The following is a 47254-nucleotide window of genomic DNA, read 5'->3' as shown; positions in this document are numbered from 1 at the left end:
AACGGCCACCCCGCATCGCGCATTGACGATCTCATGCCTTGGGCCTTCCAAAAACCGTCAATCTAAAAGCCCAACGGGGTTCACGCACCGCTTACAGTTGGTTGGTTTTTCCCCTGAATTTACAATGGGCTGACGTTCAGCACCGCCAAAACTCTGCGACGCGTTCCGAACGACGCCAATGGGGTCGTCGCCCCCACGCACGGTAGGCATGTCGGGCGGGATGCCCGCGTAAACGGGCGGATGGGCGAGGACAGTTTCCATGGTGTTTCGGCCGATGCCGCTGATGACAAACGCTTTTCCCGCGGCTAGCCTGGCGCGATGTCGAACGGGCCATGGACAGATGCAGAGAACGACCTGATCGTTGCGGATTACTTCGCGATGCTGGCTGCGGATGTCGCGGGCCAGCTCTACAAAAAGGCCGCGCACAATCGCGATCTTCAGGCCCGCATCGATCGCAACCGCAGTTCCATCGAGTTCAAGCACCAGAACATCAGTGCGGCACTGCAGGGCCTCGGTGAAACATGGATCCCCGGCTACAAGCCTGCCGTCAACTTGCAGATGGCCCTGGTCGATGCGGTGGCACGCTGGCTCGTGCTCAATCCGGCGTGGTTGGGCCGGACGCCAGGCGCGCGCAAGGCGACGGGCATGGCCGACATGGCCCGGCTGTGGATCGGCCCGCCACCAACGCTTTCGAACCAGCCCCCACCTGCCGAGCTGGACCAGATGCTGCACATCGCCCGAAAGTTCGATGTGGCCGAGCGGGATGCCCGCAACCGCGCCCTTGGCCGGGCTGGGGAGGAACGCGCGCTGGCCCATGAAAAGGCTGCTCTGGCCGATGCCGGACGCGGCGATCTGGCCCGCAAGGTGCGCTGGGTGTCGGAGGAAGATGGCGACGGCGCGGGCTATGACATCGAGAGCTTTGCGCTGGACGGTCGGCCCCGTCTGATCGAGGTGAAGACGACGAACGGCTGGGAGCGAACGCCCTTTCACATTTCCCGCAACGAACTGGCCGTGGCCGAGGAACGGCGCGCCGACTGGTGCCTGATGCGGCTGTGGAATTTCTCGCGCGAGCCGAAGGCTTTTGAACTGCGCCCGCCGCTAAACGCGCATGTGTCGCTGACCGCAACCAGCTTTCAGGCCAGCTTTCACTGAGCGTTCAGGCCATCAGGCGTTGAGGCAAGATCGGCAAGGCAATCGGCGACGGGGGTGGCGTGCGGATCGGTCAGGTCATTCATCGCGCCGTATAGCCGCCGTCGATGACGATCTCGGTGCCGGTCACGAACTTCGCCTCATCCGAGGCGAGCCAGACCACGGCCCAGGCGATGTCGTCCGGTTCGCCCATCGTGCCGATGGGATGCGCGGCATCCGCCGCCGCCTTTGCCGGCTCCAGATCAGGGGCGGTGGCGCGCAGGTGGTTTTCCACCATCGGGGTCCAGATATAGGCGGGGTGGATCGAGTTCACCCGGATCTTCTCGGCCGCATAGGTGATGGCGTCATTCTCGGTCATCAGACGCACCGCACCCTTTGAGGCATGATAGGGTGCAATACCACCAATGCCGATCACCCCCGCGATGGAGGACAGGTTGATGATCGAACCCTTTCCGGCCGCGCGCAGATAAGGGATCGCGTGTTTTGTGCCGAAGAACACACCCTTCACGTTCACCGCCTGCACCCGGTCCCATTCCGCCTCGGTCACCTGATCGGTGGGCTTGGGGCTGCCGGAAATGCCGGCGTTGTTCACCAGCACATCAAGGCTGCCAAAGCGGGCGGCTGCGGCGTCGATCGCGGCTTTCATGCCGGCCTCGTCCACAACATCGACCTGCCAGAAGCCGACCTCATGGCCCTTTGCCGTCAGGTCGGCGGCCAGCGCCTTGCCCTCGGCTTCAAGCATGTCAAGGATAGCAACCTTGGCACCTTCCTCGGCCATGCGGATCACACAGGCCCGGCCGATGCCGACGGCACCCCCGGTCACGATGGCGGTCTTGCCTGCAAGTCGGTTCATGGCAGTCGTCCTTTCGGTGTCGGGTTGAAGTCTTCGCGTTACCCCGTTGCCCGGCCCTCGGCCGCGATTTCGGGGAAGTCGGTTCGTGCCTCGGTCACGGCACCGGACAGCAGTTCCACAGCGCGGTCGGCCGCGTCCTGAAACGGCTCCAGCACCAGATCGACGCCCGCGCCAAGCAGGGCCGTGCTGTCATTGGTGCTGTGCGAGGCTGCCGCGATCCGGCCCGAGAACCCTGCCGAGCGTGCCAACTGGATCAACGTCCGGCGGGTGTCTTCGTGGCTGAGGCCGGTGGGGTGGATCGGCACGGTCGAGACCATCCATTCCGCCCCCCGAAACGGCAGTTCAGCGACGAATTCGGGGTCGCTCGCATCGCCGAAATCGGCCTCAAGCCCAAGATCGCGCCAGCGCCGCACCGCTTGCGGGTTGAAATCCACACCCAGCACCCGGATGCCGCGTTTGTGCAACCGTAGCCCGATGGCGGTGCCAAAGCGGCCCAGACCGAATATGATGATCCCGTATCTGCTGGCCGCATGTGTCCCGGCCTCGGACGGCTCGCGTGCTGTGTTCTTGCGTTCGAACACGCCAAGCAACGGTTCGAACAGCGCATAAAGCTGATGCGAATAGGTGATCATGTAGGTCGAGGCCGCGATGGTCACGAGGCCGACCATGGTGACCAGGCCAAGCGCGTCTTCGGTCACATGCCCGATCGATACGCCCATGGCAACGAAGATCAACGAGAACTCGCTGATCTGAGCCACCGTCAGCCCGGCGAGGAAACCGGTGCGCTTGCGGTAGCCCATAGCCCCCATGATCGCCAGCACGATCAACGGGTTGCCGATCAGCACAAACAGCGAGAACAGGATCGCCCCGGTGACATGCGTGCCCAGAAGCGACAGGTCCAGCGTGGCCCCAAGCGCGATGAAGAAGAACAAGAGCAGGAAGTCCCGCAAGGGCGTCAGCCGGGCGGCGATGGTCTCGCGGTAGGGGGTAGAGGCCAGCGCCACGCCCGCCATCAGGCCTCCCACCTCCTTTCCAAGACCAACCAAATCGCCGACAGCGGCGAACATTGCGGCGAGTGCAATGGCGAAGATCACCAGAAGTTCGGGTGCGCGGGCCAGCCGTTCCGTCAAGGGATCGGCGGCGTAGCGCACGAACAAGACCACTACCGCCACGAGCGCCAGTCCGGAGGCCAGCACCATCGCCACCGACCCGCCGCCATGCCCGCCCTCTGCGGCGCCGATGCCGATGGCCGACAGCACGATCATCGCCAGCACCACGACAAGGTCCTGGACGATCAGAAACCCAAGCGCGATCTGGCCATGCAGCGCATCGATCTCGCGTTTGTCGGACAGGAGTTTGACGATGATGATGGTCGAGGAAAACGTCAGCGCGACTGCGACGTAAAGGCTGGTGATGTGACCAAGCCCCAGCGCCAGACCGATCAGATAGCCGAAGAATGCGGTAAAGATGACCTGCCCAAGCCCGGTCATCACCGACACCACGCCCAGCGACCGGATCAGCTTTACGTCCAGCTTGATGCCGACCAGAAACAGCAGCACCGCGATGCCAAGCTCCGACAAGAGGTCGATTTGCGCGTCCGACCGCACGACATCCAGCGCCGACGGCCCCGCAATCAGCCCGACCGCGATGAAGCTGACGATCAGGGGCTGCCGCGCCAGCGTGCCGATCAGACCGATCCCGGCGGCCATGACCAAAAGCAGGGCCACTTCGGCAAAGGATGTCAGTATTGGCATCAAGGCTTCCCTTCTGACTCGGAACCGTTAGGTCCATCGCTCTGCGGCCTCGGTGCTGTCTGATGCAGCCGCAGGAATGCGTTCAGATCGGTATTGGCAATGCGCCAGCCCTTGCCGATATCGATGGCGCGCAACTGGCCAAGTTTGATCCAGTGGCGCACGGTCGCCTCGGCCACCTTCAGACGGTCAGCGACGTCCTTGACGGTTTGATACTGATCCAGCGGCATGGCCTTTTGCTTCTCGTTGGGTTTTGTGAAGAATAGCGAAGGATTGTCGCTTTTGATTGATCTGCATCAATCCGAGACACGAACTTGAGTGTTTTACTTGCCTTCATGCCAAGGGCAGGGGGGCAGACCATGGAAAAGATCATGTTTGCGACCGATTTATCGGGTGTCTCCTGCAGCACACAGATCCTCGGGGGTCTCCTGCAGCACACAGATCATGGAGGACGGTCCATTTGCCGGGATCGTCAAGGCGGTGGCCAAGGCTACCCCCCACCTTCTGGTCATTGGGCCGCATCGCCGGCAGATCCTGCCAGCACCGGGGGCCGGGGCGGGCCGTGCGCTGAACTGCCGGACGGAAATCGCGCGGCGTCAAGGCGGGTCTGGTCAGCGGTCTGCCCTGTCGCCTGACGGTGCCGCAAGAATATGATCCCGCGCGACCGACATCGCCTTGAGCACGGCATGGACCGTGTCGCCGGGGGCCAGCGCCATCTCTGCCGCTGCGCGGCGGGTGATGCGGGCCAGAATCTCGGTTTCGCCGATTGCCAGATGCACCATGAGGCCCGGCCCCTCACCCGGCACCAATGCGGTGATGGTGGCGGGCAGGATGTTCTGTGCCGACAGGCCCACAGGCCGCGCGCGGGACAGGATCACCTCATGCGCCATGATCCGCACCCGCAGCCGGGTTCCGGGCGCACCCTGCACCCCGGGCAGGAACAGCGGGCCGGTCGCGGTGTCGAGCCGGGTCAACCCATCCTCTTCCGGGCCGGAGATGACGGCGGGCAGCAGGGCGGCCACCTCGCGGATGCCCATGGCGCGCAGCGCGTCGGGGTCGGCCATCACCTGCGCCGTGGTGCCGCCGCGCAGGCCGCGGCCCTTGTCGATCACCAGCATCCGGTCGGCCAGCAGCTGCGCCTCGTTCATGTCATGGGTGACCAGCACCACCGGCATGTTCAGATGCGCGCGCAGGGCGATGATACCGGCATGCAGCTTTTCACGGGTGGCGCGGTCGACGGCTGAGAATGGCTCGTCCAGCAGCAGCACATCGGGCTTGCGCGCCAGCGCCCGGGCCACGGCCACCCGCTGCTGCTCGCCGCCCGACAGCTGCGCCGGTTTGCGATCGGACAGACCGTGCAGATTGACCAGAGCCAGCAGGCGCTCGACCTCAACCCGGTCGGCGGCGGGCATCGCCGCCATGACGTTTTGCGCCGCCGTCATATGCGGAAACAGCGCGTAGCTTTGAAACACGATGCCGACCTTGCGGCGATGCGGCGGCAGGTTCACGCGTGCCTGCGTGTCCAGCCAGACCGCGCCCCCGGCGCTGACGCGCGCGGTTGTGGGCGTCCACAGCCCCGCAATGCTGCGCAGGATTGTGGTCTTGCCCGAGCCGGAGGGGCCGACCAGCGCCAAAAGCTCTCCCGGGGCCACGTCAAAGGCCACATCCAGCGGAATCGGCGTATCGGCGCGGATCGAGACTGACAGCGTCATGACAGCCGCCGCCCGACCCGCGCCGACAGGGCATAGGTCAGGGTGATGGTGGCCAGACTGATTGCCACCAGACTCGCTGCCATGATCCCCGCGCTATGGTCGTCAAACGCCTGCACCCGGTCATAGATCGCAATCGCAATCGTCCTGGTCTCGCCGGGGATCGAGCCGCCAACCATCAGCACGATGCCGAACTCGCCCAGCGTATGGGCAAAGGTCAGCACCATGGCGGTCATCACCCCCGGCCAGGCCAGCGGTAGCTCCACCCGCCACAACGCGCGCCACGGGGACATTCCGCAGCAGCTTGCCGCCTCGCGCAGCGCGACCGGGATCGCCTCGAACCCGCGCTGCGCGGGCTGGATCGCAAAGGGCAGGTTGAACAGGACCGAGGCCAGCACCAGCCCCTCAAAGCTGAACACCAGCTGATGGCCGAACATGTCCTGCCAGAACGCGCCCAGCGGCGCGTTGCGGCCAAAGGCCAGCAACATGTAAAAGCCGAACACCGTGGGCGGCAGCACCAGCGGCAGCATCACCAGCGCCTCGGCCAGCCCCTTGCCGCGAAACGACCGGACCGCCAGAAACCGCCCCGCCAGCACCGACACCGGCAACAGGATCGCCACCGTCCAGGCGGCAAGTTCGAGCGAGAGGAACAGGGCTGTCCAGTCCACGCCTTACTCCTGCGGCAGGGTGAAGCCGTAGCGCGCCATGATCGCCCGCGCCGGAGGGGTCTGGAGATAGGCGTAAAACGCCTCTGCCTCTGGCCCCGCGCTGTTGAGCAGCACCATGCGCTGGCGCAACGGGGCGTGCCAGTCTTCGGGGATCAGGTCATGGCTGCCCCGTGCCGCCACACCGGGCGCCAAGGCCAGCGACGCCGCGATGATCCCGCCTTCGGCATTGCCCGACAGCGCGAACTGCGCCGCCTGGCTCACGTTTTCGCCCAGCACCAGATGGGGCTGAACCCGGTCCCACAGCCCCGCATGGCGCAGCGCCTCTTCGGCGCGTTGGCCGTAGGGGGCGTGTTCGGGGTTGGCGATGGCAAAGCGGGTGATCTGACCCGCCTCCAGCGCCACGCGCAAGGAGTCCAGCGTGCCATCGGCCACCAGTGTCGAGCCCTCCGGCACCATGACCACGATCCGCCCGATGCCATAAAGCGTGCCCGCGTCGCGGGTAAAGCCGTCGCGGTGCAGATCGGTGACGAACTGCTCATCCGCCGCCATGAACATCTGAAACGGCGCGCCTTCGCGGATCTGGCGGGCAAAATTGCCGGTCGAGCCCAGCGACAGCCGCACCCCGGTCCCGGTTTCGGCCTTGAACCGGGCCGCGATCTCCTCAATGGCAAACGACAGGTCAGCGGCCGCCGCGATCACCGGCGGGCCGGATTGCGCAATGGCCGGCTGCGGGGTCCCAAATGGCCCCGCCCCCAGCGCCAGCGCGGCGGCGCACAGGGCAAAGGCACGGCGGGTCGGCATGGCGGGTGGCTCCGTCTGAGAGGGTCAGCTGATATGGCAGCCTGATATGGCGCGCCGGAAACATCGCCCCGCGCGGCCTGCGCCGTCAACCGTTATTTTCCGTCGGGAATATCCCGTAGCAGCGCCTGCATCCCGGCCAGATTCCCCGCCGCCGCCGCCGCCGCCTGCGCCTCGACGCGGCGATACAGCGTCAGCACCTGCTGGCCGGTCTCGGTCAGCACAGCCCCACCGCCCCCCGGCCCGCCGCGCGTGCTGTCCACCACCGGCGCGCGGAACATCGTGTTCAGCGTCTCGATCAGCATCCAGGCCCGCTTGTAGCTCATCCCCATCTCACGCCCCGCCGCCGCGATCGAGCCGGTGCGCGCAATCCGTTCCAGCAACTCAGCCTTGCCCGGCCCCATCATCTGGTCGCCGAACTGAATCCGGATGCGCAACCGCAGGTCAGAGGGCGGATCAATGTGCGATATCATCCCGCCAGAATTGCGGGAAACCGGCCAGCCTTCAAGCCCCCGGGGAACGATATGCCAAGGCGGAACCTTTTCTGCCTGTTCAATCCCGAGCCGCGCGATCAACGCCGCCAGAGACTGTCGCGCGTCAGTGCGCAGGTCGTTCAGGTAATCTTCCTGCCCTGCCTTGCCCATGCTGTCTGACATCGCAAGGCGCAGGGCGGGCGCGTTGAAGACGGTCAGCACAGATGATCGCGCCCCAGCGCCAAGACCAAGTCCAATGAATTGCTTCAGGGCCTTCTCTGCGATCTCAGAGGGGTTCGTTGTCTGAAGCGTTTGGCGCCAGGGGCCGATGGGCGGGCCGGTCACCATCAGCACCGGGCAGGACGCCGCGCGAATCGTGCGTTCAGCCTGGTGCCGACAAAGGCAGCCTTGGGCCGCGCTCTGTCGTGCCAGCCCCCTGCCGTCAGGCCTGTGCCTCCAGCAGCACAATCATCCGGTCCAAACTGGCCATCGCGGTCACGCCGTCGGTAATCGTCGGTGCCGCTGACGCAGCGCCCGACAAGCCCGCCGCCACATCGGCCAGAAGGGCGGCATAGCCCTTGTGATCCTCATTCGCGGCGGCGGTGAAATTCGGGGTCCAGCACAGGGTATCGCAGGCCCCGTCCAGCGTGGCGCCTGGGTCGTCCGCCTTGAACGGCGGGTCGCGGTGCCAGGCTACGTTGATCACATTCGACACCTCGACCCGGTTGTGATCGCCCATCACCGTGATCTGCTCCATCGGCGTGCCGCGCGATTGCAGCGTGCCCATCACCACATTGCCGATTGCCCCGTTTTCACAGGCAAAGCCCATGTGGAACAGCACCCGCCCCTTGGCCGGGCTGATCCGCCGCACGGTGATATCGGCCAGCGGGCTGCCCGCAAGCCAGGGCATCAGATCCATGTAATGCACGCAATGGTGCAGGTAAAAGCCGGAGTAATCCTCCTCCCCGGCGAAGTAGGTCGGCGCGGTCATATAGCTGCCGGTGATCCCCAGCACCGGGCCAAACTCGCCGCCGCGCAGAATGTTGGCCGCGATCCGGTTGCCGGTGGAATAGCGCTTCATGAAGCCGACATAGACCGGCTTTCCCGCCGCCTCTGACGCGCGCTGCAACTCCAGCGCCTGTGCGTGATTGGCGGCGGGGGGTTTTTCCATGAACACCGGAATGCCCCGTGCCAAAGCCGCCAGTGTGGCCGCATGATGCACCTGCGGCCCCACCGCCATGAAGATGGCATCCAGCCCCGGCTGATCCAGCATCTGCTGCCAGTCAGAATAGGTCTGGCTCACGCCATATTGCGCCGCCGTCTCGGCCAGCGCCCCGGCGTCGCGGTCACACAAGGCGGCCAGACGGAACCCGGCCTTTGCCATCTGCGGCAACAGCATCCAGCGGGCATGGCGACCACAGCCGATCCAGCCGATATTCAGGAGTTTAGCCGTCATTGCGCATACTCCGCAAAATCCAGCGCCGCACGGATCAGCGCGTGGCCTGCCTTCAGTTTCGCCGTCTCATCCTCGGCAGGCGCGCGCCACTGCGCAATGGGCAGGGCCAGCCGCTGGTCATCGCGGCGGAACGGCTCCAGCGACACCGGGCCGGTATAGCCCACCTGCGACAGCGCGCGCATGATTCCGGGCCAGTCCATATTGCCGGTGCCGGGAAAGCCGCGGTGATTTTCATTGGCCTGAAAATGCACGGTGCGATGGCCCGCCAGACGGATCGCATCGGGGATCGACTGATCCTCCATGTTCATGTGGAAGGTGTCGAGCATCAGGCCAAGACCCGCATCATTGACCGCATCGACCAGCGCAACCCCCTGCCGCGTGGTGTTGAGCATGTCGGTTTCAAACCGGTTCAGCGGCTCTACCGCAAACACCTTGCCCGCCGCACGCGCCTGCGGGGCCAGCCGTGACAGCCCGTCAATCATCCGGTCGGCGCGCGCCTTCATCTCATCGTTGGTGCGGGGCAGGGGTGGCCTGCCGGCAAACACCATCGGCTCGCCATAGAGCGGCCCGCCGATGATCGTGGCGCCCAACCCATCGGCCACCTCGATACAGCGGGCAAGGTAATCGAGGCCGCCCTGCCGCGCGCCAGCGTCGACAGACGCGATAGAACGCTGGGTATTCACCCGCGCCGCCAGCACCACCGACAGCCCCGCATCATCAAGCGCGCGCCGCGCCACTGCCAGATCCAGCCCATCCTCAGGTTCCGGCACCAACAGCTCGATAAAGTCAAACCCCAGCGCGCGGATCTGCGCGAACAACCCCAGATGCGCGCCGGTAAACGGGCGCACAAATTGCATCGAAATGATGCCCACCTGATTTTTCACCATAGTCTCCTTATCCTTTGACCGCGCCTTGGGTCATCCCGGCGATCAGACGTTTCTGCACGAACAGGAACAGCAGCGTCGCCGGCATCGCACCGACAATGCCGCCTGCGGTCAGCAGGCCCCATTCGATCTGGTATTCCCCGATCAGCGTCTGGATCGCGACGGTGATCGGCTTGACGCTGCGCCCGCCAAGGGTCAGCGCGTACAGGTATTCGTTCCAGGCGGTGATGAAGATATAGACGCCGGTGGCGATGATACCGGGGGTGCACAGCGGCAGCACCACCCTAAACAGCGCGCCAAACCGGGTGCAGCCATCGGTCATCGCCGCCTCATCCAAGGATCGCGGGATGTTGTCGATATAGCTGGTCATCATCCAGACCGAGAACGGGATCGCCACGGTGGAATTGGCAATGATCAGCGCAAGGTAGGTGTCCACCAGACCAAGCGACCGCATCAGGATGAACAGCGGCAGGATCAGCAGCACCAAGGGGAACATGTTGATCAACAGGAACTGCAGCATCAACAGCCGCCGCCCGCGAAAGCGAAAGCGCGAGAATGCATAGGCCGCAGGCACCGCCAACCCAAGGCCGACAATCATCGTGCCGCCCGCCACCACAAAACTGTCAAACAGGTTGCGGCCAAAGCCCACCGTGCTGAACAGCCGGACATAGTTTTCCAGCGTGGCCCCGGCAATCGACGGGCCTTCGGTGAACAGCCGCGATTTTTCGGTGACCGAGGTCAGCGCCATCCACAGATAGGGCGACAGCGTGAAACACAGGATCAGGATCACCGGCAGATCAATGGTCAGGATCCGCCTGACAACAGAGCGATTGCGCACCATCATCCGATGTTCCTCCCCGCGCGGCGCAGGTACAGGATGACAAAGCCCAGCAGCACCAGCGTAAAGCTGACCGCAAGGGCAGAGCCGTAGCCGTAATCAAGACCGGTGCGTGCATTGATGAAGGCGTAAAGCGGCAGGGTATAGGTCGAATACCCCGGCCCGCCGCCGGTCATGACAAAGATCACGTCAATGGAGTTTGCCACCCAGATGATCCGCAGCAGCGTGGCGGTCATCAAAACCCCGGCCAGACCCGGCAGGGTGATGTGCCAGAACTGGCGAAAGCTGGATGCGCCGTCGATCGCCGCCGCCTCGTAATAGCTTTTCGGAATGCCCTGCAACCCGGCCAGGATCATCACGGCAAAGAACGGAAACCCCTGCCATGTCAGCGTCAGGATGATTGCATAAAGTGCAGTATCCGGGTTCGCCAGCCACGGGATCGACGCGGTGATCAGGTTCATCCGCAAGAGCAGGTCGTTCAGAATCCCGTAATTGCTGTCATAAATCCACACCCACATCAGCGCGATCACGACCGAGGGCAGGGCCCATGGGATGATCACCAGCGCCCGCGCCAGACCCCGCCACGGAAACTCCTGATTGAGCAACAGCGCCGTCGCCAGCCCCAGCAGCATCTGCGCGGGCACGGTGATCACGATCCACAGCACGGTATGGCGCAGGGATATCCAGAACACCGGATCGGCAAGCGCGGTCTGGAAATTCTTGAACCAGACGAAATCAAACGACTTGGGACGGAACAGCACATAATCGTGCAGGCTCATCCAGACGGCCTGAATCATCGGCAGGAACACGATGGCAAGCGTCACCAGAACGGCGGGCGACAGCATCGCATAGGGCAGCACTCGGCGCGACAGCGGCACCGGCGGGGCGGAAAGTGCGGACATGGGTTTGCCTTGCAGCTAAAGGGGGGGCAGGCCGGGGAGGTGCGGCCTGCCCAAGGCTCGCTCAGGTGATCAAGTCACTTTTTCAAAGTGATCTGCTCACTTGTTGTAGAGCGAGTCGATCTCGGCGTTCATCGCCTCGGCGCTGATCTCACCGATCAACGCACGCTGCATGGCCACCGGCCAGACGGTATTGGCGAAATCTGCAGTTTCGCTGACATTCGGCAGCAGGGTGGCAAAGGGCAGCGAATTGACCGTCGCCTCGACAAACCGCGCCTCGTGCAGGTCCCACGCGGCGCTGTCGGTCTTGGTCACCGGCAATTGCCCGGTGGCCACGTTAAAGGCCGCGTTGTTTTCCGGGCTGGACAGGAAGCTGATCCATTTCCACGCCGCATCCTTGTCTTGCGCCGAAGAGAAGATCGCGGTGCTTTCGTCCCCGAACGAGGTCCAGCGCCCGCCGCCACATTCCGGCACCGGCACAGCCGACACCTTGTCGCCCAGCGTGGCGACCATATCGGCGGACGATCCGATGTGGTGGATGGTCATCGCCGTGGTGCCATTCTTGAACGCGCCGATGATCTCCTGAAAGCCGTCATTCGGGGCCGATGGCGGGAACACCTTGTCGGTGCGGAACAGATCGACCACGAACTGCGACCCTTCGACCCCGGCAGCGCTGGTCAGCTCGCCCGGGCCAAAGCCCACGCCTTCACGCGACAGCACCAGACTGGCCCAATGGTCATGCCCGCCCTTGCCGCCGCGAAAGCCAAAGCCATAGACATCGGTCTGGCCGTCGCCATTGGTGTCGCGGGTCAGCGCAATGGCGGCATCGCGGAACTGCTCGCAGGTTTCCGGCGGGGTCAGGCCCAGCTCGGCAAACATGTCGGCGCGGTAATACAGGTACAGCACCACATATTGCACCGGCAGATAGTAGTGCCCGCCATCGGCGGCGGCGGTCAGGTTCAGCAGGTTGTCCTGAATCTCGGCCGTGCCCTCCCAGGCGTCCAGCCGCGCATCCAAGGGTTCCAGCGCCTCCATCTCCAGCAGACGGGGCAGGGCGTTCAGCTTGACCAGCGCCGCATCGGGCGCGGTGCCGGCGGCCAGCGAGGTATAAAGCTGGTCGTAATAGCTGTTCCACGGAATGTTCTCGGCATTGACCTTGATGCCGGGATTTTCCGCCTCGAATTGGGCGACCAGATCCGACATCGGGTTGTCGGCGTTGTCAAAGTGATACCAGAAATTCACGGTCTGCGCGCTGGCCGCTCCGGCAAGCAGGGTGCTTGCCATCAGGGCCGCCGTGACCTTGCGGGTCAGTCGGGTGGTGATCATGTGTCTCTCTCCCTTGTTGCAGTCTTTCGCGGCGGCTGGCTGGTCAGGCTGCGAAACGCCTCCCCCGCGTCTGACAGCGCCCGCCGCGCCTCCTCCAGTTCAAGGCTCATCTGCATGAAACCATGAACAACTCCGCCATGCAGGCGAAACCTGTCGGCCCGGCCAAGCGCCATCAGCCGCGCATACAGCCGCTCGGTATCCGACCGCAGCGGGTCGATCTCGGCGGCGTTCAGATACAGCGGCGGCAGCGCGCGCAGCGCGGCATCGCTCGCCCGCAGCGGGGCCACGCGCGGATCGTCGCGCTGGTCCTGCGGCGCATACCAATCGAAATAGCGCTGCATCTTGGCCCGGCTCAGGCCCGGACCTTCGGCAAATTCGGTGTAGGACGCGGTGGTGAACTCCGCGCCGTAAACCCCGTAGAACAGCAGTGCGCAATCGGCGGGCGGAGCTTCCGCGTCCAGCAGCACCGCCAGCGCGATGTTCGCCCCCGCACTGTCGCCCGAAATCGCCCAAGGCCCGCCCAAGCCGTCAAACGGCGCCTTGCCGGCCCGCAATGCCGCCCAGATCATACGGGCATCCTCCAGCCCGGCGGGAAAGGGGTGCTCGGGGGCCAGCCGGTAATCGGCACTGACCACCACCGCGCCCGCCTTGTGGGCCAGAATCCGCACCGCGCGTTCATGGGTGTCGCGGTCGCAAAACGCCCAGCCGCCGCCATGCAGATACAGGATCGTGCCGCGCACCAGTCCTTGCGGCACCAGAATCCGGCAGGGCAGGGGGCCAGCTGGTCCCTGCACAATCACCTCATCCACCCGCGCCATGTCCGGCAGCTCCCGGTTCCAGCGCGCATTCCCCCGCGCCGCCTGTGCCCGCCCCTCAGCCGCGGGCAGCAGCGTCGGATCGGGCAAGCCCGCATCCTCCTGCGCCAGCCGCTCCAGAATCGCGGCCATCGGTGGCGAAGGCTGGCCCCGGCTCATGCGCCTCCCCCCAGCACACTCGGCCCGAAATCGACAATCGTGGTGATGTGATGCGACAGTGCTTCAACCGCCGCCCCGGCATCGCCCGCCGCCACCGCGTCGATGATCACCTGATGGCGGTTCGCGGTTTCCAAAAGGTCGCGCTGCTGATCGGGGTGCAGGATCTTGAACCGATGCGCGTGGATCAGGCAGCGCGCCAGCACCGGCTGCACCGGCGGCAGATCGGCCTGCTCAAACAGCCCGGCATGAAACGCCCGGTCATGCACCGACAAAAGATATTCATCCCCCGCCGTCGCCGCCTCTTGCATCGCGGCCAGATGGTGGCGCAGATCGTCGACCAAAGCCAACCCCCGCCGCGCCATCGCCCGGCGCACGCCCCGGCATTCGATGTCATGGCGCAGGCGGATCAGCTCTTCGGCATCCTCGGCCCGGCAATCGGCAATCACCGTGCCGCGATGCGCCATCCGGTGCACCAACCCTTCTTCCTGCAGCAACAACAGCGCCTCACGGATCGTGCCCTGACTGACCTCGAACCGGTTCGCCAGCTCCAGCTCCAAGAGCGCCGAGCGCGGCGCCAGCATGCCCAGCACGATTTCGCGTTGCAGGCTGCGATAGATCACATGGCTGCGGCGCGAGGCAAAGGCACGCACGTTGGGCTGGGGCAGGCTTTGGGAAAAAGTCTCGGCAGCCATCTCGACTCACTTGATCTGCGTTATCATTATCAATATTGATAATAGGAGGAATTTGGGCTGGCAAGCCCTTTTGTCACAGGGAAGGGGGCACCGATGGCCACAATCACGCTGGAGAAACTCGCCAAAAGCTATGGCGCGGTGCAGACCATTCACGGCATCGACCTTGCCATTGGCGATGGCGAATTCGTGGCGCTGGTCGGGCCATCCGGCTGCGGCAAGTCCACGCTGTTGCGCATGATCGCGGGGCTGGAAGATGTCAGCGGCGGGCGGCTGTCGATCGGCGACAAGGTGGTGAACGCGGTCGAACCGCGCGACCGCGATGTGGCGATGGTGTTTCAGGATTACGCGCTGTACCCGCATATGACGGTCGAGCAGAACATCGGCTTTGGCCTAAAGATGCGCAAGACCGACCCCGCCGACATCGCCGCCCGCGTGGCCGAGGCGGCGCAGATCCTGCAGATCGAACCCCTGCTGCAACGCCGCCCGGCCGAACTGTCGGGCGGTCAGCGCCAGCGGGTTGCCATGGGCCGCGCCATCGTGCGCCGCCCGTCGGCGTTTTTGTTCGACGAGCCGCTGTCCAACCTCGACGCCAAGCTGCGGGTGGAAATGCGCACCGAAATCAAGCGCCTGCACGGGCTGTTGGGCCGCACCACGGTTTATGTCACACATGATCAGGTCGAAGCCCTTACGCTGGCCGACCGCGTGGTGATCCTGAAAGACGGGCGCATCATGCAAGAGGGGCCGCCGCTGACGCTGTATGAGCAACCGGCCAATCTGTTCGTGGCCGAATTCATCGGCTCGCCGCAGATGAACATGTTCGCGGGCACGATTGCGGGCGATGGCCAGCCGGGCATCCAGCTCGATGGCTTCCGCCTGCCGCTCTCGGCGCAGGCCGCTGCGGGCACCAAGGTCAAACTCGGCGCGCGGCCCGAGGCGATCTTGCTGGCCGGGGGTGATACGCCCGATCTGGTGACCAGGGTTGAGGTGTTCGAGCCGCTGGGGTCAGACACCATGGTGTCGTGCCGGATCGCGGGCACCATGGCCGTGGTGCGCCTGTCGCCCGAGGTTCCGGTCGCGCGCGGCATGGAACTGGCCCTGCGCTTTGACCGCCGCAAACTGCACCTGTTCGATGCGGCAACGGGCACCCGGATCGGGTCAGAGCCGCACAGCGCCTGAAGCTGATGTGCCGCCGGGGCGGTCAGGGCCCCGGTGCCGCCCCGGCGGTCACATTGCCCAAGACCACCGCAATCATCTGCTCGATCCGCTCTACCGGCACGCCGGAGATGCGCTTTTCCAGCCCCAAGAGCACGATGCCATGCACCGATGAAAACAGCGCCCGCGTCATCAGGTCGATCTGCCCCGGCGACCAGTCCGGAAAGATCCGCCGCAGGGGTGCCGAGATCAGCGCAAACAGCGCGCCCAGTTTGGCCAGATACCAGTCGGGCACCGGCGCATCCGCCGCCATTTCCAGATCAAACAGCGCCCGCCACACCTTGGTATTGCTGGCGGCAAACTGCAGATAGGCCTGTGACATGGTGATCAGACAGTCGCGCGGGGCCAGATCGCGCCCCGCGATGGAGGCGGTCACCGCCTCACCCAGCCGCTGAAAGGTGCGGCCATTGACCGCCATTACCAACTGGTTCAGATCGGCAAAGACGTTGTAGATCGCCCCCACCGAACAGCCGACATCCGACGCCAGATCGCGCGCCTTCAGCGCCGCCAGCCCTTGCGTCGCGATCACCCGCTCGGCCTGATCGGTCAGGCGGGTGCGCAGATCCTCACGCCGCAGGTCGGTCTTGCTTGGCGCTTTCGCCATGTCCCACTCCATGAACTTTGTTCATGAATAACTATGGATCACCGCAAGCGCAAATCAAGTCTCTGAAAAATCAGGTCTTGTGCGGCAGGCTTGACGGCGCGCCCCCCTCGAACCGGTTGCCATTGGTGTAATCACACGGCGCCTCCTGCATCTGCAGATGCAGGGCGCTGCCGGTATAGGGATGGGCGCGCGCCACGTCTTCGTCAAAGTCGATTCCCAGACCGGGGGCCTCGGGCGGCAGGATATAACCGTTTTCCCAGACAATCGTGTTGCGGATCAGCTTTTGGTGGAACGCCCCGCCAGTCTCGATGGTCTCGGCCATCAACAGGTTGGGGATCGAGGCCGCCAGATGCACATTCGCCGCCCATTCCACTGGCCCTGCATAAAGATGCGGGGCCATCTCGGCGTTATAAACCTCGGCCATGGCGCTGATCTTCTTCGCCTCCCAGATGCCGCCCACCCGCCCCAGTGCCGGTTGCAGGATCTTGACCCCGCCATGGCGCAAGAGCGCGCCAAACTCCGCCTTGGTGGTCAGCCGCTCGCCGGTGGCAAGGGGGATTCGCACGCCGCGCGCCACTTCGGCAAATTCCAGCAGATTGTCCGGCGGGATCGGCTCTTCATACCAGAGCGGATTGTAAGGCTCCAGCTCGCGCCCCAGCCGGATCGCGCCTGCGGTGGTGAACTGGCCATGGGTGCCAAAAAGCAGATCCACCCGGTCGCCGACCGCCGCGCGGATCGCCCGGCAGAACGCAACCGAGCGCGAGATGTCAGACAGCGCCGGCTGATGCCCGCCGCGAATGGTATAGGGGCCGGCGGGATCAAACTTTACCGCCGTGAACCCCATCTCCATGAACCGCACCGCAGCGCCGGCTGCCGCATCGGGGTCCACCCAGAACCCGGGGTCTTCATTGCCCGGTTCGGGATAAAGATAGGTGTAGCTGCGGATGCGGTCGTTGATCTTGCCGCCCAAGAGCGCCCAGACCGGGCGGTTGCGGGCCTTGCCCAGAATATCCCAGCACGCAATCTCCAGCCCCGAAAACGCGCCCATTACCGTGGGGTCAGGCCGCTGAGTGAACCCCGCCGAATAGGCGCGGCGGAACATCAGCTCGATGTTTTCGGGGTTTTCCCCCGCCATATGGCGGGCGAACACATCCTCGATCACCGCGATCATCGCGGTGGGGCCGACGGTGGAGGCATAGCATTCGCCATAACCCACAATGCCGCAGGCAGTGGTCAGTTTCGGAAAGATCCAGTAGCGCCCGCCCCAGCCCGGAAACGGCGGGGCCACGACAAAGATTTCAAGATCGGCGAGTTTCATGGAAGCGGTCCTTTTGCGGCAAGCGCCGGGGGGTTTCACACCCCCCGGACCCCCCGTGGGATATTTTTGCCAAGATAAAGGGTAGGCGTGGGGTTGGCGAAGGGCAAAGGCTTTTGCGACATCATCTGCCGCAAACGGGCGATCAGGCGGGAAGTCTGTGGCCGATGCGCGGACCAAGCACGTGCAGCGCAAGGCAGGCCAGCATCATCGCCGCCGCCAGCAGGAACGGCGCGCCGGGGGCATAGACCGGGGCATCCGGCGCGGTGAAGGTGCTGAAGGTGGCGGTCATGATCAGCGGTGAGGTGATCATCGCAATGGCGTTGAGGCTGGCCAGCACGCCCTGCACCTCGCCTTGGGCATCCGCTGGGGCGGCGCGGCTGGCGATGGCCTGCAAGGCCGGGGTGACCGCCCCACCGAGCGCGGTCAGCGGGGTGAGGGCAAGGGCGATAACGGGGGAGGTGACAAGGCCCAACCCGGTCAGGGTGATCACATCGACCCACATGCCATAGTGCGCCGCCCTGTGCTCGCCCCAGCGCCGGATCATCGGCCCGACCAGCAGGGCCTGACCCAAGGCATAGCTGATGCCATAGACCGCGAGTGAAACGCCGACCATCTGCGTGCTCCAGCCAAAGCGGGCCTGCCCGTAATAGGCCCAGACCGCCGGATAGACGTTCATCGCAATGCCGAGGATCAGGAAACAGGCAAGCGTCAGGCGCAGGCCGGGCAGGCGGCTGACCGCGCGCAGCGCGCCGAGCGGGTTGGCGCGGCGCAAGGAGAACGGGCGGCGGGTGGCGTCGGTCACGGTTTCGGGCAGGATGAGGAAGCCAAAGATCATGTTGGCAAAGGCCAGCGCCGCGGCCGCATAGAACGGCGCGCGGATATCCACCGCCGCCAGCAGCCCGCCGATCAGGGGGCCCAGCACAAAGCCCACGCCAAAGCCCGCGCCGATCAGGCCGAAGCGTGCGCCGCGCTGATCGGGCGGGGTGATGTCGGCGATAAAGGCGGTGGCGGTGGAATAGGTGGCGGCGGTCACGCCCGCCACCAGCCGCGCGATCAGCAAGAGCCAGATCGTGGGCGCCACCGCCATCACCAGATAGTCGAGCCCCATGACGAGCAGTGACACCAGCAGCACCGGGCGGCGGCCAAAGCGGTCGGACAGCGAACCAAGGACCGGGCCGAACAGGAACTGCATCACCGCAAACGAGGTCGCCAGCACCCCGCCCCACAGGGCGGCATGCGCCAGATCCTCGCCCGTGACCGTGCGGATCAGGTCGGGCATCACCGGAAAGATCAGCCCGATCCCGATCGCATCCAGCGTCACGGTGGTGAGGATGAAGGTCAGCGCGAGTTTGGGGGTGGGGGTCACGGCTGGGGTCACTGGGTGGCCTGTATGGTCTGGGCAATGGCATGCAGGCGCTGGGCCAGCGCCTCGGGGCAGGCGAAGAACGGTGAGTGCGAGGCGGGCAGGGTGCTGCGGTGTGCGGCTGGCACGCTTTGCGCCATAACCTGCTGATACTCCGGCGGAATGGCGCGGTCATCGGTGCAACGGGTGTAGTGCCGGGGCAGGGACTGGCTGCGCGGCGACAGGGTCAGCGCGGTTTCCTGCGGCACAATCGGCTGCGGCGTCAGGCACAGCGCGGCAAGGGTCTGCGCCGCGCGGTCGCAGTCGTGGTAGAACAGCGCATCAACCTGCGCGGGGTCAAAGCTGAAGCTGCCTTGCGCCTTGTCGACCCGGATCGCTGGCGCGAGGGGCTGGCGCGGGCCTGCCCGCCGCATGTCACCCAGCGTCATGCCCGACACCGGCGCATAGGCGCACAGATAGACCAGTGCGGCGATATGGGCCGGATCGCGTTCGGCGGCGGCGGTGATCGGGTAGCCTGCCATCGAATGGCCGACCACAATCGTCGGGCCACTCAGCGCGCTGCAGATCGCACTTGCATAGCTGTCCAGTGTTACCGCGCTTGCCGGGGTCTGGTCGCGGCCATGTCCCGGCAGGTCAATGGCGCGGGCGGTGTGGCCCAGCGCCTCCAGCGCCGGGATCACCCGGTGCCAGCACCACGCGCCGTGGCAAGAGCCGTGGATCAGCAGGAACTCAGACATGACCGATACTCTCCAGAAAGTCGCGCAACGCGTCTGTATAGGCATCCGGCTGCTCCACCATCGGCAGATGCCCGGCCCCCCGGATCAGCTGGAACCGGCTGCCGAGGATCAGATCGGCGGTCTCCTTGACCAGATCGGGCGGGGTCGATCCGTCGCGCAGGCCTGCAATCGCCAGTGTCGGCAGGGTCAGCCCGGCGGTCGGTGTGTAGAAATCGGTGCCCGCAATCGCCGCAGCAGCCCCCATCCAGCCCTCGGGCGGGGTGGCCAGCAGCATGGCGCGCATCTGCGGCAACGCGGGCAGGTCTCGCCAGCTGCGGCCAAACCAACGCGCCATGGTGGCGTCGGCAATCGCCTCCAGCCCGCCCGCGCGCACGGCCTCGATCCGGTCCTGCCATTGCGCGGCGATCCCGATCCGCGCGGCACTGTTCGACAGCACCATCCCGCGCACCAGATCCAGCCGTTTGACCGCCAGCCCCTGCGCGATCATGCCGCCGATCGACAGGCCCACCACCACCGCCTCGCGCAGCCCGGCCTGCGCCATCACCCGCTCGACATCATGGATCAGCGCGCCCATGGCATAGGGGCCGGGCGGCACATCCGACAAACCATGCCCGCGCATATCCATGCGCAGGATGCGGTGGCCGGGCAGCCGCGCCACCACGCCATCCCACAGCCGCAGATTGGTGCCCAGCGCATGCAGCAGCACCAGCGGCGGCGCGCCCTCCGGCCCGGAGAGTTCCACATTCAGCCGCAGATCGGGGAAGAACATCAGCGCCATGGCTCAGCCAAACCGCGCCAGAGCGTCACGAAACACCGCCGGGTCGGCATTGCCGCCACTGGCGACGCAGATCACCGGACCCTCGGTGTCGCCAAACAGTGCCGCCGCCAGAGCGACCGCGCCCCCCGGTTCCAGCACAATGCGCAGATGGGTGAAGGCGAGGGCCATCGCCTGCAACGCCTGAGCATCCGTCACCGCAATCCCCGGCCCGGCCAGCCGCTGCAACACCGGGAATGTCAGCTCCCCCGGCGCAGGCGTCAGGATCGCGTCACAGACCGAGCCGCTGGCCTGTGCATTGCGCAACCGTTCCCCCGCCAGCAGCGACCGGGCCATGTCGTCAAACCCCACCGGCTCCACCGTGCGCAGCCGCAGGCCGGGCGCGCGCGCCTCCAGCGCAAGGGCGATCCCCGCCGATAGCCCGCCGCCACCGCAACAGACCAGCACATCCGCCGCTTCCACCCCCGCGTCATGGGCCTGTGCGGCGATCTCCAGCCCCACCGTGCCTTGCCCCGCGATCACCTGCGCATCATCAAACGGCTTGATCAGCACCAGCCCGCGCGTCTCGCACAGCGCCGCCCCCACAGCGTCCCGGTCCTCGGTCGCGCGGTCATAAAGCACCACCTCGGCCCCATAGGCCTTGGTGTTGGCGATCTTCACCGCTGGCGCATCCGCAGGCATCACCACCACCGCCGTCATACCATGGCGCGCGGCGGCCAGGGCCACGCCTTGCCCGTGGTTGCCGGACGAATAGGCCAGCACGCCGCGCGTGCCCGCAGGCAAAGCCGAGACCGCCGACCACGCGCCGCGAAACTTGAACGAGCCTGTGATCTGCAGACATTCCGCCTTTACAAACACCCGCTTGCCAAAGGCGGCATCCAGCAACGGCGCGTTCAACAGCGGCGTCAGGCGCGCATGCCCCGCCAGCCGCCCCGCCGCCGCCTCGATCATCGCAAAATTCATGCGCAGGCCCTCAGGAACTCACTGATCACCGCCACCGCCTCCGGCTCATCCAGAAACGGAATATGCGCCCGGTCCGGCACTTCGGCAAAGATCATGTCGGGGCGGCGGCGGCGCATCTCTGCCGCCGTCTGCGCCGACAACAGGTCGGAATTCGCCCCCCGGATCAGCGCCAGCGGCAGCCCGGCGCAGGCGTCGAACAACGGCCACAAATCCACCGCGGGCCCCTCAAACGCCGCCAGAAACGCCGCGCGCAAGGCGGGGTCATAGGTGATGCGCAACCCCTCCGGTGTCTCAACGTAATGCAACTGCGCCTCCTCCAGCCAACGGCTGGCAGGCACATTCGCAAACCCCGGCATCACCCCCGGCAAGGCCGCTGCCAGTTCTGCATGAGTCTTTGCCGCCGGATTGCGCCCGACATAGTCGAAAATGCGCTTTAGCCCCGGCTTGTGAATCTCTGGCCCGACATCATTCAGCAACAGCCCCAGCAGACGCGGCCGCGCCACCGCCGCCAGCATCATCCCGATCAGCCCCCCGCGAGAGGTGCCGATCACCGCCGCCGCCTCCACCCCCAGATGGTCCAGCAGGTCCAGCCCGTCGCGCGCCTCCACCGGCACGGTGTAGCTCTCCGCCCCGGTCCAGGCACTTTCCCCGCGCCCCCGGTAATCCATCCGGATCACCCGGCAGGGTGGCAGATGCGGCAGCATGTAGCCAAAATCCGCCATGGTCCGGGTCAGGCCGGGCAGGCACAGCACGGGCAAGCCTTCGCCCCGGTCGCTGTACGCCAGACGCGCCCCATCCTGTGCTGTGAAAAACGCGGTCATCGGCAGGCTCCTTGGTCGGTCCGGGGCAGGGCGCATCCACTCCCCCCGCAGATAAAGCCGATGCACGCCGCCCCCGCAATATCTGATCCACTCTGCCCTGCGGACACGGCTTGCATTCATCTTGGCAAAAATACTCCCGCGCGGAGCGCTCCCCCAGACTCCACCCGCGTTGCCACCCGAAATCCTATCCCGGCAAATCCGGGGCGCGGCAATTGCGGCGCTTGCCCCGGTGGCGCGGGTTGCCTAAACCCGCAGCATAACAAGGCAGGACAGCATGGCACGCACACCGACAGTGACCGAGGACCGCGCGAAATCAAAACAGGTCAGCGCCCTTGCCGGGCTCGTGCCCTTCCTCATGCCCTATCGCCGGCTTCTGGTGCTGGCTTTACTCGCGCTGATCCTGACCGCCGCCGTCAGCCTTGTCCTGCCCCTGGCCGTGCGCCGGGTGGTCGACAATTTCAGCGCTGATGTCGTCATCCTTGACCAGTACTTCGGCGCCGCCATCATCATCGCCGGGCTGTTCGCCTTTGGCTCCGGCATGCGCTACTACCTTGTCACCCGGCTGGGCGAGCGGGTGGTGGCCGACATCCGCCGCGCGCTGTTCGACCGGGTGCTCGGCCTGTCGCCCGCGTTCTTCGAGCGGATCATGACCGGAGAAGTGCTCAGCCGGATCACCACCGATACCACGCTGATCCTGTCGCTGATCGGCTCTTCGGTCTCGATCGCGCTGCGCAACAGCCTGATCCTGCTGGGCGGGCTGGTCCTGATGCTGCTGACTTCGGCCAAACTGGCCGGCCTTGTGCTGTTGATCGTGCCGGTGGTCGTGGTTCCCATCATCATCCTGGGCCGCCGGTTGCGCACATTGGGGCGCGAAAATCAGGACTGGATCGCCAGCTCCTCCGGCTCCGCCTCCGAGGCGCTGTCCTCGGTCCAGACCGTGCAGGCCTTTACCCATGAGGCGCAGACCCGCAGCGCCTTTGCCGAGGTGACCGAAAAGAGCTTTGCCTCGGCCCGGACCCGCATCGGCACCCGCGCCGTGCTGACGATCTTTGTGATCTTCCTCGTGTTCACCGGAATTGTCGGCGTGCTGTGGATGGGCGCGCGCGATGTGCGCGCCGGGGCGATGACCCCGGGCGAGCTGATCCAGTTTGTCATTTACGCCATCATGGTCGCCGGATCGGTGGGGGCCTTGTCGGAAATCTGGGGCGAGCTGCAGCGCGCTGCCGGGGCCACAGAACGGCTGGTGGAACTGTTGCACGCCACCGACCCGGTCAAAGACCCGGTCCAGCCAAAAGCGCTGCCGCAGCCCGTGCGCGGCGACATCCGGTTCGATGCGGTCACCTTCCGCTACCCCGCCCGGCCCGACACCTCGGCGCTCGATGGCATCACCCTGCACGTCCGCCCCGGCGAGACGGTAGCGCTGGTCGGCCCCTCGGGCGCGGGCAAGACCACGATCCTGCAACTCTTGCTGCGCTTTTACGACCCGCAGCAGGGCGCGGTGCTGCTCGACGGCATCGACCTGCGCGATCTGGACCGCACCGATTTCCGTCAGTCACTGTCGCTGGTGCCGCAGGATCCGGTGATCTTTGCCAGCTCTGCCCGCGAAAACATCCGCTTCGGCCGCATTGACGCCACCGACGCGCAGGTCGAAGCCGCCGCCCGCGCCGCCGCCGCGCATCTGTTCATCGAGGCGCTGCCGCAGGGCTACGACACCTATCTGGGCGAGCGCGGCGTCATGCTGTCCGGCGGCCAGAAACAGCGCATCGCCATCGCCCGCGCCATCCTGCGCGACGCGCCCGTGCTGCTGCTGGACGAGGCGACATCGGCGCTGGACGCCGAATCCGAACGCCTCGTGCAATCCGCTGTGGAAACCCTGGCACAGGGCCGCACCACGCTCGTCGTTGCCCACCGCCTCGCCACTGTCAAACGCGCGGACCGCATCGTGGTGTTCGATCAGGGCCGCATCGTGGCGCAGGGCAAGCATGATGATCTGGTGGCCGAAGGCGGCCTTTACGCCCGCCTGGCCCGGCTGCAGTTCACCGATGGCACGGCCAGCTAGCGGCCCGACTGTGGCTTTTTGAGTATTTGGAAAAGGTGCAAATCCAGCGCGTGCAGGTTTTGCACCTTTGTCAAATACTTCCGCCGGAGGCATCTGCCCTTTGTGAAGGGGGGAAAAGCCACCCGTTTTTCCCCGCGGCGACCGCCTCACCGTCATTGCCCATGGTTTTGCACCCGCCAGTAGGCGCAGACGGCCACGGGGGCACCTTTTGGACCGTGCGTGCCCGGCTCTGACGTTGCGTTGTCGCGCGCGCCCGCCGCTTGGCAAACGCCGCGTTTGCCCACATTGTGTAACGCAGGGATAACAGGCCCCCCATCAACGGGGCCGCAGGGGACGACTGGGGAGGATAAAATGGTTAAATTCGTCACGCGCGAGGATATCGCAGCGACAGAGGCTGAAATGCCATGGGCCGACCGCCCGGTGGCGCGCACAATGTATGAATTCCTCTCTGCCGCCAAAGCCGCCCATGGCGCGCGGCCCGCGGTCAGCTATCAGCTGCTGTCGGGGGCCGAGACCAAACGCGACACCCTGACCTGGGCCGAGCTTCACGCCCAGACCACCCAGGCTGCCAACCTGTTCCGCAGTCTTGGCGTCGGCGAAAAAGATGTGGTCGCCTATGTCTTGCCCAACGCGCTCGAAACCGTAGTCACGCTGATCGGCGGCGCGGTGGCGGGCATCGTCAACCCGATCAACCCGCTGCTGGAACCCGAGCAGATCAGCGCCATCCTGCGCGAGACCAAGGCCAAGGTCGTGGTCACGCTCAAACCCTTCCCGAAGACCGACCTTGCGCAAAAGGTGGCGCAGGCGGTGCGCCATGCGCCTTCGGTGAAAGCCGTGCTGGAGGTGGATCTGGTCCGCTACCTGTCGGGGGTCAAGAAATATATCGTGCCGCTGATCCGGCCGAAAAACCCGGTCCACCACACCGCCAATGTCAAATCCTTCACCGCCGAACTTGCCCGCCAGCCTTCAGACCGGCTGTCCTTTGCCGACGAGCCGCGCGACCGGGTGGCGGCCTATTTCCACACCGGCGGCACCACCGGCATGCCAAAGGTGGCGCAGCACAAGGTGTCGGGCATGATCTACAACGGCTGGCTGGGATCGCAGCTGTTGTTCAAGCCTGATGATGTGGTGATGTGCCCGTTGCCGCTGTTCCACGTCTTTGCCGCCTATCCGATCCTGATGAGCATGATCGCCTCGGGCGCGCATGTGGTGTTCCCCACCCCTGCAGGCTATCGCGGCGACGGCGTGTTCGACAACTTCTGGAAGCTGATCGCGCGCTACAAGGCCACCTACATGATCACGGTCCCCACCGCGCTTTCGGCGCTGATGCAGCGCCCGGTGGATGCCGACATCTCGTCCTTGCGCAGCGCGTTTTCCGGCTCTTCGCCGCTGCCGATCGAGCTGTATAACCGGTTCAAAAAGGAAACCGGCATCGACATCGTCGAAGGCTACGGGCTGACCGAATGCACCTGCCTTGTGTCGATCAATCCGCCGGGTGGCGTCAAGAAAATCGGCTCGGTGGGCATGCCGTTCCCCTACAGCCATGTCCGCATCCTGACCGGCACGCCCGAGGGCTTCCACGAATGCGGCGTGGATGAGGTGGGGGAGATCTGCGTCGCCAACCCCGGCGTGTTCGAAGGCTCGACCTACACCGAGGAAGACAAGAACAAGGACCTGTTCGCCGAGGGCCGCTTCCTGCGCACCGGCGATCTGGGCCGGATCGACGCCGATGGCTATCTGTTCATCACCGGCCGCGCCAAGGATCTGATCATCCGGGGCGGCCACAACATCGACCCCGCCCTCATCGAAGAGGCGCTGATGGGCCATGAGGCCGTCGCCGTGGTCGGTGCCATCGGCCAGCCCGATGCCCATTCGGGCGAGCTGCCCGCCGCTTACGTCGAGTTGGTGAAGGGCTCCACCGCCACCGTGGCCGACCTGATGGACTATGCCGCCAAGCACATCCACGAACGCGCGGCCCAGCCCAAGCATATCGAGATCCTGCCCGAGGTGCCGAAAACCGCCGTGGGCAAGGTCTTCAAACCCGACCTGCGCCGCATGGCGATCACCCGCGTCTACAATGCCGCACTGGAAAAGGCCGGCATCCCCGCAACGGTCGCGCTGGTGACCGAAGACAAGAAACGCGGACTGGTCGCCAGGCTCGCCAAAACCGGCGAGGTCGATGACGCAAAGGTCATCGAAACCCTCGGCCGCTTCACCAACCCCTGGGAGTGGGCGGCCTGATTGCAGCGCCACGGGCGCGCTCTGCACGGGCGCGCCTGCAGGATCCTGCGTTTTGCAGCGATCCGCCACCAGACACGCCTTCGGCCCGCATCTGGCCCGTCAGGCGATAGTTGCTTGACCCGTGCGCCGGATCAGGCGACATATCGGTCTTGTCACAGACGATATTGAGTGTGTCGGAACAGAGTGAGAGCGCGCATGCACATTTTTCTGCACATCCCAAAATGTGGCGGGTCAACCATTCGGCAACTGTATTATCAGGCCTTTGAGCGTGTTCTGCTGGTGCAGGCCAATGGTGATATTGACACTTCGGTGTTTCCGACGCTGCCTGATCTGAACCAGTACGACGCCGTTATCGGCCACCTGCAAGTGCGGCACATGATCCAGCATCCTGATGCACTGGCCCTTAACCCTGTGCTTCACAGCGTGATCCGTGACCCCATCGACAGGTTGATCAGCCTGTGGAATTTCATCCGGGTCTATCCCAGCCACCGGCTGCACGCCAAGGCGAAACAGACGACAGGTGTTCAGTTCGTCATGTCACAGGCGCAGAACCAGCAGGCAGGCTTTCTGGGGCTTGGCAAGCTGTTTGACGGCGTGCCGGACATCATCGACCGGGTCACTTGCGTGCCTCTGGAACACTCGGTGGACTATTTTTCCGCCTATTTTTCAGATCGCGTGCCGCCGACCACCGAGCGCATCAAGATCACCAATACCACCCCGCAAAAGAAAGAATTCTCGATCAACCGCGACAGCTTTTCCGAGGCGCAATTGTCTGAACTTCTGGACCGGCACGCCACCGATCTGGAGCTTCTGGCCCGCTGCCGGGAGGCTTACGATCGCACGCGCGAGACGATTGTGACGGCGGGTACATCCTCGCAAAGCGCGCTCCGGGCTTAACCGGCCACGGTCCGGCGCGAAAAAGACCCAGGCCGCAGCTGCCGCAGCGCAAGGCCCGCCACAAGCCGCTAGCGCCGCCATCGCTCCAGAACCCGGCCGTCGATGGCCAGAAGGCCGGCGCAGATCAGCGCCAGCCCGGCATAGTGACGCGCGGCAAGCGTCTCGCCCAGAAACAGCACGCCCAGCAGAATCGCGCTGGCCGGAATAAGCAGGGTGACAAGTGCCGTGTTGACCGCGCCCGCCGAGGCCAGCAGACGGAAAAAGATCACATAGGCCAGCGCGGTCGAGGCAAAGGCCAGCGCCAGCACCGCCAGCACCACCGCGCCGCCGGGCACGGCCAGAGTCCAGGGCCGGTCCACCACCGCCGCCAGCGGGATCATCATCAGCGTCGTCGCCACCAGCTGGCCAAGTGCCACCTGCGCCGGTGACACGCCCATCGACCGGAACCGGCGGCCATAGGTTCCGGCCAGCCCATAAGACAGCGCCGCCCCCAGACAGGCCAGCATGCCCACCAGCGCAAAGCCCTTGCCATCGACCTGCCCAGCCCCCAGCAGCACCACGACCCCCAGAAAACCAAAGCCGATCCCGGCCGCCCTGTTCAGCGCCATCTTCTCATCCAGCAACAGAAAATGCGCGGCAACGATGGCAAAGACCGGCGTGGTCGCATTCAAAATCGACGCCAGACCGCTGGGTATCATGATCTGCGCCCAGAACAGCAGGCTGAACGGCACAAGATTGTTCAAAAGTCCCATGATCAGAAACGGCGCAATCGCCGCCCCCCGGAACGGCCAACGCTCGCCGCCAAGGCGCAGCACCACCGCCAGCGCCATTGCGGCAAGGCCACAGCGCGCCAGCACCACGGTCAGCGGTGGCAGCTCTTTCACCGCCACGGCGGCAAAGAAAAACGCCCCGCCCCACAGAAAGGACAGCACCAGCAACAGCCCCCAGTCCCGCGTGCTCATCCGCATCGGCAAAAATCCATTCTTGCAGCCCTGACCCTGCAGTACCGTCTGGCCCGCCCGTTGTCTGGCAGATTCCGGACCTCATCCCCGGCACGGCCTCGCCAAGGCGGCGCGGCGGGATTAGACTTGCCCCATGCTTGATTTCGACACCTGCAACGACGCGAGGCTCCGACGCGACCCGTCTTTTGACGGCCTGTTCTTCACGGCGGTCCGCACCACCGGCATCTACTGCCGCCCGGTCTGCCCGGTAAAGCATCCACTGACCCGCAATGTCAGCTACTACCCGACCGCCGCCGCCGCCGAGCGCGCGGGCTATCGGCCCTGCCTGCGCTGTCGCCCGGAAACCGCGCCGTTCTGTCCGGCATGGCAGGGCACCAGAACCACGGTGGAACGCGCGCTCAAGATGATCGGTGAGGGGGCTCTTGACCGGGGCACGGTCGATGCCCTGGCGGCCCGCCTTGGCATCGGCAGCCGCCACCTTGCCCGGCTGTTCGAGCGCCATGTCGGGGCCTCGCCGGTCCAGACTGCCCAGACGCTGCGCACGGCCCGCGCCAAGCGCCTGCTGGATGAAACCTCGTTGCCGCTGAGCGACATCGCCTTTCAGGCCGGGTTCGGCAGCATCCGCAGCTTCAACGCCGCCTTTCTCAAACTCTACGGCCGCAACCCCTCCAGCCTGCGGCGGCAAAAAGGCGTCTAGCCGGACCCCCCCGCGATCCGGCTCAGGCTCAGTCACCTGCTACCAGCGCGGGCCAGTCTGCCAGCAACGCGTCGCGGGCCAGCACGCCGCCCGATGTCGCGCTGCGTTCGATTGCCTGCCGCAGCCGCACAAAGATCAGCGTGGTATTGCCCCGCTGCGCCCAGCCGACATACCAGCCCCAGCCGCGTGCATAATCGAAGCTGCGGTCCGCCCGCCGGGGATAGGCGCTGCCGGTCTTGCCGTGCATGACCCAGTCTCCGACCTGCCTTGTCTCGACAATTGACCGCGCCTGCGCCATCGCAGCAGGGGCGACCGGCAGCGCATCCTGAACCAGAGCGCGCAGAAACGCCGCCTGCTCGCGCGGCGAGATCTGCAGGGATGAGGCGATCCAGGCCCGCTCCAGCCCGTTGTCAAACCCGGCATCGCCGGAAAAATCGCTGTTGCCATAGCCGAAACCCTGCGCATAGCGCGTCAGCGCCTCGGCCCCCATCGCCTGCGTGATCCGTTGCGAATACCACACCACCGAATGCCGCATCCAATCGGCGGGGCCAGTGTCTCTGGTCCAGCTTTCCCCACCCCAATCCGGGTCGCCGGGCCGGAACGCCATCACCGGCGCCTGTGCCGTGGTCAGAATGCCCGCGTCATACGCCATCACCGCCAGCGGCAGCTTGAAGGTTGAGGCCGGGGTGACCCGCGACGCACAATCCCCCGTCTCATGCAGCACGGTTGCCGTCTGCGCATCCATCAGCAGGGTGCACACCGTATTGGCCTGAACCGGGGCGGCCCAATGGGCCAGCAGGGTCAGACCGAGCAAAAACCTATGCATGGGCATGCCTTTGTGTGTGCCGGATTTTCGGTGAAAGTCTTAAGATTGTCTTATGTTCAGAAGCTAATGGGTTGATTTTATACGGTTTCAATTGGTGTAACACAGCGGGCACTTTCTCTGGCGGCACTTTTACTCCGACCGGTTCAGCCGGTGAAACAGATGGGTGAAGGTCGCCACCCCCAGCACCGGGATCAGCAGGTTCACCAGCGGCACCGACAAAGGCGCGGCCATCAGGGTTCCGGCCAGCCAGACCTTGCCCCAGTGCCGCTTGCGCAGCGCCTTGGCCCCGACCCGCCCCAGCCGCCGCATCGCCACCAGCGTAAAGTACTCCCGCCCCAAGAGCAGGCCGTTGACCGCCCAGAACACCACCGGAATGAACGGCCCGGCAAAGGCATAAAGGATCAGCGCCAGCGCGTTGACCGCGATCAGCAGGGCTGCGAAATTCGCCGCATCCACCAGCGCATCGCCCCAGCTCATGCGCGGCACCGGCGGCAGGGACGGGTAATGCCGGTCTTCGACCGCCTGCGCCACATCCTCCAGAAACAGCCCGGTAAAGGCCGAGGCCACCGGCATCATCAGAAACACCGACAGCCCGATCATCAACAGGGCCGAGCCCCAGGACAGCAGCGTATCGAGGCCCCCTACGGGGCCGACAAAGGGGATGTCGATCGCATCGGGCACAAAGGTCTGGATCACCGCCAGAAAGCCCGCATAGACCGCCACCAGCAGGGCCAGCGACAGCAGCACCCCCACCACCATCACCCGCCGGAACCTGCGGTCCCCCAGCTGCAACACAGCCTTCAGAAAATCACCCAGAATCATCTCAGGCCCAGCTTACAAGCTTTGACAGATCCGGGCGCGGGCGGTCCGGCGCCATCGGGGCAGGGGTGGCGATGTGGATGATCCCCGCCACCGTCTCGCCCTCGGCGCAGCCAAAGGCCTGCGCGCGAAAGATGGCGTCATGCGACGGCCAGCCCGACAGCCAGCACGCGCCCCAACCCGCCGCGGTGGCGGCATGGACCAGATTCATGCACAAGGCCCCCGCCGACAGCAGCTGTTCGGCCACCGGCACCTTTTCCGCCGGTTTGGGCGACGAGATCACCACCACCGCCAGCTGCCCGCGATCAAACTGCCCCCGGCCTTTCTCGATCTTCTCGGCATCGCCGTCCAGCGCGCGGGCCCGCGCCTCGGCCAGATCGGCCAGCCGGGCCATTGCCGCGCGGTCCAGCACGATCATCCGCCAGGGTTCCAGCTTGCCATGATCCGGCACGCGGGCTGCCAGAGACAGGATCTGCAACAGCTGATCGCGGTCCGGCACCGGTGCTGCAAAGGTCTTGGCCCCCGGTGAGCGGCGGGTGGCCAGATAGTCGAGCACGGCAGGGTTCGGGTCAGGCATCACACACTCCGGTCAGGGTCGCGGCCAAGCTATGCCGAAGGGCTGGGGATTTCCAGAGCGGGCAGGCGGTTGCATCCACCCTTGGGCTGCGCCAGAGTCCGGCGCAAAAGGGGCGCGGGCATGGCCAAGGGCGAATGGGAAGATCTGGCGGTGCCGGGGGCCGCGTTCCGGGTCCGCGCCACACCGCGCGCCCGCCAGCCGGGGCTGACCCATGACGCAGGCCTGTTCCGCATCAGCGTCACCGCCCCGGCGGATGAGGGCCGCGCCAATGCCGCCGTGGCCGAGGCGCTCGCGCGCGCGCTCGGCGTGGCAAAAACCCGGCTGACCCTTGTGCGCGGGGCCACGTCGCGCGACAAGACATTCCGGCTTGATTGACCCCTCCCTGAAAGGCTTCGCCCCATGTCGCAGATCCCCGCACTTCTGGCCATTCTTCTGGGCGGTGTCGCCATTGCGGTGCAGGCCCCGCTGAACGGCGCTTTGGGGCGCACGCTGGGGGCGGCGCTGCCGGCGGCGGCGGTGTCGTTTGCGGTGGGGTTCGTCGCCCTCATCGTGCTGAGCTTTGCCACTGTCGGCAACCCGTTCGGCCGCCTGGGGGCGGTGCCGCTGTGGCAATGGGGCGGCGGATTGGTGGGGGCCTATTACGTTTGGTCGGTGATCTGGGGCGTGCCGACGCTGGGGGTGGTGACGGCGATGGCGGCGCTGATCCTGGGCCAGATGGCGGGCGCGCTGATGCTGGATGCGGTGGGTGCCTTTGGCGTGCCGGTGCAGCCGGTCAGCCTGACCCGCATTCTGGCGGTGATGATGGTCGCGGGCGGGCTGGTGCTGTCGCGGCTGTGAGCCGTCAGGGCGTTGGCGGCCGTTTCAGCCGGTAGCTGCCTTCGGGCAGGTCAAGCGCTGCCGCAAGATCGGCCAGCTGCCCCATCGACAGGCTGATGCGGATCACATCGCCGGAAATCGGGTCTTCCTGTTCCAGCACCACACATTCCTCGAACGCGAGGATGGTGACGTCTTCTTCCAGCGCTTCGGACCCCTCATCAATCAGGGTGATCACGGTCGCGTCAAAGTCGTGTTCGATGGTAAACATGGCCCAAGACTAGCCGCGTGGCAGGCCAGAGTGCAATGCCGATTCCAGAGTGTGCGCAACTTGGCGTGAGCCGTCCTGCGGGGTCTTTTGTCTGCCGGGGCACCTGCTATTCTGTGTGGAAAATCCATAAAAATGAGGCGGCAGATGGGCTTTGGACGATCAGCGTGGGCAGTGGTGGCGGCGGTGATGCTGGCTGCCTGTCAGCCGGTAGGCACTCCGGCCGCTGGTCCCGCCATTGCGGTGATGATGCCGCCCTTGCCCGATGGCCCGTTGACCGCAGAACAGGCGGCGCGCAATTTTGTGGCCGTGGTGTCGCGGGTGGAGCCGGTGGCCGAGGCGATGTGCCGCGAGCGCAATCCGGGCAGCAATTGCGATTTCCAGATCGTGGTCGATGACCGGCCGGGCCAGCCGCCCAATGCGTTTCAGACGCTGGACCGCGCGGGCCGCCCGATTGTCGGGTTCACGCTGGCGCTGATCGCGGATGCGCGCAACGTCGATGAGATCGCCTTTGTCGTCGGGCACGAGACGGCGCATCACATTGCCGGCCACATCCCGCAGGTGCAGCGCACCGCGACCACCGGGGCGGTGCTGGCTGGCGTGCTGGCGCAGGCCTCGGGGGCGACGCCCGAGGCGGTGCGGGCAGCGCAGCAGATGGGGGCCACGATGGGCGCGCGCACCTATGCCCGCGATTTCGAGCTGGAGGCCGATGCGCTGGGGGCCGAGATTGCCTTTCGCGCCGGGTTCGATCCGCTGCGCGGCGCGGCGTTCTTTGGCCGGTTGCCCGATCCGGGCGATCAGTTTCTGGGCAGCCACCCACCAAATGCCCAACGGCAAGAGATTGTGCGCCGGGTGGTGGCCGGGCTGCGCTGATCCGGCAGCAGCACTTGATCTGGGTCAAGGCGGCGCGGGCGGGTGGGGCGCACTCTGGACGCTACGTGCAAACAAAAGGTGTGGCGATGATCGGATATTCGGAAACCCCGCTTGCCTGGGGGCTGACGCGTGGCATGGCGCGGGTGCTGGGGGTCAATCTGGCCGCAGCGGTGGTCGAGGGCTGGCTGAGCCGCAAGGAACTGGGCCATCTGGTGGACCGCTGCGAGGCCTGTTCCCAAAAGACCGCCTGCACGGCCTGGCTGGCCTCGGCGGCAGGTGGTCGGTGCCCGCCGGTGTTCTGCCCCAACAAATCCGCGCTTGAGGTGCTGTCGCTGCGGCATTGACCTTTGGCGCCGTGCCCGGCAGGTATCGGGAACGGCAAAGGGGGATGAATGATCCGGCTGGAGAATGTGGTAAGCGACCGGGGCTCGCGTTATGCGGTGACGGGGGGCGTGGTTGCCGGACGTGCCGGGATCGACGCCTTTTTGCGCGACCTGAAGCGCGAGAAAAAGTTTGCCAAGGCAACGCATAACTCCTGGGCCGCGATCCTGAGCGATGAAGGGCCGGTCAGGAATGACGACGGCGAGTCGGGGGCCGGGGCGGTCATTCTGAAGATGCTCGACCGCGAGGGGCTGACCGATTGCGTGGTCGTGGTCACCCGCTGGTATGGCGGGGTGCATCTGGGCGGCGACCGGTTCGCCCATGTCGTGACCTGCGTGCGGGCGTTTCTGGAGGCATGGCGCAAGGACACTGGCTGAGGCGATAGCCTAGCCCTGTCTGCGCCGGTGGGCGCGGTAGAGCAGCGGGGCAAGGATATGGTCATAGATCTGATCCGCCAGCCAATGCACGCCCGGCACGCCGGTCAGCCGCGCCAGCCAGCGCAGATGCGGCATCTGCGCCCAAAGCGCACGAAACGCCGCCAGACCCGACAGCACCTGACCCTCATGCCAGACATGCAGCCGGCGCGTGGCATCCTCGGCGCTCAGGCCCCAGTCAGCCGCGTGATCAAGCGTGTCAAAGCGGATCGGCAGCCCGTCGCGCAGGGCGCGGCGCTGATAGGCCGAAATCTCGGCCCGGCAGATCGGGCAGGTCTGGTTGTAAAGCACGCGGGTGTGGTTTTCCATCAGCGTCAAGATAACGCCCGGTGCGGTTCCGGCCAGTGTGACAGCACAGCGCAGGGGCCGGGCGCGGTTTGATGCGCGCCCGGCATCGGTCTCAGGCGCTTTTGCGCGCGGCCTGTGCCGGTTCCAGCTGCGCGGTCAGCGTCAGCACCTGACGCACGGCCTCGACCGCTTCGGCGCCTTTTTTCACGAAATGATCGGCAAAGAATGCGGTCAGCACATCGGCGGGCTGATAGTTGTGCGGCGTGAGCGAGACCGAGAACACCGGAATGCCGGTGGTCATCTGCGCCTGCATCAGCCCGTCGATCACGGCACTGGCTACAAAGTCGTGGCGGTAGATGCCGCCATCGACCACAAAGGCGATGGCCACAACCGCATCATAGCGCCCGGTTTCGGCAAGCTTTTTCGCCAGAAGCGGCATCTCGAACGCGCCGGGGACATCGAAGGTGTCAACCTGCGCCTGCGGCAGCTGGGTCCTGGCCGCATCGACAAAGCTGTCATGCGCGCGGTCCACGATCTCGCTGTGCCAGCGGGCGCGGATGACGGCCACGCGGGCCGGGGAGGTATAGGGGGTCGGGTTGGTCATTTTGGAACCTTTGCGTTGATGCGTCAGGTCCCAGAGCATCAAACGGCAAGACCCGCCAAAGCGGAGCAAAACCATTCTCTTTCATCCGGACTATACCGTCGGCCCCGGAATTACACCGGATCTGCTGACCCAAGTGTCCCAAACGGGACACGAAGCGCTCGCGGGCTATACCGCCGGTGGGGAATTGCACCCCGCCCTGAGAACAGGGAAGTGCTACGGCTTTTGCGGGCAGGGGGCAAGACAGGATGCGCCCTGTTACTGTTCAGAAGCGACGGTTCCCAAGCGACTGTGCAGCAGGGACTGCCCGGCGATTGCCGGGCAAAGACCTTGCGCCCGGTCAACCCAAGGCATAGCCCGCGCCGCGCACGGTGCGCAGCGGGTCCATCCCGCCGTTCTGCATCAGCGATTTGCGCAGCCGGCCGATGTGCACGTCAACCGTGCGGCTGTCGACATAGATGTCGCGGCCCCAGACCCGGTCGAGCAACTGTTCGCGCGACCAGACCCGGCCCGGCTTTTCCATGAAGGTCGAGAGCAGGCGGAATTCGGTCGGGCCCAGCTTCAGCACCTGATTGCCCCGGTAGACCCGGTGGGTTTCCGGATCGAGCCTGATGTCATCCCATTCCAGCACCACGCCGATCGACGACGGCCGCACCCGGCGCAACTGCACCCGCGCGCGGGCCATCAGTTCCAGCACCGAATAGGGCTTGATCACGTAGTCATCGGCCCCGGTTTCCAGCCCGCGGATGCGGTCCACCTCTTCGGCGCGGGCAGACAGCATGATGATCGGAATGCCGCGCGTCTCTGGCCGGATCTTCAGCCGCCGACAGACTTCGATGCCCGACAGTTCCGGCATCATCCAGTCCAGGATGATGATGTCGGGCGTGTCTTCGTCAACCATCATCAGCGCGTCTTCGCCATTGGCGGCCTGAACCACACGAAAGCCTTCCGACTCCAGATTATAGGCCAGAACTTCGCGTTGCGCCGGTTCGTCTTCGACGAGCAGCACGACGGGTTGTGAGGTATGAGCCATATGTGCCTCAGACAGTCGAATTGGGGGTGTCGGTCAACGACGTGACATCGCTTTTGGGCCGGTCATCATCGGGCAGCGTGCCGGTGACCAGATAGATCACCTGTTCGGCAATTCCCGTCGCATGGTCGCCCACCCGTTCGATGTTCTTGGCGATGAAATGCAGATGCATGCAGGCCGTGATGTTGCGCGGGTCTTCCATCATATGGGTCAGGAATTCGCGGAACACCGAATTGTACATCTGATCCACCTCGGCGTCGCGGCGGCGGACATCCTCGGCCAGTTTGGCATCGCGGGCGATATAGGCGTCGAGTGCATCCTTGAGCAGACCGACAACCGAGCGCGCCATGCGCGAGATCGACCCGGCAGAGCCGTTGACCGGGCGCATCTGACCCAGCACCAGCGAGCGCTTGGCCAGGTTCTTGGCATAATCGCCCGAGCGTTCCAGCGAGCCCACGATGCGCATGACCGTAAGCACGGTGCGCAGATCGGTGGCGGTGGGGGCATTCAGCGCGATGATGCGGGCGCATTCGGTGTGGATCAGGTCTTCGAGTTCGTCGATGGCCCGGTCGCCGGCGCGGACTTCGGCGGCCAGAGCATCGTCGCGGGTTTCGAGCGCCGTCGCGGCCTGCAAGAGGGCATGCTCAACCAGCCCCCCCATTTTCATCACCAGCGCCTGAACGCCTTCGAGGTCGCGGTCAAAGGCGGAGCGGATATGTGGTTCCATGGTCATCATTCCTTAACCGATCCGGCCACTGATATAGCTTTCGGTGCGCGGATCGACCGGGTTGGTAAAGATCGTGGCGGTCTCGCCGTATTCCACCAGATGGCCGAGGTGAAAGAACGCCGTGCGCTGCGACACGCGGGCCGCCTGCTGCATCGAATGGGTCACGATCACCACTGAAAACGTCGCGCGCAGCTCGTCGATCAGCTCTTCGACCTGGGCGGTGGCGATCGGGTCCAGCGCCGAGCACGGCTCGTCCATCAGCAACACCTCGGGCGAGGTGGCGATGGCCCGCGCGATGCACAGCCGCTGCTGCTGGCCGCCCGACAACCCGGTGCCGGGGCTGTCGAGCCGGTCCTTGACCTCGTTCCACAGCGCGGCCTTGCGCAGGCAGGCCTCGACGATCTCGTCCAGATCGGCCTTGTGCCGGGTCAGGCCGTGGATTTTCGGCCCATACGCCACGTTGTCATAGATCGACTTGGGGAACGGGTTGGGCTTTTGAAACACCATGCCCACCTTGGCGCGCAGCTGCACCGGATCGACCCGCTTGTCATAGATGTTCTCGCCGTCGATCAGGATCTCGCCCGTCACCCGGGCCGAGGCCACGGTGTCGTTCATCCGGTTCAGACAGCGCAGAAACGTGGATTTGCCGCAACCCGACGGACCGATAAAGGCGGTCACGGTGTTGTCGAGGATATCGACATCAACATCCTTCAGCGCATGCGTGGTGCCATAATGCACCTGCACCCCCCGCGCCGTGATCTTGTTCTTGTGGGTGTTCACGACCCTTTCTTCGATCTGAATGTCTTTCATGGTCAAATGTCTTTCCTTGATCCGCGCGCCACGCCGGGGGAGGCGACTCAGTTTCACCGGGAGTACCGCAGGCGCGTTACTGTCATGCGACAGTTTTGTAACTGTTTGATGACGGCCTGCGCGCCGTGGTTATCATCCGGGGGTTGCGCCTGGCTCTGGCCCTTTCGCCGTCCGAAGGATAGCTTCGCTCCGATGAGACAGGCAAAGGGCAGGGCATGGACAGGCAGATAACAGCGCGGGTGGTTCTGACGGCCATGGGCACCACAGCGGGCTTGGGGTTGTATGCCCTGTCGCAGATGGCTGATGCCGAAATTCTGAGCGGGCGGCCCTTGCTGGCAGTGGCGACCTTTGTGGCGTGTTTCTTTACCGCGCTGCTGGCGATGGCCGGACCGCTTGCAGTGGCGCGCGCCGCTCTGGGTGCGTTGACCATCGCAGGCGTGGTCACACTGTTGCTGAGCGTGGCGGCGGCCGGATTTGTCAGTGCCGATGATGTGCTGGACAGCCCGCATGCGGTGCTGGGCGCGGTCATTCTGACGCTGGTGCCGTTGCCGTTCTGGATCGCCTGGCACGCCGGAGACTGGCGTGACTATCGCCGCCTGTTTGGCGAAAGCTGGGCGATCGTGGTGCGCGCGGTGGCGGCCTGGGCCTTTGTCGGGCTGGTCTGGGCGGTGATCCTGCTGTCGGACGCGCTGCTCAAGGCGGTGGGGATCGACCTGATCGACCGGATGATTGATCTGGGGCCGATGACCTGGCTGATCACCGGCGGTGTGCTGGGGCTGGGGCTGGCGGTGGTGCAGGAGCTGTCGGATTACGTCAGCCCCTATCTGATCCTGCGCTTGTTGCGGCTGTTGTTGCCGGTGGTCCTTGTGGTCTCGGCGGTGTTTCTGCTGGCGCTGCCGCTGCGCGGTGTGTCCGGGTTGTTTGGCGTCTGGTCCTTTGCGTTGACCTTGCTGGTGATGGCGGGGGCGGTGGCGACGCTGGTCACAACGGTGGTCGATCAGGATGACGCTGAGGCGACGAAAAGCCCGCTGCTGGCGCGGGCGGCACAGGCGATGGCGCTGATGCTGCCGCTCTTGGCCGGGCTGGGGGCTTGGGCGGTCTGGGTTCGGGTGGCGCAATATGGCTGGACGCCCGAGCGGGTGTTTGCAGCGCAGGTGGCCGGGCTGGGGGTCGGCTATGGTGTGCTTTATGCGCTGGCAGTGCTGCGCGGGTCCGGCTGGATGGCGCGGATCCGGCAGGCCAACGTGGTGATGGCGCTGGCGCTGATGCTGGTGGCCGCCTTCGCGATGACCCCGATCCTGAGCGCCGAGCGCCTGTCTGCGGGCAGCCTGATGGCCCGGCTGGACGACGGGCGGCTGCCGGTGGCCGAGCTGGATGCCAGCCTGCTCAGCCGCTGGGGCAAGCCGGGGGCCGAGGCCCGGGCGGTGCTCGAGGCCCGTGCCACCGAGCCGGGACAAGAGGCGCTGGCCCGTCGTCTGGTCTTGGCCGCGCCCCAACGGGACAACAGCAACCGCGACGAGCTGCTGGCCGCTGTGGCCGATCTTCTGCCGTTGCAGCCCGAAGGTGCGACGGCGACACGCGATATGTATCTGAACACGCTGGACACCTACCGGCTGATCGATCTGCGCGAAAGCTGCGGGCGGCAGATGCCGGGGGGCGGTGTCGGCTGTGTGATGGTGGTCGCCGATCTGGTGCCCGGTCTGCCGGGAGAAGAGGCGTTGCTGCTTGACTATACGCTGGGTGGCTTTGTGCAGTTCACCGGGTTTCGCAACGACCCGGCGCTTGGTCCGGTGCTGCGCGAAGTGCTGCCTGCAAACGGGGTTCTGCCGCAATACGAGGCGGGCGAGGCCCTGATCCGGGCCTGGCAGACTGCTCCGCCCCCCGCAATGCCACTGGCGCTGAACCAGCTGGCCCTGCCCAATGGGGGTGGGATCATTCTGGCGCCGTAACCGGCTGGGGGCGTTTGCACCGCAAGCTTTCCTTAATGCCTTTGCCATAGCCTCGCGGGAATCGCTGCCCATACATCGGGGGAAGGGGCCATGCTGGGGCTGTTCAATCGCGCGTTGGAAAATTTTCTCAGGCAGCGCCATGGCCCGGCGCTGTGGCAGCGCGTTGTGCAGCGGGCAGGCCTGCCCTTTGACAGTTTTGAACCGCTGCTGGATTATGATCCGGCCCTGACCGTCGCCCTGATCACCGCCAGCTGTGACGAACTGGGCCAGACGCGGGAAACGGTGCTGGAGGATATGGGCACCGCCCTGGTCTCACACCACGATCGCGACGGGTTGCGCCGATTGCTGCGCTTTGGTGGCGTCAGCTTTCGCGATTTCCTGCACTCGCTGGAGGAATTGCCGGATCGCGCGCGTCTGGCCCTGCCGCATCTGGATCTGCCCGATCTGCTGCTGGAGGACCGGGCCGGCGGCCATTTCACACTGCGGGCCGCGCCGCCGTTTGCCGGTGCGGGGTTTGTCCTGATCGGTCTGTTGCGGGCGATGGCAGATGACTACGGCGCGCTGGTCCTGCTGGATATGGCGCCCCCGGTGGCGGGGGCTGATGTGATCTCTATTCTGGTGCTGGACGAATCCTATGCCGAGGGGCGGCGATTTGATCTGGCCATTGCTGCGCCATGATGCAGGCATCCGCACATGGATAGGGCGTGCCTGTCGATTTCGGGCTGTTGTGCGGGGCGTATCGCGCTGCCGGTGGCCGCCATGGACCGGCTGATGCCGATGCATCTGCATCTGTCGGCCTCCGGGCGGATCACGGCGCTTGGTCCGACACTCGCCAAGATCGCCGCGCAAGCAAAGATCGGGGCGGGCGGCGGCCTGACCGGGCAGGACTTCTTTCAGCTGTTCGAGGTGCGCCGCCCGGCAGGGGTTGCCGGCATGGCCGATCTGTCCGCGCGGCAGGGAGAGCGGCTGCATCTGGGGATGCGCGGCGGAGATGTGGCGTTCCGGGGGCTGGCGATGGCGGATGTCTCTGGCGGGATCGTGCTGAACCTGTCCTTTGGCATCGGCGTCGCCGAGGCGGTGCGGGCCCATGCCCTGACCGATGCCGATTTTGCCGCCACCGATCTGACGGTCGAGTTGCTGTATCTGGCAGAGGTCAAGCGGATGGTGCTGGGCGAATTGCAGCGGCTGAACCAGCGGTTGCAGGGGGCAAAGACCCAGGCAGAGGAACAGGCGCTGACCGACACGCTGACCGGCCTGCGCAACCGCCGTGCGCTGGATCTGCGGCTGGCACAGGCAGTTGTGGCCGGGGCACCCTTTGCCTTGCTGCGTCTGGATCTGGACCGGTTCAAGGCGGTGAATGATACGTTGGGTCATGCAGCAGGTGATCATATTTTGCGGATGGTGGCACAGGTGCTGCTGGCGGAAACCCGGTCCGGCGATCTGGTCGCGCGGGTGGGGGGGGATGAATTTGTCATTCTTTTGCCAGACCTGATCAGAATGCCACGGCTGATCGCCGTGGCAGAGCGGATCATCGCCGCCATCGCCCAGCCGGTGGCGTTTGAAGGGCAGGTTTGTCAGATCGGGGCCAGTGTGGGACTGACAGTCTCGACATTCTATGCCTCCCTGACGGGCGAAGAGATGTTGCAGGACGCAGACGCCGCCCTTTATGCGGCCAAACGGGACGGGCGCGGGCGGGTGGTGCCTTTCCTGCGCTGACGGGCGACCGTCAGGGAACTGCGGTGGCCGGGCAGGCGTTTGGTCGGTGTAAGGCGGCCATCCCTGGCTGCCGGTGACCGAAAGGATTTCCAATGTCAGACGCACTGAAAGCCGTGCCCGGTTCGGACAAGATCGACACCGGAATTACCGGTGTGACCGCAATCGCCAAGGGGCTGAGCGCGGCACTCTCCGACACGTACCGGCTGCTGTTCAAATCCCATGCCGTTCACTGGAATGTCGAAGGCCCGATGTTTCACTCGATCCATGTTCTGACCGAGGCACAGTATACGGATCTGTTTCAGGCCGCTGATGATCTGGCCGAACGGATCCGCGCGCTTGGCCGGATTGCGCCGTTCCAGCTGTCCGAAATCACCAAAATGTCCTGCGTGAGCGATCCCGCCAAGCTGGGGTCGGCGCAGGAGATGGTCGAAGATCTGGCCAGCGATCACGAAGCCGTGGTGCGGCGGATGCGTGACGTGATCGGGCAGGCCGAAAAGGGCGAGGATGTTGCGACCGCCGATCTGCTGACCGCGCGCTGTGCCTTTCATGAAAAGGCCGCCTGGATGCTGCGCGCGACGGCGAAGTGATTGCTCTGAAATGCAAAAGGCCCCGGATCACTCCGGGGCCGATCTTCAGGGGACGAACGGTTTACTTCAGACGCGAGACGACGCCATCAGCAAAGGCCGAGATCAACGCCGCGTAATATTCCGGCGTGTCGGTGAAAGAGGTTTCAAGCACGGCACCATCCGGGGCAAAAGCCTGTGCGGTCAGGGCCGAAACTGTCAGCTCGTAAGTGTCAAAATCGGCGTTGTCTGTCTCGCTGGTCACTTTGACCGTGCCGACCATCACCGCATCTTCCAGACCCAGTTGGTTCTGGAACGAATTTGCCAGCGACAGTTCGTCGATGTCGATCGTGATTTTCGAACCTTCTTCTCCGGTCCGGTCAACCAGACGCGCAACAATCGCATTTTCCAGATCGTCGGCGGCATTGGTCCAATAGGCAGCCGCCTCGGCGTTGGAAATCGCGGTTATATCAGCAGACACATCCACCTCTTTGACCATCGTAACCTGCGCAAAGGCCGTGGTTGCAAAGAACAGGGCGGTGGTCGTCAACAGAATATTGCGGAACATGAGAGATCCTTTCGTGCAAATGATGCGCAGCTTTCCCGCGCGTGCTGACACAACGCCGATTTGATCAAACGGTTCCGTACTGGTTCGTGCTCATCACAAATAAAAACGCCTGCCGGTAAGGGCAGGCGCTGAGTTTGGGGCAAGCGATTGATCAGGCGTGATCAGGCATGCAGCGTTTCGGTCGAGGCAAAGAACATGGCCTGACTGACCGCCGACCTGACCTGCTCTTCCGAGAACGGTTTGGTGATCAGGAAGGCAGGCTCCGGCTTGTCGCCCGTCAGCAACCGTTCGGGGAAGGCCGTGATGAAGATGACCGGAATATCATCGAACTGCGCCAGAATGTCATTGACCGCATCAATGCCGGACGAGTCGTCTGCCAGCTGAATGTCGGACAGGATCAGATCGGGCCGTTCGCGGGCGGCAAGCTCCACCGCTTCGCGGCGGGTCCGGGCCACGCCGGTCACCTGGTGGCCGATCTGGCCAACGATATCGACGATATCCATGGCGATAATCGCCTCATCCTCGATCACCATCACCTTGCCGGTGACAGAGGCTTCCATCTCGCGGATGGCGGCATCCAGCAGCGCCTGAACCTCGCCCTCTTCCTGAGCCATAATTTCGGCAATCGAGGTGCGGTCGAACCCTTCGATGGCGTGAAGCAACAACGCCTCACGCGAATTGGGCGTAAGGCCAGCCATATGGACCTGTGCCCGTTTGGCCAGAATGTCATCATCGGTTTCAAGCGGCGCACCAGCGCTGGACCAGACCCGGTGGAAGCAATGGAACAAACCGATCCGTGGCGACGTTGCAGTGCGCACAGGGGTGTCTTCGATCAGAATGCTTTCCAGCGTCGCGGCGGCATAGCGGTCACCACTATCCTGGCTTCCGGTCAGCGCACGCGCATAACGGCGCAGGAAGGGAAGGTCGGCCGCAATTGCCGATGTCAGATCGAAGGTCGCGGAGGCAGTCATTATTTTCTCCCCAGTTTCGTTTTATACGGAACCAAACGCTCTGGCGCCGCGTTTGGTTCCATGAATAAATACGGGATCAGTAGAGTAGTATGATGATGGAACATATGGCCGGTGACAATCAGAAGTCCAGCTTGCGTAAGGACATCGATGAGAACCTGAAGCGTGTCTATGAAGATGCGCTCAAAGAGGAGGTTCCCGATCGCTTCAAGCTCCTGCTGGAGCAGCTGAAGGCCAAGGAGTCAAAAAAATGAGCTCCGCGCCCGTCGAGCATGCTGATCCGCGTGACGAGATGGCCAATCACATTCCCTCGTTGCGCGCCTTTGCAATCTCGCTGACCCGGAATGTGAGCGAGGCGGATGATCTGGTGCAGGAGACAATTCTGAAGGCCTGGTCCAATATCGAAAAGTTTACCGTGGGCACCGATATGCGGGCGTGGATGTTTACCATCCTGCGCAACACCTTCTTTTCCTCCAAGCGCAAGACCCGCCGCGAAGTCTCTGATACTGATGGGATTTATGCTGCATCAATGTTCGAGAAACCGCATCATGACGGACGGCTGGCGTTTACCGATTTCAGCCGGGCGTTTGACAAGCTGTCGGCCGAGCATCGGGAGGTGCTGATCCTTGTCGGGGCCAATGGCTATTCGTATGAAGAGGCGGCTCACATGATGGGTGTCGCAGTCGGCACGGCCAAAAGCCGGGCAAACCGGGCCCGGGCCAAGCTGTGCGAACTGCTGGGTCTGGCCGATGGCGAAGACATTCTGGCTGATCAGTCTGGCGCGACCCTGGCGGTAATGGGTCGGTCAGGCATTCAGGCTGCATGACACAGGAGGCCAAGATGAGGCCGCGTTTTGCCGGACTCGGCTTCCGCCTGATGGCGGTGATGGGGGTCGCCTTGTTGCCGCTTGCCATCCTCAGTTACGTACAGGGGCTCAAGACCGCGCAGCTGGCCGAGGCGCGGGTGACCAATGTGATCAAGGGGGAAACGCTGATTGCGGCAAACCCGCTGATTGCCGAACTGGTCAAGGCGCAGGCCAAGGCCGCAATGCTGGCGCTTGCCCTGCCGTCTGTGCTGCGCTCGGATACTCTGGCCAATCTGGATGCCTGCCGGAGCCTGATGGACAATGTAGTTGCAGCCAATATCGGGCTGGTGACGTTTGCGGGCTATGTGGACCGTGACGGTCAGATGCTGTGCGGTGCGCGCAACGAGCAGCGCGATCTGTCCGGAACCGGGATCATGGAACAGCTGCTGGAAAACCCCGGGCCAAAGATGGCGGTCAATCCTTACGGGCCGGTCTCAAAAACCTCGGTGCTGATTTTGTCGCATCCGGTGCGGGAGATGACGGGTGAACTGACAGGGTTCGCCTTTGTCTCGCTGCCCCACAGCGCGCTGGATCAGCAGACCCAGCCAAGCGAAAGTGATCGCAAGAACCCGCTGTCGCTGATCACCTTTGATGCGGACGGGGCCCTGTTGACCTCGTCAATCGGCATGCAGGGGGCAGAGCAGAGCTTGCCGGTCGGGCGCAGTCTGGCCAGTTTTGCCCAAGGCGAGGGCAGGAGCTTTGTGGCGGTGACCCCCTCGGGCGAACGCCGGGCTTTTGCGGTGGTGCCGTTGCAAGCAGGCAGCCTGTATCTGTTGGGGTCATGGCCGGCCAACCGTCTGGACAACACGATTTTCGAAGGGGCGTTTCCGGCGTTCTTGTTCCCGATGCTGATGTGGGCGGCCAGTCTGCTGGTGGCGTGGCTTGCATCGGAAAGCCAGGTGCTGCGCCACGTGCGGGCCTTGCGTGACCGGATCACCGCCTTTGCTGCCGGTCAGCGGCAGTTGCCCGCGCTGAACATGGACGGGGCGGCGCTGGAGTTGCGCTCGGTTGGACGGGCTTATGAGCGGATGACCGAGGCGGTTGTGCGCAATGAGGCCGATCTGGAAAATACGATCCACCAGAAGGAAGTGCTGCTGCGCGAGGTGCATCACAGGGTTAAGAACAACCTGCAACTGATTGCATCCATTCTGAATATGCAGCTTCGGGGGGCCCGCACCACCGAGGCAAAAGAGGCGATGCGGACGGTTCAGGACCGGGTGATCAGTCTGGCAACCGTTCACCGCGAACTGTATCAGACCAGCGGGCTGACCGATGTGCGCGCCGATGAGCTGTTGCCGCGCGTGGCGAATGATCTGTTGCGCATCGGCTCGGCGCCGGGGCGGCGGTTCGAGCTGGATGCCAATGTCGATGATATTCGTCTGACCCCGGATCAGGCGGTGCCGCTGGCGTTGTTCCTGACCGAAGGCATGGCCAATGTGATCAAGCATTCCTGGGCCGGGGGCGCTGCGCGGTCACGGGTCGGCTTGCGGCTGGAGCGGATCGGCGAAGGCACGGCGCGGTTTTCTCTGGGGAACAGTCTGATGCCGCAGACCGCCGGGGACGAAGCGCCGGCTGTCGCGGGCAAGGACGGTTTTGGGTCACAACTGTTGACCGCGTTTTCCCAGCAGCTGAACGGCAAAGTGACGCGCGGGCGCGATGGCGACGGCTATCTGCTCACAATGGATTTCCCGCTGCGGCCCCTGTCCGAGGGGGAAGAGCGGGTGTCCCCCAAAGTGACCCCGCAGGCTGTCACCGACGGCGAAGATGAGTTGTCCTGACATCAGGACAGGGTGAGACGAGTTTTATCCAGACGGGTCAGATGGGGTGCATGATGCGCGACACCGGCACCTCGGGGCCTCAGGCCCCGCAGCTGTTCATTACCGCGGCCGAGGCTTATCCGGCGCTTGAACGCGCCTTTCTGGACGCGCAATCCGAGATCATCGCCAGCTTTCTGGTGTTCGACCCCGATACCCGCCTGCGCTCTGCCGAAGGCAAAGCTGTGGGAACGCGCTGGTTTGATCTGATCGTGCATTGCCTGCAGCGCGGGGTGCAGATCACGCTCACGCTGTCCGATTTTGACCCGATTGCCCGCGCCGCCATGCATCGCGGAACCTGGCGCAGTCTGCGGCTGTTGCAGGCAGCGGCAGAGGTGGCGGGGCCGGGGGCCGCAAAGCTGACGGCATCTGCCGCGCGCCATCCGGCGCAAACCGGCTCGATCCCGCGTCTGCTGCTGTCGCCGGTCATCATGTCGCGGGTCTGGCGCACCAGCCGTTGGCTGAACCGTCAGCCGCGGGAAATCCGCGCCACCGCCTTGCGCGACATGCCAGGGGTGCGGGCGTTGACCGTGGTGGGTGCGGATGGCCGGGTGCGGCCCCGGTTGTGGCCGCTGCCGCGGCTGTTTCCCGGCACCCATCATCAGAAGATCGCCGTGTTTGACCGCAAGCGGTTGTATATCGGCGGGCTGGACCTGAATGAGCGTCGGTTTGACAGCCCCGCGCATGCGCAATCGGCGGATCAGACCTGGCATGATGTGCAGATGCTGCTGGAAGGTCCGGTTGCCGCCGATGCCGCCCTGCATCTGGAGGTGTTTCAGGCGGTCACGGCGGGACAAGTGCCCCCGATTGACACCGGCGAACTGCTGGTCACGCTGTCTCACCAGCGGCGCAGGCCGCTGGTGCGGTTTGGGCCAAAGCCGGTGGTTCAAAGCATTTTTGATGCCCATTGCGCGGCGATTGGACAGGCGCGGGGGCTGATCTATCTGGAAAGCCAGTATTTTCGCGACAGCCGGCTGACCCGCGCGCTGTGCCAAGCCGCAGCAAAGACCCCGGATCTGGGGCTGATCCTGATGCTGCCCGGCGCACCGGAAGAGCTGGCGTTTGACGGGCGCGAGGGGCTGGATTCGCAGCTGGGCGAATGGCATCAGGCACGCTGTCTGCGCCGGTTGCAACGCGCCTTTGGCAAGCGGCTGTTCATCGGCAGCGCCGCGCAGCAAAAGCGGGCACAACCGCAGCAAAAGCACGGGCGCGACCAGTTGGCCAATGCGCCGCTGATCTACATTC

General features: G+C 64.9%; 52 protein-coding genes and 1 riboswitch (1 of these 53 only partly in view). Of the genes, 19 read left to right on the top strand and 33 right to left on the bottom strand.

Features of this window, described 5'->3' with window-relative positions:
* Positions 1-318: 318 nt before the first annotated feature.
* Positions 319-1152: a DUF3883 domain-containing protein gene (locus J2X53_RS12680; protein WP_349037846.1), complete on the top strand. Its 834-nt coding sequence runs from the start codon at positions 319-321 to the stop codon at positions 1150-1152.
* A 79-nt stretch (positions 1153-1231) separates the two neighbouring features.
* Here J2X53_RS12680 and J2X53_RS12675 read toward each other — a convergent pair whose 3' ends face one another.
* The 14 genes from J2X53_RS12675 to J2X53_RS12610 all read right to left on the bottom strand — a co-directional run bounded on the left by J2X53_RS12675 (position 1232) and on the right by J2X53_RS12610 (position 14470).
* Positions 1232-2002: a glucose 1-dehydrogenase gene (locus J2X53_RS12675; protein ID WP_349037845.1), complete on the bottom strand. Its 771-nt coding sequence runs from the start codon at positions 2000-2002 to the stop codon at positions 1232-1234.
* 38 nt (positions 2003-2040) lie between these two features.
* Positions 2041-3756, bottom strand: coding sequence for a cation:proton antiporter (locus J2X53_RS12670; protein WP_349037844.1), 1716 nt, complete (start codon positions 3754-3756; stop codon positions 2041-2043).
* Complete coding sequence (locus J2X53_RS12665) at positions 3756-3983, bottom strand: helix-turn-helix domain-containing protein (protein WP_349037843.1); 228 nt, start codon at positions 3981-3983, stop codon at positions 3756-3758. Before J2X53_RS12665 ends, J2X53_RS12670 begins: the two co-directional genes overlap by 1 nt.
* Positions 3984-4364: 381 nt before the next feature.
* On the bottom strand, positions 4365-5465 hold the full coding sequence (gene modC, locus J2X53_RS12660; RefSeq protein WP_349037842.1) for a molybdenum ABC transporter ATP-binding protein: 1101 nt from the start codon (positions 5463-5465) through the stop codon (positions 4365-4367).
* Positions 5462-6130 carry a molybdate ABC transporter permease subunit gene (gene modB / locus J2X53_RS12655; RefSeq protein WP_349037841.1) on the bottom strand — a complete coding sequence of 223 codons (669 nt, stop codon included), beginning with the start codon at positions 6128-6130 and terminating at the stop codon, positions 5462-5464. Before modB ends, modC begins: the two co-directional genes overlap by 4 nt.
* A gap of 3 nt (positions 6131-6133) precedes the next feature.
* On the bottom strand, positions 6134-6931 hold the full coding sequence (gene modA, locus J2X53_RS12650) for a molybdate ABC transporter substrate-binding protein (RefSeq protein WP_349037840.1): 798 nt from the start codon (positions 6929-6931) through the stop codon (positions 6134-6136).
* 92 nt (positions 6932-7023) lie between these two features.
* Positions 7024-7623: a LysR family transcriptional regulator gene (locus tag J2X53_RS12645; protein ID WP_349037839.1), complete on the bottom strand. Its 600-nt coding sequence runs from the start codon at positions 7621-7623 to the stop codon at positions 7024-7026.
* A 220-nt stretch (positions 7624-7843) separates the two neighbouring features.
* Positions 7844-8857: a Gfo/Idh/MocA family oxidoreductase gene (locus J2X53_RS12640; protein ID WP_349037838.1), complete on the bottom strand. Its 1014-nt coding sequence runs from the start codon at positions 8855-8857 to the stop codon at positions 7844-7846.
* A complete protein-coding gene (locus J2X53_RS12635) occupies positions 8854-9744 on the bottom strand; it encodes a sugar phosphate isomerase/epimerase family protein (RefSeq protein ID WP_349037837.1) in 891 nt (296 codons plus the stop codon). The genes J2X53_RS12640 and J2X53_RS12635 overlap by 4 nt, the downstream gene beginning before the upstream one ends.
* Positions 9745-9751: 7 nt before the next feature.
* Positions 9752-10585, bottom strand: a complete 834-nt coding sequence (locus J2X53_RS12630) for a carbohydrate ABC transporter permease (RefSeq protein WP_349037836.1) — start codon at positions 10583-10585, stop codon at positions 9752-9754.
* On the bottom strand, positions 10582-11481 hold the full coding sequence (locus J2X53_RS12625; RefSeq protein ID WP_349037835.1) for a sugar ABC transporter permease: 900 nt from the start codon (positions 11479-11481) through the stop codon (positions 10582-10584). Before J2X53_RS12625 ends, J2X53_RS12630 begins: the two co-directional genes overlap by 4 nt.
* Before the next feature lie 96 nt (positions 11482-11577).
* Entirely contained in the window at positions 11578-12804 is a 1227-nt protein-coding gene (locus J2X53_RS12620) for a sugar ABC transporter substrate-binding protein (protein ID WP_349037834.1), read from the bottom strand.
* Entirely contained in the window at positions 12801-13778 is a 978-nt protein-coding gene (locus tag J2X53_RS12615; RefSeq protein WP_349037833.1) for an alpha/beta hydrolase, read from the bottom strand. The genes J2X53_RS12620 and J2X53_RS12615 overlap by 4 nt, the downstream gene beginning before the upstream one ends.
* Complete coding sequence (locus J2X53_RS12610; RefSeq protein ID WP_349037832.1) at positions 13775-14470, bottom strand: GntR family transcriptional regulator; 696 nt, start codon at positions 14468-14470, stop codon at positions 13775-13777. Before J2X53_RS12610 ends, J2X53_RS12615 begins: the two co-directional genes overlap by 4 nt.
* A gap of 93 nt (positions 14471-14563) precedes the next feature.
* On the opposite strand from J2X53_RS12610, the gene ugpC reads away from it, so the two are divergent.
* Entirely contained in the window at positions 14564-15646 is a 1083-nt protein-coding gene (ugpC, locus tag J2X53_RS12605; protein ID WP_349037831.1) for a sn-glycerol-3-phosphate ABC transporter ATP-binding protein UgpC, read from the top strand.
* Between the two features lie 22 nt (positions 15647-15668).
* Here ugpC and J2X53_RS12600 read toward each other — a convergent pair whose 3' ends face one another.
* The 7 genes from J2X53_RS12600 to J2X53_RS12570 form a co-directional block, all read right to left on the bottom strand.
* Positions 15669-16286, bottom strand: a complete 618-nt coding sequence (locus tag J2X53_RS12600) for a TetR/AcrR family transcriptional regulator (protein ID WP_349037830.1) — start codon at positions 16284-16286, stop codon at positions 15669-15671.
* Positions 16287-16356: 70 nt separating this feature from the next.
* Positions 16357-17604: a mandelate racemase/muconate lactonizing enzyme family protein gene (locus J2X53_RS12595; RefSeq protein ID WP_349037829.1), complete on the bottom strand. Its 1248-nt coding sequence runs from the start codon at positions 17602-17604 to the stop codon at positions 16357-16359.
* A 142-nt stretch (positions 17605-17746) separates the two neighbouring features.
* The gene (locus tag J2X53_RS12590; RefSeq protein ID WP_349037828.1) at positions 17747-18970 is read right to left on the bottom strand and encodes a TCR/Tet family MFS transporter; all 1224 of its coding nucleotides are present in this window, start codon (positions 18968-18970) and stop codon (positions 17747-17749) included.
* 8 nt (positions 18971-18978) lie between these two features.
* Entirely contained in the window at positions 18979-19704 is a 726-nt protein-coding gene (locus J2X53_RS12585; RefSeq protein ID WP_349037827.1) for an alpha/beta fold hydrolase, read from the bottom strand.
* Positions 19697-20473 (bottom strand): 3-oxoadipate enol-lactonase, encoded by a 777-nt coding sequence (gene pcaD, locus J2X53_RS12580; protein WP_349037865.1) that lies wholly within the window; start codon positions 20471-20473, stop codon positions 19697-19699. Before pcaD ends, J2X53_RS12585 begins: the two co-directional genes overlap by 8 nt.
* A gap of 12 nt (positions 20474-20485) precedes the next feature.
* Complete coding sequence (locus J2X53_RS12575; RefSeq protein WP_349037826.1) at positions 20486-21442, bottom strand: threonine/serine dehydratase; 957 nt, start codon at positions 21440-21442, stop codon at positions 20486-20488.
* Positions 21439-22263: an alpha/beta hydrolase gene (locus J2X53_RS12570; protein ID WP_349037825.1), complete on the bottom strand. Its 825-nt coding sequence runs from the start codon at positions 22261-22263 to the stop codon at positions 21439-21441. The genes J2X53_RS12575 and J2X53_RS12570 overlap by 4 nt, the downstream gene beginning before the upstream one ends.
* Before the next feature lie 274 nt (positions 22264-22537).
* Between J2X53_RS12570 and J2X53_RS12565 the strand changes: the two genes are divergently transcribed.
* The 3 genes from J2X53_RS12565 to J2X53_RS12555 all read left to right on the top strand — a co-directional run bounded on the left by J2X53_RS12565 (position 22538) and on the right by J2X53_RS12555 (position 27460).
* Complete coding sequence (locus J2X53_RS12565; RefSeq protein ID WP_349037824.1) at positions 22538-24322, top strand: ABC transporter transmembrane domain-containing protein; 1785 nt, start codon at positions 22538-22540, stop codon at positions 24320-24322.
* A 351-nt stretch (positions 24323-24673) separates the two neighbouring features.
* On the top strand, positions 24674-26563 hold the full coding sequence (locus J2X53_RS12560) for an acyl-CoA synthetase (protein ID WP_349037823.1): 1890 nt from the start codon (positions 24674-24676) through the stop codon (positions 26561-26563).
* 195 nt (positions 26564-26758) lie between these two features.
* Positions 26759-27460: a sulfotransferase family 2 domain-containing protein gene (locus tag J2X53_RS12555; protein ID WP_349037822.1), complete on the top strand. Its 702-nt coding sequence runs from the start codon at positions 26759-26761 to the stop codon at positions 27458-27460.
* Between the two features lie 68 nt (positions 27461-27528).
* On the opposite strand, the gene J2X53_RS12550 is transcribed toward J2X53_RS12555, so the two are convergent.
* On the bottom strand, positions 27529-28428 hold the full coding sequence (locus J2X53_RS12550; RefSeq protein WP_349037821.1) for a DMT family transporter: 900 nt from the start codon (positions 28426-28428) through the stop codon (positions 27529-27531).
* Positions 28429-28555: 127 nt separating this feature from the next.
* Between J2X53_RS12550 and J2X53_RS12545 the strand changes: the two genes are divergently transcribed.
* A complete protein-coding gene (locus J2X53_RS12545; protein WP_349037820.1) occupies positions 28556-29119 on the top strand; it encodes an Ada metal-binding domain-containing protein in 564 nt (187 codons plus the stop codon).
* A gap of 28 nt (positions 29120-29147) precedes the next feature.
* Here J2X53_RS12545 and blaOXA read toward each other — a convergent pair whose 3' ends face one another.
* From blaOXA to J2X53_RS12530, 3 genes are all read right to left on the bottom strand, one after another.
* Positions 29148-29951, bottom strand: a complete 804-nt coding sequence (gene blaOXA, locus J2X53_RS12540; protein ID WP_349037819.1) for a class D beta-lactamase — start codon at positions 29949-29951, stop codon at positions 29148-29150.
* Between the two features lie 123 nt (positions 29952-30074).
* The gene (locus tag J2X53_RS12535; RefSeq protein WP_349037864.1) at positions 30075-30764 is read right to left on the bottom strand and encodes an EI24 domain-containing protein; all 690 of its coding nucleotides are present in this window, start codon (positions 30762-30764) and stop codon (positions 30075-30077) included.
* A gap of 4 nt (positions 30765-30768) precedes the next feature.
* Positions 30769-31341: a nitroreductase gene (locus J2X53_RS12530; RefSeq protein ID WP_349037818.1), complete on the bottom strand. Its 573-nt coding sequence runs from the start codon at positions 31339-31341 to the stop codon at positions 30769-30771.
* Positions 31342-31461: 120 nt separating this feature from the next.
* On the opposite strand from J2X53_RS12530, the gene J2X53_RS12525 reads away from it, so the two are divergent.
* The gene (locus tag J2X53_RS12525; protein WP_349037817.1) at positions 31462-31716 is read left to right on the top strand and encodes a DUF167 domain-containing protein; all 255 of its coding nucleotides are present in this window, start codon (positions 31462-31464) and stop codon (positions 31714-31716) included.
* Positions 31717-31740: 24 nt separating this feature from the next.
* Positions 31741-32178 (top strand): DMT family transporter, encoded by a 438-nt coding sequence (locus tag J2X53_RS12520; protein WP_349037816.1) that lies wholly within the window; start codon positions 31741-31743, stop codon positions 32176-32178.
* A 4-nt stretch (positions 32179-32182) separates the two neighbouring features.
* On the opposite strand, the gene J2X53_RS12515 is transcribed toward J2X53_RS12520, so the two are convergent.
* Complete coding sequence (locus J2X53_RS12515) at positions 32183-32425, bottom strand: hypothetical protein (RefSeq protein WP_349037815.1); 243 nt, start codon at positions 32423-32425, stop codon at positions 32183-32185.
* Between the two features lie 243 nt (positions 32426-32668).
* Here J2X53_RS12515 and J2X53_RS12510 point away from each other — a divergent pair, with 243 nt between their 5' ends.
* From J2X53_RS12510 to J2X53_RS12500, 3 genes are all read left to right on the top strand, one after another.
* Positions 32669-33295 (top strand): M48 family metallopeptidase, encoded by a 627-nt coding sequence (locus tag J2X53_RS12510; protein WP_349037863.1) that lies wholly within the window; start codon positions 32669-32671, stop codon positions 33293-33295.
* Positions 33296-33381: 86 nt separating this feature from the next.
* The gene (locus J2X53_RS12505; RefSeq protein WP_349037814.1) at positions 33382-33639 is read left to right on the top strand and encodes a DUF6455 family protein; all 258 of its coding nucleotides are present in this window, start codon (positions 33382-33384) and stop codon (positions 33637-33639) included.
* A 48-nt stretch (positions 33640-33687) separates the two neighbouring features.
* A complete protein-coding gene (locus J2X53_RS12500; protein WP_349037813.1) occupies positions 33688-34053 on the top strand; it encodes a YigZ family protein in 366 nt (121 codons plus the stop codon).
* Between the two features lie 9 nt (positions 34054-34062).
* On the opposite strand, the gene J2X53_RS12495 is transcribed toward J2X53_RS12500, so the two are convergent.
* The 5 genes from J2X53_RS12495 to pstB all read right to left on the bottom strand — a co-directional run bounded on the left by J2X53_RS12495 (position 34063) and on the right by pstB (position 37566).
* A complete protein-coding gene (locus J2X53_RS12495; protein ID WP_349037812.1) occupies positions 34063-34419 on the bottom strand; it encodes a DUF393 domain-containing protein in 357 nt (118 codons plus the stop codon).
* 91 nt (positions 34420-34510) lie between these two features.
* Positions 34511-35002 (bottom strand): 6,7-dimethyl-8-ribityllumazine synthase, encoded by a 492-nt coding sequence (locus J2X53_RS12490; RefSeq protein ID WP_349037811.1) that lies wholly within the window; start codon positions 35000-35002, stop codon positions 34511-34513.
* Between the two features lie 69 nt (positions 35003-35071).
* Positions 35072-35210: riboswitch (FMN riboswitch) on the bottom strand.
* 129 nt (positions 35211-35339) lie between these two features.
* Positions 35340-36032: a phosphate regulon transcriptional regulator PhoB gene (gene phoB, locus J2X53_RS12485; RefSeq protein WP_349037810.1), complete on the bottom strand. Its 693-nt coding sequence runs from the start codon at positions 36030-36032 to the stop codon at positions 35340-35342.
* A 7-nt stretch (positions 36033-36039) separates the two neighbouring features.
* Positions 36040-36765 carry a phosphate signaling complex protein PhoU gene (gene phoU / locus J2X53_RS12480; protein ID WP_349037809.1) on the bottom strand — a complete coding sequence of 242 codons (726 nt, stop codon included), beginning with the start codon at positions 36763-36765 and terminating at the stop codon, positions 36040-36042.
* Positions 36766-36768: 3 nt separating this feature from the next.
* The gene (gene pstB, locus J2X53_RS12475; protein WP_349037808.1) at positions 36769-37566 is read right to left on the bottom strand and encodes a phosphate ABC transporter ATP-binding protein PstB; all 798 of its coding nucleotides are present in this window, start codon (positions 37564-37566) and stop codon (positions 36769-36771) included.
* Positions 37567-37781: 215 nt separating this feature from the next.
* On the opposite strand from pstB, the gene J2X53_RS12470 reads away from it, so the two are divergent.
* The 4 genes from J2X53_RS12470 (at position 37782) to J2X53_RS12455 (ending at position 41818) form a co-directional block, all read left to right on the top strand.
* The gene (locus J2X53_RS12470; RefSeq protein ID WP_349037807.1) at positions 37782-39515 is read left to right on the top strand and encodes a DUF4153 domain-containing protein; all 1734 of its coding nucleotides are present in this window, start codon (positions 37782-37784) and stop codon (positions 39513-39515) included.
* 90 nt (positions 39516-39605) lie between these two features.
* A complete protein-coding gene (locus J2X53_RS12465) occupies positions 39606-40193 on the top strand; it encodes a heme NO-binding domain-containing protein (RefSeq protein WP_349037806.1) in 588 nt (195 codons plus the stop codon).
* A 15-nt stretch (positions 40194-40208) separates the two neighbouring features.
* Entirely contained in the window at positions 40209-41231 is a 1023-nt protein-coding gene (locus J2X53_RS12460) for a GGDEF domain-containing protein (protein WP_349037805.1), read from the top strand.
* Between the two features lie 92 nt (positions 41232-41323).
* On the top strand, positions 41324-41818 hold the full coding sequence (locus J2X53_RS12455) for a DNA starvation/stationary phase protection protein (protein WP_349037804.1): 495 nt from the start codon (positions 41324-41326) through the stop codon (positions 41816-41818).
* 61 nt (positions 41819-41879) lie between these two features.
* On the opposite strand, the gene J2X53_RS12450 is transcribed toward J2X53_RS12455, so the two are convergent.
* Together J2X53_RS12450 and J2X53_RS12445 are read right to left on the bottom strand one after the other, a co-directional pair.
* Positions 41880-42362, bottom strand: coding sequence for a hypothetical protein (locus J2X53_RS12450; protein WP_349037803.1), 483 nt, complete (start codon positions 42360-42362; stop codon positions 41880-41882).
* A 161-nt stretch (positions 42363-42523) separates the two neighbouring features.
* Positions 42524-43333 carry a response regulator gene (locus J2X53_RS12445; protein WP_349037802.1) on the bottom strand — a complete coding sequence of 270 codons (810 nt, stop codon included), beginning with the start codon at positions 43331-43333 and terminating at the stop codon, positions 42524-42526.
* A 104-nt stretch (positions 43334-43437) separates the two neighbouring features.
* On the opposite strand from J2X53_RS12445, the gene J2X53_RS12440 reads away from it, so the two are divergent.
* The 4 genes in view from J2X53_RS12440 to J2X53_RS12425 are tightly spaced (at most 53 nt apart) and all read left to right on the top strand, a layout consistent with a single transcriptional unit that may run on beyond the window.
* Positions 43438-43584: a NepR family anti-sigma factor gene (locus tag J2X53_RS12440; RefSeq protein ID WP_118152873.1), complete on the top strand. Its 147-nt coding sequence runs from the start codon at positions 43438-43440 to the stop codon at positions 43582-43584.
* Positions 43581-44156, top strand: a complete 576-nt coding sequence (locus J2X53_RS12435; protein WP_349037801.1) for an RNA polymerase sigma factor — start codon at positions 43581-43583, stop codon at positions 44154-44156. Before J2X53_RS12440 ends, J2X53_RS12435 begins: the two co-directional genes overlap by 4 nt.
* A 14-nt stretch (positions 44157-44170) precedes the next feature.
* Positions 44171-45973 (top strand): sensor histidine kinase, encoded by a 1803-nt coding sequence (locus J2X53_RS12430; protein WP_349037800.1) that lies wholly within the window; start codon positions 44171-44173, stop codon positions 45971-45973.
* Positions 45974-46026: 53 nt separating this feature from the next.
* On the top strand, positions 46027-47254 hold the 5' portion of the coding sequence (locus J2X53_RS12425) for a phospholipase D-like domain-containing protein (protein WP_349037799.1). Its footprint extends 335 nt past the window's final position; only the first 1228 of its 1563 coding nucleotides appear in the window; it begins with the start codon at positions 46027-46029; its stop codon lies off the right edge, out of view.

The sequence above is a fragment of the Pseudotabrizicola sp. 4114 genome (genome assembly GCF_031457365.1).
In the GTDB taxonomy this organism is placed as follows: Bacteria; Pseudomonadota; Alphaproteobacteria; order Rhodobacterales; family Rhodobacteraceae; genus Pseudotabrizicola.
Note: the sequence above shows the minus strand (reverse complement) of the source record. Positions and strands in the feature narration are given on the sequence as shown.

Bases quoted from the DNA above. Each gene is read 5' to 3' on its own strand.
- J2X53_RS12680 (WP_349037846.1), top strand. From the start codon at position 319: ATGTCGAACGGGCCATGGACAGATGCAGAGAACGACCTGATCGTTGCG.
- J2X53_RS12675 (WP_349037845.1), bottom strand. From the start codon at position 2,002: ATGAACCGACTTGCAGGCAAGACCGCCATCGTGACCGGGGGTGCCGTC.
- J2X53_RS12670 (WP_349037844.1), bottom strand. From the start codon at position 3,756: ATGCCAATACTGACATCCTTTGCCGAAGTGGCCCTGCTTTTGGTCATG.
- J2X53_RS12665 (WP_349037843.1), bottom strand. From the start codon at position 3,983: ATGCCGCTGGATCAGTATCAAACCGTCAAGGACGTCGCTGACCGTCTG.
- modC (WP_349037842.1), bottom strand. From the start codon at position 5,465: ATGACGCTGTCAGTCTCGATCCGCGCCGATACGCCGATTCCGCTGGAT.
- modA (WP_349037840.1), bottom strand. From the start codon at position 6,931: ATGCCGACCCGCCGTGCCTTTGCCCTGTGCGCCGCCGCGCTGGCGCTG.
- J2X53_RS12640 (WP_349037838.1), bottom strand. From the start codon at position 8,857: ATGACGGCTAAACTCCTGAATATCGGCTGGATCGGCTGTGGTCGCCAT.
- J2X53_RS12635 (WP_349037837.1), bottom strand. From the start codon at position 9,744: ATGGTGAAAAATCAGGTGGGCATCATTTCGATGCAATTTGTGCGCCCG.
- J2X53_RS12630 (WP_349037836.1), bottom strand. From the start codon at position 10,585: ATGATGGTGCGCAATCGCTCTGTTGTCAGGCGGATCCTGACCATTGAT.
- J2X53_RS12625 (WP_349037835.1), bottom strand. From the start codon at position 11,481: ATGTCCGCACTTTCCGCCCCGCCGGTGCCGCTGTCGCGCCGAGTGCTG.
- J2X53_RS12620 (WP_349037834.1), bottom strand. From the start codon at position 12,804: ATGATCACCACCCGACTGACCCGCAAGGTCACGGCGGCCCTGATGGCA.
- J2X53_RS12615 (WP_349037833.1), bottom strand. From the start codon at position 13,778: ATGAGCCGGGGCCAGCCTTCGCCACCGATGGCCGCGATTCTGGAGCGG.
- J2X53_RS12610 (WP_349037832.1), bottom strand. From the start codon at position 14,470: ATGGCTGCCGAGACTTTTTCCCAAAGCCTGCCCCAGCCCAACGTGCGT.
- ugpC (WP_349037831.1), top strand. From the start codon at position 14,564: ATGGCCACAATCACGCTGGAGAAACTCGCCAAAAGCTATGGCGCGGTG.
- J2X53_RS12600 (WP_349037830.1), bottom strand. From the start codon at position 16,286: ATGGCGAAAGCGCCAAGCAAGACCGACCTGCGGCGTGAGGATCTGCGC.
- J2X53_RS12595 (WP_349037829.1), bottom strand. From the start codon at position 17,604: ATGAAACTCGCCGATCTTGAAATCTTTGTCGTGGCCCCGCCGTTTCCG.
- J2X53_RS12585 (WP_349037827.1), bottom strand. From the start codon at position 19,704: ATGTCTGAGTTCCTGCTGATCCACGGCTCTTGCCACGGCGCGTGGTGC.
- pcaD (WP_349037865.1), bottom strand. From the start codon at position 20,473: ATGTTCTTCCCCGATCTGCGGCTGAATGTGGAACTCTCCGGGCCGGAG.
- J2X53_RS12575 (WP_349037826.1), bottom strand. From the start codon at position 21,442: ATGAATTTTGCGATGATCGAGGCGGCGGCGGGGCGGCTGGCGGGGCAT.
- J2X53_RS12570 (WP_349037825.1), bottom strand. From the start codon at position 22,263: ATGACCGCGTTTTTCACAGCACAGGATGGGGCGCGTCTGGCGTACAGC.
- J2X53_RS12565 (WP_349037824.1), top strand. From the start codon at position 22,538: ATGGCACGCACACCGACAGTGACCGAGGACCGCGCGAAATCAAAACAG.
- J2X53_RS12560 (WP_349037823.1), top strand. From the start codon at position 24,674: ATGGTTAAATTCGTCACGCGCGAGGATATCGCAGCGACAGAGGCTGAA.
- J2X53_RS12555 (WP_349037822.1), top strand. From the start codon at position 26,759: ATGCACATTTTTCTGCACATCCCAAAATGTGGCGGGTCAACCATTCGG.
- J2X53_RS12550 (WP_349037821.1), bottom strand. From the start codon at position 28,428: ATGCGGATGAGCACGCGGGACTGGGGGCTGTTGCTGGTGCTGTCCTTT.
- J2X53_RS12545 (WP_349037820.1), top strand. From the start codon at position 28,556: ATGCTTGATTTCGACACCTGCAACGACGCGAGGCTCCGACGCGACCCG.
- blaOXA (WP_349037819.1), bottom strand. From the start codon at position 29,951: ATGCCCATGCATAGGTTTTTGCTCGGTCTGACCCTGCTGGCCCATTGG.
- J2X53_RS12530 (WP_349037818.1), bottom strand. From the start codon at position 31,341: ATGCCTGACCCGAACCCTGCCGTGCTCGACTATCTGGCCACCCGCCGC.
- J2X53_RS12525 (WP_349037817.1), top strand. From the start codon at position 31,462: ATGGCCAAGGGCGAATGGGAAGATCTGGCGGTGCCGGGGGCCGCGTTC.
- J2X53_RS12520 (WP_349037816.1), top strand. From the start codon at position 31,741: ATGTCGCAGATCCCCGCACTTCTGGCCATTCTTCTGGGCGGTGTCGCC.
- J2X53_RS12515 (WP_349037815.1), bottom strand. From the start codon at position 32,425: ATGTTTACCATCGAACACGACTTTGACGCGACCGTGATCACCCTGATT.
- J2X53_RS12510 (WP_349037863.1), top strand. From the start codon at position 32,669: ATGATGCCGCCCTTGCCCGATGGCCCGTTGACCGCAGAACAGGCGGCG.
- J2X53_RS12505 (WP_349037814.1), top strand. From the start codon at position 33,382: ATGATCGGATATTCGGAAACCCCGCTTGCCTGGGGGCTGACGCGTGGC.
- J2X53_RS12500 (WP_349037813.1), top strand. From the start codon at position 33,688: ATGATCCGGCTGGAGAATGTGGTAAGCGACCGGGGCTCGCGTTATGCG.
- J2X53_RS12495 (WP_349037812.1), bottom strand. From the start codon at position 34,419: ATGGAAAACCACACCCGCGTGCTTTACAACCAGACCTGCCCGATCTGC.
- J2X53_RS12490 (WP_349037811.1), bottom strand. From the start codon at position 35,002: ATGACCAACCCGACCCCCTATACCTCCCCGGCCCGCGTGGCCGTCATC.
- phoB (WP_349037810.1), bottom strand. From the start codon at position 36,032: ATGGCTCATACCTCACAACCCGTCGTGCTGCTCGTCGAAGACGAACCG.
- phoU (WP_349037809.1), bottom strand. From the start codon at position 36,765: ATGATGACCATGGAACCACATATCCGCTCCGCCTTTGACCGCGACCTC.
- pstB (WP_349037808.1), bottom strand. From the start codon at position 37,566: ATGAAAGACATTCAGATCGAAGAAAGGGTCGTGAACACCCACAAGAAC.
- J2X53_RS12470 (WP_349037807.1), top strand. From the start codon at position 37,782: ATGGACAGGCAGATAACAGCGCGGGTGGTTCTGACGGCCATGGGCACC.
- J2X53_RS12465 (WP_349037806.1), top strand. From the start codon at position 39,606: ATGCTGGGGCTGTTCAATCGCGCGTTGGAAAATTTTCTCAGGCAGCGC.
- J2X53_RS12460 (WP_349037805.1), top strand. From the start codon at position 40,209: ATGGATAGGGCGTGCCTGTCGATTTCGGGCTGTTGTGCGGGGCGTATC.
- J2X53_RS12455 (WP_349037804.1), top strand. From the start codon at position 41,324: ATGTCAGACGCACTGAAAGCCGTGCCCGGTTCGGACAAGATCGACACC.
- J2X53_RS12450 (WP_349037803.1), bottom strand. From the start codon at position 42,362: ATGTTCCGCAATATTCTGTTGACGACCACCGCCCTGTTCTTTGCAACC.
- J2X53_RS12445 (WP_349037802.1), bottom strand. From the start codon at position 43,333: ATGACTGCCTCCGCGACCTTCGATCTGACATCGGCAATTGCGGCCGAC.
- J2X53_RS12440 (WP_118152873.1), top strand. From the start codon at position 43,438: ATGGCCGGTGACAATCAGAAGTCCAGCTTGCGTAAGGACATCGATGAG.
- J2X53_RS12435 (WP_349037801.1), top strand. From the start codon at position 43,581: ATGAGCTCCGCGCCCGTCGAGCATGCTGATCCGCGTGACGAGATGGCC.
- J2X53_RS12430 (WP_349037800.1), top strand. From the start codon at position 44,171: ATGAGGCCGCGTTTTGCCGGACTCGGCTTCCGCCTGATGGCGGTGATG.